37 protein-coding genes are annotated in these 40,431 nt (G+C 70.1%); 15 read left to right on the top strand and 22 right to left on the bottom strand.

Annotated features, from left to right (window positions below; genetic code table 11):
• The coding region (locus VME70_08705) for a Clp protease N-terminal domain-containing protein (protein ID HTW20275.1) at positions 1-979 on the bottom strand (979 nt) is incomplete at its 3' end.
• Between the two features lie 100 nt (positions 980-1,079).
• Here VME70_08705 and VME70_08700 point away from each other — a divergent pair.
• On the top strand, positions 1,080-1,433 hold the full coding sequence (locus VME70_08700) for a hypothetical protein (protein ID HTW20274.1): 354 nt from the start codon (positions 1,080-1,082) through the stop codon (positions 1,431-1,433).
• Between the two features lie 23 nt (positions 1,434-1,456).
• Here VME70_08700 and VME70_08695 read toward each other — a convergent pair whose 3' ends face one another.
• From VME70_08695 to VME70_08675, 5 genes are all read right to left on the bottom strand, one after another.
• On the bottom strand, positions 1,457-2,770 hold the full coding sequence (locus tag VME70_08695) for an ABC transporter permease (GenBank protein ID HTW20273.1): 1,314 nt from the start codon (positions 2,768-2,770) through the stop codon (positions 1,457-1,459).
• A 5-nt stretch (positions 2,771-2,775) separates the two neighbouring features.
• Positions 2,776-3,588 (bottom strand): ATP-binding cassette domain-containing protein, encoded by an 813-nt coding sequence (locus VME70_08690; GenBank protein HTW20272.1) that lies wholly within the window; start codon positions 3,586-3,588, stop codon positions 2,776-2,778.
• 5 nt (positions 3,589-3,593) lie between these two features.
• The gene (locus tag VME70_08685) at positions 3,594-4,811 is read right to left on the bottom strand and encodes a substrate-binding domain-containing protein (protein ID HTW20271.1); all 1,218 of its coding nucleotides are present in this window, start codon (positions 4,809-4,811) and stop codon (positions 3,594-3,596) included.
• A gap of 183 nt (positions 4,812-4,994) precedes the next feature.
• On the bottom strand, positions 4,995-5,690 hold the full coding sequence (locus VME70_08680; GenBank protein ID HTW20270.1) for a response regulator transcription factor: 696 nt from the start codon (positions 5,688-5,690) through the stop codon (positions 4,995-4,997).
• Entirely contained in the window at positions 5,683-8,157 is a 2,475-nt protein-coding gene (locus tag VME70_08675; protein ID HTW20269.1) for an ATP-binding cassette domain-containing protein, read from the bottom strand. Before VME70_08675 ends, VME70_08680 begins: the two co-directional genes overlap by 8 nt.
• 76 nt (positions 8,158-8,233) lie before the next feature.
• On the opposite strand from VME70_08675, the gene VME70_08670 reads away from it, so the two are divergent.
• Complete coding sequence (locus VME70_08670; GenBank protein HTW20268.1) at positions 8,234-9,112, top strand: C40 family peptidase; 879 nt, start codon at positions 8,234-8,236, stop codon at positions 9,110-9,112.
• 26 nt (positions 9,113-9,138) lie between these two features.
• Positions 9,139-9,597, top strand: coding sequence for a PaaI family thioesterase (locus VME70_08665; GenBank protein HTW20267.1), 459 nt, complete (start codon positions 9,139-9,141; stop codon positions 9,595-9,597).
• Between the two features lie 37 nt (positions 9,598-9,634).
• On the opposite strand, the gene ftsH is transcribed toward VME70_08665, so the two are convergent.
• From ftsH to VME70_08650, 3 genes are all read right to left on the bottom strand, one after another.
• The gene (ftsH, locus tag VME70_08660; GenBank protein HTW20266.1) at positions 9,635-11,605 is read right to left on the bottom strand and encodes an ATP-dependent zinc metalloprotease FtsH; all 1,971 of its coding nucleotides are present in this window, start codon (positions 11,603-11,605) and stop codon (positions 9,635-9,637) included.
• Positions 11,606-11,713: 108 nt separating this feature from the next.
• The gene (locus VME70_08655; protein HTW20265.1) at positions 11,714-12,943 is read right to left on the bottom strand and encodes an alpha/beta fold hydrolase; all 1,230 of its coding nucleotides are present in this window, start codon (positions 12,941-12,943) and stop codon (positions 11,714-11,716) included.
• Positions 12,944-12,989: 46 nt separating this feature from the next.
• Entirely contained in the window at positions 12,990-13,934 is a 945-nt protein-coding gene (locus tag VME70_08650) for an XdhC family protein (GenBank protein HTW20264.1), read from the bottom strand.
• A 222-nt stretch (positions 13,935-14,156) separates the two neighbouring features.
• Between VME70_08650 and VME70_08645 the strand changes: the two genes are divergently transcribed.
• On the top strand, positions 14,157-16,325 hold the full coding sequence (locus VME70_08645; protein HTW20263.1) for an HD domain-containing phosphohydrolase: 2,169 nt from the start codon (positions 14,157-14,159) through the stop codon (positions 16,323-16,325).
• A gap of 49 nt (positions 16,326-16,374) precedes the next feature.
• Here the strand turns inward: VME70_08645 and VME70_08640 are convergent, their stop codons facing one another.
• The gene (locus VME70_08640; GenBank protein ID HTW20262.1) at positions 16,375-16,809 is read right to left on the bottom strand and encodes a hypothetical protein; all 435 of its coding nucleotides are present in this window, start codon (positions 16,807-16,809) and stop codon (positions 16,375-16,377) included.
• 364 nt (positions 16,810-17,173) lie between these two features.
• Here VME70_08640 and VME70_08635 point away from each other — a divergent pair, with 364 nt between their 5' ends.
• Complete coding sequence (locus tag VME70_08635) at positions 17,174-17,308, top strand: hypothetical protein (protein HTW20261.1); 135 nt, start codon at positions 17,174-17,176, stop codon at positions 17,306-17,308.
• Positions 17,309-17,350: 42 nt separating this feature from the next.
• Here the strand turns inward: VME70_08635 and VME70_08630 are convergent, their stop codons facing one another.
• Positions 17,351-17,689, bottom strand: a complete 339-nt coding sequence (locus tag VME70_08630) for an STAS domain-containing protein (GenBank protein HTW20260.1) — start codon at positions 17,687-17,689, stop codon at positions 17,351-17,353.
• Between the two features lie 128 nt (positions 17,690-17,817).
• On the opposite strand from VME70_08630, the gene VME70_08625 reads away from it, so the two are divergent.
• The 3 genes from VME70_08625 to VME70_08615 all read left to right on the top strand — a co-directional run bounded on the left by VME70_08625 (position 17,818) and on the right by VME70_08615 (position 20,854).
• Positions 17,818-18,798, top strand: a complete 981-nt coding sequence (locus VME70_08625; protein HTW20259.1) for an ATP-binding protein — start codon at positions 17,818-17,820, stop codon at positions 18,796-18,798.
• Positions 18,795-20,471 carry a PP2C family protein-serine/threonine phosphatase gene (locus tag VME70_08620; protein HTW20258.1) on the top strand — a complete coding sequence of 559 codons (1,677 nt, stop codon included), beginning with the start codon at positions 18,795-18,797 and terminating at the stop codon, positions 20,469-20,471. The genes VME70_08625 and VME70_08620 overlap by 4 nt, the downstream gene beginning before the upstream one ends.
• Before the next feature lie 137 nt (positions 20,472-20,608).
• Positions 20,609-20,854 carry a DUF6458 family protein gene (locus VME70_08615; protein ID HTW20257.1) on the top strand — a complete coding sequence of 82 codons (246 nt, stop codon included), beginning with the start codon at positions 20,609-20,611 and terminating at the stop codon, positions 20,852-20,854.
• An 18-nt stretch (positions 20,855-20,872) separates the two neighbouring features.
• Here the strand turns inward: VME70_08615 and VME70_08610 are convergent, their stop codons facing one another.
• The gene (locus tag VME70_08610) at positions 20,873-22,282 is read right to left on the bottom strand and encodes an EAL domain-containing protein (GenBank protein HTW20256.1); all 1,410 of its coding nucleotides are present in this window, start codon (positions 22,280-22,282) and stop codon (positions 20,873-20,875) included.
• A gap of 159 nt (positions 22,283-22,441) precedes the next feature.
• The gene (locus VME70_08605; protein HTW20255.1) at positions 22,442-22,636 is read right to left on the bottom strand and encodes a hypothetical protein; all 195 of its coding nucleotides are present in this window, start codon (positions 22,634-22,636) and stop codon (positions 22,442-22,444) included.
• Between the two features lie 104 nt (positions 22,637-22,740).
• On the opposite strand from VME70_08605, the gene VME70_08600 reads away from it, so the two are divergent.
• The 3 genes from VME70_08600 (at position 22,741) to VME70_08590 (ending at position 26,707) form a co-directional block, all read left to right on the top strand.
• Positions 22,741-24,042: an FAD-dependent oxidoreductase gene (locus VME70_08600; GenBank protein ID HTW20254.1), complete on the top strand. Its 1,302-nt coding sequence runs from the start codon at positions 22,741-22,743 to the stop codon at positions 24,040-24,042.
• A gap of 98 nt (positions 24,043-24,140) precedes the next feature.
• Positions 24,141-25,160, top strand: a complete 1,020-nt coding sequence (locus VME70_08595) for a GGDEF domain-containing protein (GenBank protein ID HTW20253.1) — start codon at positions 24,141-24,143, stop codon at positions 25,158-25,160.
• A 62-nt stretch (positions 25,161-25,222) separates the two neighbouring features.
• Positions 25,223-26,707 carry a hypothetical protein gene (locus tag VME70_08590; GenBank protein HTW20252.1) on the top strand — a complete coding sequence of 495 codons (1,485 nt, stop codon included), beginning with the start codon at positions 25,223-25,225 and terminating at the stop codon, positions 26,705-26,707.
• Positions 26,708-26,717: 10 nt separating this feature from the next.
• On the opposite strand, the gene VME70_08585 is transcribed toward VME70_08590, so the two are convergent.
• Genes VME70_08585 through VME70_08570 form a run of 4 tightly spaced genes read right to left on the bottom strand, consistent with a single transcriptional unit; the run spans position 26,718 to position 30,810 of the window.
• A complete protein-coding gene (locus VME70_08585) occupies positions 26,718-27,224 on the bottom strand; it encodes a hypothetical protein (protein HTW20251.1) in 507 nt (168 codons plus the stop codon).
• A 12-nt stretch (positions 27,225-27,236) separates the two neighbouring features.
• On the bottom strand, positions 27,237-28,049 hold the full coding sequence (locus VME70_08580; GenBank protein HTW20250.1) for a xanthine dehydrogenase family protein subunit M: 813 nt from the start codon (positions 28,047-28,049) through the stop codon (positions 27,237-27,239).
• Complete coding sequence (locus tag VME70_08575; GenBank protein HTW20249.1) at positions 28,046-28,513, bottom strand: (2Fe-2S)-binding protein; 468 nt, start codon at positions 28,511-28,513, stop codon at positions 28,046-28,048. The genes VME70_08580 and VME70_08575 overlap by 4 nt, the downstream gene beginning before the upstream one ends.
• Positions 28,510-30,810: a xanthine dehydrogenase family protein molybdopterin-binding subunit gene (locus tag VME70_08570; protein ID HTW20248.1), complete on the bottom strand. Its 2,301-nt coding sequence runs from the start codon at positions 30,808-30,810 to the stop codon at positions 28,510-28,512. The genes VME70_08575 and VME70_08570 overlap by 4 nt, the downstream gene beginning before the upstream one ends.
• A 157-nt stretch (positions 30,811-30,967) precedes the next feature.
• Here VME70_08570 and VME70_08565 point away from each other — a divergent pair, with 157 nt between their 5' ends.
• Positions 30,968-31,936, top strand: coding sequence for an alkaline phosphatase family protein (locus VME70_08565; GenBank protein HTW20247.1), 969 nt, complete (start codon positions 30,968-30,970; stop codon positions 31,934-31,936).
• Here the strand turns inward: VME70_08565 and VME70_08560 are convergent, their stop codons facing one another.
• The 4 genes from VME70_08560 to VME70_08545 form a co-directional block, all read right to left on the bottom strand.
• Positions 31,937-33,007 carry a PQQ-binding-like beta-propeller repeat protein gene (locus VME70_08560; GenBank protein ID HTW20246.1) on the bottom strand — a complete coding sequence of 357 codons (1,071 nt, stop codon included), beginning with the start codon at positions 33,005-33,007 and terminating at the stop codon, positions 31,937-31,939.
• Between the two features lie 124 nt (positions 33,008-33,131).
• Entirely contained in the window at positions 33,132-34,151 is a 1,020-nt protein-coding gene (locus VME70_08555) for a GNAT family N-acetyltransferase (protein HTW20245.1), read from the bottom strand.
• Positions 34,152-34,154: 3 nt separating this feature from the next.
• Positions 34,155-36,383, bottom strand: coding sequence for a bifunctional diguanylate cyclase/phosphodiesterase (locus VME70_08550; protein ID HTW20244.1), 2,229 nt, complete (start codon positions 36,381-36,383; stop codon positions 34,155-34,157).
• A gap of 235 nt (positions 36,384-36,618) precedes the next feature.
• On the bottom strand, positions 36,619-37,431 hold the full coding sequence (locus tag VME70_08545; protein ID HTW20243.1) for a citryl-CoA lyase: 813 nt from the start codon (positions 37,429-37,431) through the stop codon (positions 36,619-36,621).
• Positions 37,432-37,571: 140 nt separating this feature from the next.
• Between VME70_08545 and VME70_08540 the strand changes: the two genes are divergently transcribed.
• Positions 37,572-38,063 carry a hypothetical protein gene (locus tag VME70_08540; GenBank protein ID HTW20242.1) on the top strand — a complete coding sequence of 164 codons (492 nt, stop codon included), beginning with the start codon at positions 37,572-37,574 and terminating at the stop codon, positions 38,061-38,063.
• A complete protein-coding gene (locus VME70_08535) occupies positions 38,048-38,947 on the top strand; it encodes a hypothetical protein (GenBank protein HTW20241.1) in 900 nt (299 codons plus the stop codon). Before VME70_08540 ends, VME70_08535 begins: the two co-directional genes overlap by 16 nt.
• Positions 38,948-38,984: 37 nt before the next feature.
• Here the strand turns inward: VME70_08535 and adhP are convergent, their stop codons facing one another.
• A complete protein-coding gene (gene adhP, locus VME70_08530; protein ID HTW20240.1) occupies positions 38,985-39,995 on the bottom strand; it encodes an alcohol dehydrogenase AdhP in 1,011 nt (336 codons plus the stop codon).
• Between the two features lie 214 nt (positions 39,996-40,209).
• Between adhP and VME70_08525 the strand changes: the two genes are divergently transcribed.
• Positions 40,210-40,431 (top strand): hypothetical protein (locus VME70_08525; GenBank protein HTW20239.1); only part of this gene is annotated, 222 nt, incomplete at its 3' end.

The raw sequence follows: 40,431 nt of genomic DNA, 5'->3' as shown, positions 1-40,431 counted from the left end.
CCTCGGTATCGGCTGCGGGCTCCGCGCCCGAGGGGGAGCGGCGGCGGATGTCGTGCAGGCTCGCCTGGGTGGCCTCCCAGACTCCGGCCAGGCTGGTGCTGGCCGGTAGGTCGCCGGGAATGGTGTCGGCCTCGATCGACTCACCGAGTGCGGCTAGTGCCTGCTTCGCCAGGTCGATGAGGGTGGGGTCGGTCACCTCGATGGTGAGGCGGTCGTCGGCGACGACCAGCTTCATCTGCCGGCGCCCGGCTTCCTCGGGAGGTTCGTCGCTGGTTCCGGTCACGTCCACGCCGCGCAGCCCTTCGGTCAGCCGGTCGAGGTCGATGTCGAGCGCCGACAGGACCCGTACGACCGCGCTGTTGGGGTCCTCGAGCCCGGCGAGCAACAGATGGTGGGAGCCGATCGGCTGACCCGCCGCCAGCCGGGAGGCGCGATCGAGAATCGCTTCGGCGGCCTCGCTCGTGTGCAGCTCCTCGCGTTCGATGCCGGCCTCGGTCGCGCGGCCGCGTCGCCAGCGCAGCCAGCCGCGCGCGGCCGACGGGCTGCCGGCGGGAACCAGGTCGAGGACTGCCATGCGCAACGCGAGCATGTCCTCGCAGTGCTTGCGCACGACCTGGGCGCCCACGCCGTCGCCTTCGCGGACCAGGCCGAGCAGGATGTGCTCGGTCCCGATGTAGTTGTGGTGCAGCGCGAGCGCCTCCCGCAGGGCGAGCTCGAGGATCTTTTTCGCCCGCGGTGTGAACGGGATGTGACCTTCGACGGTCCGCTTGCCTCGTCCGATGATCGTCAGGACATCGTCGCGGGCGACCGGGAGGGTGATCCCGAACCGGTCGAGGGCGCGGGCCCCGATGCCGTCCGGCTCGCCGAGCAGGCCGAGCAGGATGTGCTCGGTCCCGATGTAGTTGTGCTGCATGGCCCTGGCCTCGTCCTGCGCGAGGACGATCGTGTGCCGGGCTCGGTCGGTGAATCGCTCGAACATGGCACCAGGGTGCGCCGGCCCTTGAACCTCGTCAATACCATGCTATTAATAGGGAAGGGATCGGAGGCAGCAGTGAGCGAGGCACCATGAGCGGGACACCGTGAGTTGGGAGGACCGGCTCGACGACTGGGAGGTCCAGCTCGAGCTCACCGCGCGCTACGAGGACTCGCAGTGGGTGACGCTGGAGCGCGCAGCAGCACAGACCGGGGTCTCCCGTGCCGCGCTGCGTAGCTGGTATCGCACGGGTGCCCTCGCCTCGCGGCTGGTCGAGGGACCGCACGGGCCGCAGCGGCTGGTGCCGCTGGCTCAGGTGGCGGCGCGTGCCGAGGCCTCCCCCCGGCTGCGCCGGGCCGCCGAGCGCCGGCTCGCGCAGGAGGCAGAGCTGGAGCTGCTACGCGGCCGGCTGGTCGAGCTCGAACGCCGGCTGGCGGCCCTCGAGGACGGCGAGAGCTAACCCCCCGACCGCGCAGTTCGCGGTCAGGAGTTCGCGCGCCCCCGCCGGGCGACGGCGTCGACGGTGACGGCTGCGAGCAGGACCAGCGCGATGACCATGCTCTGGCCGGCCGCGCCGATCTGAATGAGCCCCATCCCGTTGTAGATCGTGGTGATGATCACGCCACCGAGGACCGCGTGGATCATCTTGCCGCGCCCGCCGAACAGGCTGGTGCCGCCGATCACCGCGGCCGCGATGGCGTACAGCACGAGGTTGCCGCCCGGCACGTCGCTGGAGACGGACCCGAGCTGCGACAGGTAGACCATGCCGGCCAACCCGGCCGTGAAGCTGCACAGGATGAAAGCGATCAGCCGCACGCGGGTCAGGTTGATGCCGGCCCGGCGGGCCGCCTCGGCATTGCCGCCGATCGCGTAGAGGTAGCGGCCGAAGCGCATCCGGCCGAGCAGCACGGTGTAGATCGCGTACACGGCGAGCAGGATCGGCACGATCCACGGCACACCGACGAGGTGGGTGAGCCCGAATCCGCGATTGGCGTTACACACGAGCACCAGCACAATGCCGGCCGCGGCAACAACCGCGATCTTGATGATGGTCAGGGCGAGTGGCGGTGTGACCAGGCCGCTGCGCCGACGTCGCTCGTGCTGGAACACCGTGAGCACTCCGAACACCGCGACGACGACGATCATGAGCACCCAACCGGCGGTCGGAGTCATCGAGCCGTTGACGATGTCGTTGAGCACATTGCTGGTCACCGCGATGCTGCCCCCAGTGGCTGACTTGTCCTTCTCGATCAGCCAAAGCAAGAGCCCGTAGCCGCCGAGCTGGCCGGCCAGTGTGACGACGAACGAGGGCAGCCCGAGTTGCGTGACGAGCAGACCCTGGACGGCGCCGATCACCGCGCACACGGCCAACCCGGCGATGACCGCGAGTAGCCAGTTCACGTTGTGCGGGTCGGTGGCGAGCTCCCCTGTGACCACCGCGCCGACGCCGGCGACGTATCCCGTTGACAGGTCGATCTCACCGAGCAGGAGAACGAAGACCTCCGCCATGCCGAACAGCACGAAGACGCCGGATTGTTCGATCAGGTTCGTCAGGTTCGTGGTCGACAGGAAGTGCGAGTTCTGGCTCTGGAAGATCGCGACGATGATGACGAGGCCGACGACGACCGGGAGCGCGCCGCTCTCGCCGGCCCGGATCCGCTTGCCAATTCCCGCGATGTACTCGCCGAGGGAGTTCGCGACCAGCTCGTTGCCGCCGAGCAGTGCCGGGGCGTTCGTGGGGTCAGGACTTTCGAGGGTGTCGCCTTCGACCTGGGTGTCCGGACGCGAGGTCGTCATCGGTGTCAGCCCTCCCCGCGGCCGTTCGCGCTGTGTGTGGCGATCGATCCGGTTGTGATGAGTTCTACCGCGCGTTGCGTGTCGATGTCTGCGACCTTCTCGATCCCGGCGATCCGGCCGAGATAAAGCGCGGCGAGAGTGTCCGCGACCGCGAACACATCGTTGAGGTTGTGCGAGATCAGCAGGACGGCGACGCCCCGCTCGCTCAGGCTCTTGACCAGTCGGAGCACCATTGCGGTCTGCGAGACACCGAGGGCGGCGGTCGGCTCGTCCATGATGACGAGCTTCGCGTCTTCGAGCACGGCACGGGCGACGGCGACCGCCTGCCGCTGCCCGCCGGAGAGCGACCCGACCGGCTGCCGGATCGAGCGCACCGTCGTCACCGACAGGTCCGCCAAGGTACGCCGCGCGGAGATCTCCATTGCGGTCTCGTCGAGGAAGAAGTGCGGCGCGGGTTCGCGGCCCAGGAACATGTTCTGGACGATGTCGAGGTTGTCGCACAGTGCGAGGTCCTGGTACATCGTCGCGATGCCGAGGGCTGCGGCGTCACGCGGATTGCGGATGTGGACTTCCTTGCCCTCCCACAGGATCCGGCCGTGGTCAGCACCCCAGATGCCGGAGATGGTCTTGATCATCGTCGACTTGCCGGCGCCGTTGTCACCGACCAGTGCGAGGACCTCACCGGGGTGGATCTCGAGGTCCACGTCCTTCAGCGCTTGCACCGGGCCGAAGTTCTTGCCGACCTTTTCCAGCTGGAGGAGCGGTGCCGCAGAGGCCCGGTCTGGTGACCGGGCCTCTGCGCTTGCGTCAACTGTCATGCGGTTCAGCCGTTGATCCCCGCTGCCTTGCAGGCTGCCTTGTACTTGCTGGTGCACAGCTGCTTGGCCGGCACGAACTGGTCCTTGATGATGGTCGCGTTCATGTTGGACGGGGTGACCCATTCCGGCTTGAGCAGGACCGACGGCATCGCCTTGCCGTGGTTGTTCGGGTTGGCGGTAGAGCCGTTGACCAGAGCCGACGGCGGGGTCTGGCCGGCGCGCACGTACATCGCGACGGCAGCCGCTGCCTGGGCCTCGAGGTAGATCGGCTTGTACGCAGTGCCGCACTGGTAGCCGGACAGGATGTTCTGCAGGCCGACCAGGGTGGCGTCCTGCCCAGTCATCGGGAAGGTCCGCGGCTTGATCCCGTGGTTCTTCAGGTAGGTGATGATCGGCGCGCCGTTCTCATCGTTGGGGATGATCGCGGAGTTCACGCCGGAGTGCGCGGTGTAGGCCTGCTCGAACTCGGTGAGCGCGGTGCCCGGCGTCCAGGTGCCCGGCGGGACCGCGGCGACCGTCCATGACGGGTGCGCCTTGATGACCGCGCCGTACCCCTCGGCGAACAACGTCGCGTTGTTGTCGGTCGGGTCGCCCTTCATCTCGATCAGGTCCGGCTTGGCGACATGCCACGCCTTCACGCAGGTCGCGAAACCGTTGCCGATCAGCTTGCCGACCTCGACGTTGTTGAAGCTGATGTAGTACGAGCCCTGGGTGATCCGGTCGTAGTCGATGACCGCGACGCCGTGCTGCTTGGCGTAGGTCTCGACGCGGCCGCCGGTGCCCGGGTCCTCGGGGTCGATCAGGAGCACGGAAGCGCCGTTGGTGATGTCGGCCTCGGCGTCGGTGACGAACGTGCTGTCCGAGCCCTGCGCGTTCTTGATGCTGATCTGCGAGGAGGTCAAACCGGCGTCTTCGAACGCCTTGGTCAGGTACGGGGCGTCGAACTCGGCGTAGCGGGCTGACGACGTGGTGTCCGGCAGGATGACGCCGACGTTGCCCTTCCCTTGCGAGGCGAGCGACTTCAGCTGCGCCATCGCCGAGAAGTCACGGGTGAACGAGCTGGCGGTGATGTTCGGTGTCGATGGCGCGGACGAGCCCGCAGCCGTGGGCGACGTGCTCGATGCCGGCGGCGTACCACCGGACGAGCTGCTGCCGCACGCCGCGGCGGTCAGCCCGACGGCAGCGAGCGCGACGGCCATCGCGCGCTTGTTGATCAACGGCAAGATGTCCTCCAGGGGCGGAGCTGTTCGCGCCCGGCGAGCTCATTCCCACCGGGACGAGACAGCATTCGTGCGGTCGAGCGGACGATAAGGCTCAACTGCATGAACACCCCGTGAACATCCGACCCGGGTCAGAAACAATCTGTGAACAATGTCTCGGTACGGTAACAGGCCCTGCGGGCGGGGTCACTCCGCGGCCAGCCGGTAGCCCGCACGGGGCTGGGTGATGATCAGGCGCGGAGCGCCCTCGACCTCGAGCTTTGCACGCAGCCGCCGGATATAGACCCGCACGTACTCGGTCTCGGTCTGATACCCGACGCCCCAGACCCGGCGGAGCAGGTCGGCATGGCTGAGCAGCTTGCCGCGGTCGATCGCGAGCTCGCGCAGCAGCGCGAACTCGGTCGTGGTCAGGTGGATCTCGGCTCCCGCCCGGGTGACCCGCTGGCCGGCCAGGTCGATCTCCAGGTCGCCGATCGCGAGGGTGGTGCGTTGCGGCTCGGCCTCGGGCGCCGGACGGCTGCGCCGCAGCGTCGCGGTGATGCGCGCGAGTAGCTCCTCGATGCTGAACGGCTTGGTCATGTAGTCGTCGGCACCGACGTTGAGGGCGGTGACCTTGTCCCTCTCGCCACGGCGCGCCGAGACCACGATGATCCCGACCGTGGACTGCTCGCGCATCGCGCGGCACAGGTCCAGGCCGTCGACGCCGGGGAGCATGAGGTCGAGCAGCACGACATCAGGGCGCCCGCTCTCGAGCAGCGCGAGCGCGCGCACGCCGTCGGTCGAGACCAACGTGTCGAAACCGCGCACCGCGAGGTTGGAACGGATCAGGTCGACGATGTTCGGGTCGTCCTCGACGACCAGCACACGGGTGCGCTCAGCCATCTGGTGTCACCATCGGAGCCGGTTCGGCGTCCGGCTCCTTGCCCGCGATCGGCAGGTCGATGTGCCAGCAGGTTCCGCGGGCCGGGCGCTCCAGGCGGATCATGCCGCCGTGGGCCGTGACGATTGCCCGGGCGATCGAGAGGCCGAGCCCGGCGCCCGAGGTCGCCGAGCGGCGCCGCCCGCGGGGGTCGGCGGGACCGTCGATCGGGTCCGGCATCCCGACCCCGTCGTCGGCGACCGTGATCGTGAGCCGGTCCGCGCCGGCGAGCCGCGCCGTCACCAACACGTTCGTGTCGACGGCGTTGTGGCGGACCGCGTTGTCCATGAGGTTGACGAGGACCTGCTCGAGCCGGTCGTGATCGGCCCACACCGCCGGCAGCTCGGCGCAGTCGATCTTGACCCGGTCGAGGTCCTCGAGCGGTAGGCAGGCTCGGGCGGCGTCGAGGATGAGGGCGATGTCGCACCAGTCCGGCTGGAGCCGCAACAGGTTGGAGTCGATCGCCGAGAGGTCGAGCAGGTCGCCGACCAGCCGGCCGAGGCGGGCCGACTCGGCCGCGATTCGCGCGAGGAACCGGTCCTGGGTTTCTGCGTCCCACGTCACGTCGGTCTGCAGCAGGCTGTCGGCGTACCCGTGGATCGCCGTCAGCGGCGTGCGCAGCTCGTGGCTGAGCCGCGAGAGGAAGTCACGCTGCAGCTCCTGGGAACGACGGAGACCGGCCGCCTCCCGGTGGGCTCGTTCGGCGGTCTCGCGCTCGAGGGCGAGCTGCAACGAACGCGCCGCGTCCTCGACCAATGCCGCCGCGTCGTCGTTCGGACCGGCGCCGCTCCCGGCCGGCCAGGCGGCGAGCAGCGCCAGCGCGCCGTCCGGGCTCGGCACTCGCGTGCCGAGCACCGTGGTGCCGGCGACGACAACCGTGCTGAGTGGCGCCGAGTCGGGAGGGTCGGTGCTTCGATCGAGCACCGGATCGAGCGCGACGAGCAGCGCGGAGTCCGGATCGGGCCCGGCGGTGGCGTCACCCGACCAGCCGCGGCACTTCGGCTGGTCGCCGGTCGTCCGGCCGATCAGGGCAACCTCGCCGGCGTTGAGCCCCAGCCGCAGCGCGTCGAGGGCGACGTCCAAGCCGTCCGAGAGCGGGACCGACACCGCCAGCTGCTCGAGAACCACCCGGATCGTCTCGAGCACGCGGTTGCGCGCGGTGACCTCGCCGAGCAGCCGGTCCCGCTCGGCGGTGCTCGCGGCGTACCCGGCGTACAACGTCACCAGGTCCAGCTCGTCGCGGTGCGGCGTCCCGCGGTTGCGGCGGAAGACAGTGATCACGCCGAGCAGGCCGCCGCTGCCCGTCACCGGAACCGACCAGGAGCTGCGGATGTTCGCGCGCTCCGCGATCCGGCGGAAAGCCGTCCATGCGCCGGCGACGCGAACATCCGGGTCGATGATGGTCGCTCGTGCGTTCGCACTCTCCCCGGGCGGGCCGCCGGCCGCGCCGGTGTCGAGCTCCGACCACGCGGCGAGCAGGTCCTCCGGCAGGCCGACGGCGGCGGTAAGCCGCAGCCGGTCACCGTCGAGCAGGTGGATGCAGAGCCGGTCGGCTGCCAGCGCCGTACCGAGCGCGGAGAGGATCACCGCCAGGCTGGATGACGGATCGACGTGGCTCAGCCGGCCGACCAGGCTGTGCAGCCGGTCCAGCTGGCGGCGCGGCGAGGAGTCCACCGGCTGGCCTGACATGAAGGCCACCACGTCGTCCGGATGTCCCGTCGCGGTGGGTACGTCGGCGACCACCCGGCCCTGGCGCAGGACCACGATCCGATCCGCGAGCCGGAACATCTGGTCGATGTCGTGGGATGCCAGCACGATCGTCGTGCCTTCGTCGGACAGCCGGCGGGTCAGCCCCTCGACCTGGGCCGACTCGAAGACGCCGAGGGAAGCCGTGGGCTCGTCGAGCATCAGCAGTCGCGGCTGCTCGCGCATGGCTCGTGCGACCGCGACCAGCTGACGCTGTCCGCCGGACAGGGTGGCCACCGGTCGGGTCGTGTCGGGGATCGGGATCTCCAGCCGGCGCAGGAGCGCCGTGGCCTCGGCATGGAAGCGCGGATCGGACAGCAAGGAGCGCCGGTCCTCGCGGCCGAGCAGCAGGTTAGACGCGACGTCGAGGTTGTCGCACAGCGCGAGGTCCTGCCAGACGACCGCGACCCCGCGACGCGCGACCGTGCTCGGCGCGGACCTGATCCGCTCGCCGGCGATGAGGATCTCGCCGGAGACAGGGGTCAGATCGCCGGCGATGCAGCGGACCAGCGTGGACTTGCCGGCGCCGTTCTCGCCGGCCAGCGCGACCACCTCGCCCGGGAGCACCTCCAGGTCCACGCCCGCGAGCACCGGCCGGGAGCCGTACTGGGCCGACAGCCGGCGCACCGTGAGCAGCGGCGCGGTGCTGCGCGGCGCCCGGCCGCGGACTTGACCGTCGGGCATTCCGCCATTCTCGCCCCGCCGGGACAGTTCCCGTGGTGTGCTTCACCGGTTGCGACTTTTGACCGATGAACCACCGATGACACTGCGCCGCGCCCTACTGAGCCTGGTCGGGGTCGGCGCCGTGGTCGGCCTCGCCCTCGGCACCGGCAGCGCCGCCCTCGCCGTTCCCTCCTCGCACCGGGTCACGCCGGTCGAGCTCCAGCAGCTCGACGCGGCCAACCTCTCGCAAGCCGCGAGCGACATCGAGGCCCAGGCTGCAGCGAGCGGCGCGCTGCCGAACGGCACCAGCTACCTGGCGCCGGCGAAGGTCCTGTTCCAGGCGGACTCGGCGATGGTCCAGATGGCGATCAACGTGGATCCGACCCTCAAGCCGGCCGACACGACGGCGATCATGGGCCCGGTGCCGCAGACCATCAAGCACCATCTCCGCAAGCGTCCGCGCCACGCGCACATCACGCGGACGCATGCGCTCGGCACGTTCGTCGCGCCGGTGAGCGACGGCGGTTCGCGGGGCCTCGGCCACAACCGCCGTCACGACGGCGCCAAGCCCGCACCGTTCCAGACCGCCGACGGGCTGTTCGTCGATCCGACGATCCAGCGGGCGAAACCGCCCACGGTCGGCCTGGTCGCGCTTCGGACTGCGCTGCAGCAGCTCGGGAAGCCGTACGTGTGGGCGGCCGCCGGGCCGATCACGTACGACTGTTCGGGTCTGGTGCAGTGGGCCTATGCCCATGCCGGGCTGCTGCTCGCCCACCATGCCGCGACCCAGTGGAACGAAGGCCGGCTGATCCCCGGGAGGGACATCCTGCCCGGCGACCTGATCATGTTCGGCCGCCCGATCTTCCACGTCGGCATCTATCTCGGGTCCGGCTGGATGCTGAACGCGCCGTACACCGGCCAGTACGTCGATGTCGTACCGGTTCCCTCCGGCGTCACCGGGGTCATCCGCCCGTAACCGGCCGGGCGCTAGCGTTGGTCTCCGTGACCGACCAACGCGAGATCGTCGACCCGTTCGGTGCGCAGTCGGGCTTCCAGGACCTCATCGGGCTGCAGATCGTCGAGGCCGGACCCGATCGCGTGGCCGCCGAGCTCGAGATCCGGCCGGACCTGCTTCAGCCCTACGGGATCGTGCACGGCGGGGTGCTGTGCACGGTCGTCGAGACGGTCGGAAGCGTCGCCGCCGCGATCTGGTACGGCGACCGAGGGCAGGTCGTCGGGGTCGCGAACAGCACCGACTTCATCCGTGCGACCAGGTCGGGACGGCTCAGCGGCCTGGGCACCCCGATCCATCGCGGGCGGACCTCCCAGCTCTGGCTGGTCGAGGTCACGGACGGGGACGGCCGGCTGGTCGCGCGCGGCCAGCTACGGGTCGCCAACATCGAGAACGCCGACCGACTCGGCCACGCCGCCGGCGGCGAAGCGGCTCAGGACAGCCGGTAGGAACCGCTCGGCGCTTTCGGCCGGGCAGCGGGCTCGCTCACTGCGCGACCGGCTCCGACTGCTCCACGGCCGGTGGTGCCGGCTGAGCCGGGCTCCCGGCCGTGGCGGTGTCAGCGCTCGTGCCGTTGACGATCGCGAGGAGTTGCTTGCCGTCGATGGTCTCGTGCTCGACGAGGAGCTCGACCACCTGGTCGAGCTCCTCGCGATGGCCACGGAGCAGATCGGTCGCGCGGGACTCGGCCTCGTTGAGCAGCCGGGCCACCTCCTCGTCGATCGCGCGCTGGGTGGCCTCGGCGTAAGGGCGGCTCGTCAGCCCGCTCTCCCCGAGGTAACCGGGTCCGTCGGAGCCGTAGCCGATCGGCCCGAGTCGCGGCGAGAGCCCCCACTCGCGCACCATCTTCGTGGCCAGCTGCGTGGCGCCGGCGAGGTCGTTGGCTGCGCCGGTGGAGGCTTCGCCGAGCACGAGGAGCTCGGCCGAGCGCCCGCCGAGGCGGACCGCGAGCGAGTCGAGCAGGTAGCTCTCGGGGTAGAGCCGGCGGTCGTTCTCGGGGAGCTGTTCGGTGACACCGAGCGCCTGCCCGGCCGGGAGGATGGTCACTTTCGCCACCGGGTCCGCGTGGGCGGAGAGTGCCGCGACGAGCGCGTGCCCGGTCTCGTGCACCGCGACGGAGTGCTTCTCGTCGGGCATCAGCGCGTTGGAGCTGTCCCTTCGCCCGAGCAGGATCCGGTCCCGCGCCGCGTCGAGATCCTGCGCGTCGACCACGGTCCGGTGGAAGCGGACGGCGTGCAGCGCCGCCTCGTTGACCAGGTTCGCGAGATCGGCGCCGGAGAAGCCGGGTGTGCCGCGTGCCGCGATCGAGAGGTCGACGTCGGGAGCGATGTGCTTGCCCTTCGCGTGCACCTTCAGGATCGCGGTGCGCTCTTCCAGGTTCGGTAGCGGAATCTCAACCGTGCGGTCGAACCGACCGGGACGCAGCAGCGCCGGATCCAGCGTCTCGGGGCGGTTGGTGGCGGCCATGATCACGATGTCGGTCGACTGGTCGAAGCCGTCCATCTCTGCGAGCAGCTGGTTGAGCGTCTGCTCGCGCTCGTCGTTGCCCCCGAAACTGGTGCCGCGCTTGCCGCCGATCGCGTCGATCTCGTCGATGAAGACGATCGCCGGTGCGCGCTTGCGGGCGTCGGCGAACAGATCGCGCACGCGCGCCGCGCCGACGCCGACAAACATCTCGACGAAGCTGGATCCGGTCAGTGCGAAGAAGGGAACCTCGGCCTCACCGGCGACCGCACGGGCCATCAGCGTCTTGCCGGTCCCGGGCGGTCCGACCATGAGCACGCCCTTCGGGCCGACTGCACCAGCCTTCGTGTAGGGGTCGGGGTTCTTGAGGAAGTCGACGACCTCGGAGACCTCTCGCTTCGCGCCCTCGTATCCGGCCACGTCGCTGAACCGCGTGGTGGGGCGCTCCTCGTCGTACACCTTTGCCTTCGACCCGCCGATACCCATCAACCGGCCACCGATACCTGACCCGCCGAGCTGCGAGCGGGCGCGCCGGCTGACCCAGAAGAAGAAGCTGACGAGCAGGATCAGTGGCAGCAGGTCGACGATGACCGCGAGCAGCGAGAGCCCGCTGCTGGGTGGCGAGCCGACGACATTGACGTGGTGCGCGCGCAACAGCTGGTTGAGCCCGGTGTCCTGCAGCGCGGTGGGGATCTGAGACGTGTACGTCGCACCTTTGATGAAGGTGCCCGACACGTGGCCGGTGGAGCCGATCGTCGCCGTCTTCACGAACCCGCTCGTGACGTCGTTCTGGAACTGGGTGAAGGACAGCTGCTTCGGCGAGGACCCGGCATTGATGCCGGAGAGCACGAACAGCAGCACCGTCAGCGCAACGCCGAGGACGAGCAGCCAGTGCCGCCACGGCGGTGGGGGCGGCGGTGCGGGCGCCGGACGGCGGTCGTTCGGCGGCCCGGGTTTCGCCGACGTCGAGAGGTGAACCTGGCGAATGGTCATGGCCCGCTCCCGTGGTCCGCGCCGCCGGTCGCTTGGGCGCGCCGTGATCACGATATGCGCCTCGCCGATGGTGCCGACCAGGGCACGGTTGCGGTGGCCTGGTCGGGCTCAGGCGCGGTCGCGGACCAGATCGATCAGCCGCCCGAGAATGCGGTCGCCCGCGGCGCGCAGACCGTCGTGCTCGAACTCGCTGGTCAGCCAGGGCCGCAGCCCGCGCACGGCGGCCGCGCTCGGCTCCGAGAACTCGCGCGGGACGTACATGTCGTGGGCATAGATCGCGGCGGCAGCAGGCACCTCGTTGGCGGCCAGCCGCTCCTCGTCGTACAGCCGTGGCCAGGGCTGCTCGGCGAGCAGGCGAGCCGCGTCCCGGTAACAACCGAGGGCGCCGATGTCGTCGAACATCCATGGAAAGACGTGCTCGCCGGTGAACAGGGTCGGGTCGGAGTAGGCGTCGGGTTGCACCCGCTGCGCGGACCAGCGGGTCACGCCGCCGTCGGCCCAGCACGCCTCGTGCACGAGCGCGTAGAGCGGGTTGCGCCCCCAGGCGACAGTGCCTTCGACGTCATGGGCGAACGCGGCCGATCGAGGGTCGAGCTCGAGCAGGTAGTGCAGCCGTTCGGCTCCGTCGCTCGCACCCAGCTGCTGTCCGACCATCCGGAACCGGCGCGCGGTCAGTCGATCACCGCTCGGCAGCGTGATGCCGGCATCGATCGCGTCGTGCACTGCGCGAACCCTGTCGCGGTCGCCGGGATACCGCGCGTAGAAGCGCTCGCAGCGGTCGATCACACGCGAGTAGGTCGTGCGGTAGACGTCGTCGATCCGCGGCCCGATGGCGGCCAGACCGCCGGTGAACATCGCTTCGCGCAGCCCTTCGGGCGCCTGCGACAGATAGGCGAGCAACGTGAATCCGCCGAAGCTCTGCCCGAGAACGCTCCACTTCTCCGCGCCGAGGTGGGCACGCATCGCTTCGGCATCGCGAACGATTGCATCCGCCCGGAAATGGGTCAGGTAGCTCGCCTGTTCGGCCGGACCCCACCCGGCAACGTCATGGATCGGTGTCGAGCGGCCGGTGCCGCGCTGGTCGAGCATCACGACGCGGTAGTCCGCGAGCGCCCGCTCCAGCCAGCCGGGAGAGTGCGGCACTCCGGTCGGGCGAGGGGCCTCGAACCCCGGGCCACCCTGCAGGAAGACCAAAAACGGCCGGTCCTGTCCGTCCGGGTCCGCAACCACGCGGGCGAACACCGCGATCTGCTGCCCGGCGGGCTCCGAATGGTCGAGCGGTACGTCGATGGTGTGGTCGGTGACGACCAGGCCTGGCATTCGGTAGCTCGACGTCATGTGGTGATCCTTGCAAGCGGTGCCCGTGAGTGGCGAGCGGCAGCGGTCAGTGGATCGCGCCATCCCTTGCCCGAAGCGATCCGGCATCGCGTCCGGCACCGGTCGCGAGCGCCTCGGCCAGGATCGACACCGCGATCTCGGCCGGCGTGCGTGCGCCGATGTCGAGCCCGGCCGGGCCATGCACGCGGTCGAGGTCGGTGATGCCGCGGTCGGCCAGCCACTGCGCGCGCGAGTGCTGGGTGTGCCGCGAGCCGAGGGCGCCGATGTAGCCGGCCTGGCCCGCGAGCGCCGCTTCCAGCGATGGCCCGGCAACCTCGTTGTCGTGGCTGATCACGACGACCTTGTCGATCCCGGAAAGGCCACCGATGACGCCGGTGGCAGTGGTGACGTCACCGACCACCTGGGTCGTCCAGCCGAGCAGCCCGGCGGCGTCCGAGAGCGCGTCGGCGATCGCACCGGCGCCGGCCACGACCAGCTTCGGAACCGGGAAGAACACGGTGATGACCAGGTCGTCGCGCACCGCGGTGGCACTGACCGAGCGCCCGAACAGCGAGGCCGCGTCGGGGTCGGCCTGGCCGATGGTGTCCGCCGTGAAGACCGACGTGGCGGTCACGGCGTCGCCGTCGAGCTTGGAGACCAGGCAGACCGGGCGGCGATCACGCAGCTCGTCCCAGAGCTCGTCAGGTAGCTGAGCGGCGGACACCAGCAGGCAGCGGGCGTCCCCGCCGCACGACAGCCCGGCGATGGTCGCGTCCAGCTCACCGACGTGCAGGTCGACGATGCGGTTGATCCGCCGTTCGCTCGCGAGCTGTGCCAGCTGGTCGTCGAGGGCGCCAGAGGCGGCCGACCCGACTCGCCCACCGCCGGGAGTGATCGCCAGCGCCTCGCCATGGTCGCGCGAGCTGAACCCCCTCGTCTCGACCACCCACGCGACGTCGACATCGGTGCCTGCGGACAGACACGCCCGCACCGTCAGTGCGATCTCGTACATGGCGACGAGCCTAGGTCGCGGCGGGGTCGCCTCCGAGTGGACGCGCCCTGACCCGTTCGGGTCCGTCCAGCGGCGCGCCCGGCGTGCTCCGAACGGGCGAGTGGCTTAGGCGGTTTGCGGCATCAAGGACACAGCGCAAATCCGACGAAACCTATCAACGTGGATGGCGCGAATTCGAGCCCGCCGGAGTCGTCCCGCCCGCCGGCGGCTGACTCGGAAGCGATGGATCGCTGGGACGCGCGACCGGTCGCGGCCGGAACGCTGCGGGCCGCGATCCTGCTCGCCCCGCTGGTCGTGAGCAGCGGGGCGCTCCTCCTTGTCTCGCATCTGTGGCCGGCGCCGAGCGGCGGCCGCGGCTGGTGGCTGGCCGGGCTGGCCGCCGTCGCTGTCGTGGTCGCGTTCGTCGTCGAACGCGGAGCCCGGCGGCTGCTGCCGCTCGCCTCGTTGCTCCGGCTGACCATGCTCTTCCCTGACCGCGCGCCGTCGCGGATGCGCATCGCGCGGGCCGCCGGGTCGACCGGCCAGCAGCTGTCCCGGCTGGCCCGAAGCGACGACGACACGGCGCAGGTGGCGGCCGAGAAGGTTCTCACGCTGATCACTGCGCTCGGCAACCACGACCGCAAGACGCGCGGCCACTCGGAGCGGGTTCGGCTGTACTGCGACCTGCTCGGTGACCAGCTGCGGCTTTCGCGCGGGGATCGCGATCGGCTGCGGTGGGCGGCTCTGCTGCACGACATCGGCAAGCTCGAGATCGCGCCCACCATCCTGAACAAGCCGGCCAAGCTGTCCGACCGAGAGTTCGCCCGCATCCGCCGGCACCCGACGCTGGGAGCGGAGATCGCCGCGCCGCTGCTGCCGTGGCTGGGGGAGTGGGGCGGCGGCATCGTCGACCACCACGAACGCTGGGACGGTCGCGGCTACCCGCATGGTCGGTCCGGCACCGAGATCTCCCGAGCCGGCCGGATCGTCGGCATCGTCGACTCCTTCGAGACGATGACGGCGGCACGGGTCTACAAGAAGGCGATGACCACGCGGGCCGCGCGCACCGAGCTCGCGGACTGCGCGGGCAGCCAGTTCGACCCCGACTTCGTCCGTTCCTTCCTGTCGATCTCCCTGCCGCGCGTGCTCTGGGCGATGGGGCCGCTGGCATTCGCCGTACAGCTGCCCTTCCTGCGCAGCCTCGCGAAGTTCGGGACGCAGGCGAGCGCACTGCCGCTGCAGAGCGCTTCGACCGCGGGCGTTGCGGCGGCGGCGAGCGTCATCGGCGTGGCGGCCGCACCCGCGATGGTGACCAGCGTCGTGCATCGCCACACTCACTCCCACGGGCACGTGGACGGCGGTTCGCGGTTGGCCGGTGCGACGGCGCTGCACTCCGGTGGGTCCGTCGGCACCGTCGCCGGGGGCGGTGTCGAGACCGTGTCCGATGCGCATGCGGGAACCGTGCTCGGTCCTCGCTCAGACCTGCCGCCGCGCGTGAGCGGCGTCGTTCCGCCAGAGGCTTCCCGCACGCCCGGCGCCTCGGATCCGGGCACACCGACCGGAGGATCCCCGGTTTCCGGTGGCGGGTCGCCGACGCCGTCGCCGGCGCCGAGCTCGGGTCCGGGCAGCTTGTCGATCGCCGCGACGACCATGTACGCCGTCGAGGACATCTCTGCGACCGTGGACGTGCTGAGCTCGACCGTGACCAATGTCGTGGCCTCGACGTTGCAGATCGCCGACCACCCGTCGCACGGCACCGCCACGGTCGGCTCGGACGGGAACGTCAGCTATCAGCCGGAGCCCGGTTTCGTCGGCGTGGATCAGCTGACCTACCAGGTGTGCGACAGCGCCGGCCGCTGCGGCGCCGCCGAGCTGACGGTCAACGTGCTCGGCCACGACCAGGCGCACGCGAACCTCGACGGTGTCGACCTGTCCGGGATGGACCTGTCCGGCTTCACGTTCACCGGCGCATCGCTCCGCAACGCCGACCTGACCGGCGCGAACCTGACCGGTGCCGACTTCACGAACGCCGACCTGACCGATGCCGACCTTGCCTCCGCCACGGTTCGCAATATCGTCCTGAGCGGGGCCACTTTGACCGGGACCGACGTGTCAGGCGTCGTGGGCGCGGTCGCCCCGGACGCCACTGCGGTGAACCTCTCGGCGACGATCGGCAAGGCCGTCACCATCGATGCGTCGAACCTGGTCGCGGACCCCGACGTGCCGATCGACTGGTCGACGCTGTCGATCTCGGGATCACCCAAGCACGGCTCTGCACGGGTGACCGGTACCCACACCATCGTCTATACGCCGGGTGCGGGTCTGCTCAGCACGGATTCGCTCACCTTCACGGTGGCAAACGTGCTCGGTGCCTCCACGACCTGCACCGTGCACTTCGTCGCGGTGCTCTGACCACTGACAGCCGGACAGCGTCGGGCCGCGCGTTTCACGCGGCCGACTGCTACGAGCGGATGCGGAACGGCCGCGGCGGCGGTTGAAGATCGGCGCGCGGGCAGGTGTCGAGGGTGAGGCCGCCGAACGCGAGCGCTTCGTCACACAGGCTGGTCACCGTCATCCCGTGCTCGCAGCCGAGCCGGGTGATGGTCGCGCGGTAGATCGTGATGTCGAAGCGCGTGGGCACGCCGTAGGCAATCTGCATCGTGCCGAGCACCTCGGCCGATCCGGTGCCACCGTCGGTGCCGTTCCACGACCGGTCGTAGCGCCGCCAGATCGTGGGCTCGGACCACCACAGGCCACCCATGCGGACGTCGCGCATCGCGAGCTCGACCAGCACCTGACGTGCCGCCTGCTCCGGAACGATCGCCGCCGGCCGGATGACCTCGGTGACGACGCCCTCGTCGTAGGCCTCGGTGAGCAGCATCTCACGGTCTTCCATCCGGGCTCCTCAGGTGGACTCATGGCGACTCGGGGTGGAAATGTCCTCGCCGTGGCATTCCGTAACCTTCTTCGGCAGCCGCCGGAGCCCGATTGACCATCGCCGTCAAACTGACTGACGGATCAAGGCAGGTCGCGGGGTCGCCGGCTCGTCGGAGCGCGCGGCCACCCAGTGCGCGCACCCCATTCCGTTGTCATTCCGTCACTTTTCGGTTGTGCGTCCGTGATCGTGGAGCCGTGCCGATCGGCGCCCGGCGTCAACCGAGGCGCCGCTCCGGGCCAGTCCTGTTCGCCGGTTCAACGTTTCGGGTGTCCGGCGTCGAAAATCGGGGTACTGAACGGATCAACCGGAATCGGAGGTCAGGGTGTTACTCATCATCGCGCTGATACTGCTGGTCGTGTTCGCCGGACTCGGCTTCGCCGCCCACGTGCTGTGGTGGGGTCTCATCCTGGCGGTGATCATCGGCATCGCCAGCCTGCTCACCGGCCGCCGAGTCTAGGCGGCGTACGTGGGGGGAGGGGACTGCCGGCGGTCGGCCGAGTCAGCTGGCGACCGCCTGGTCCAGGCTGTCGTGCACCGAGAACACCGCCGTCAGGCCGGTGATCTCGAAGACCTGAAGGATCTGCGGCCGGGTGCAGACCACCGAGAGGTCCCCGCCGTCCGCGCGGACCCGCTTGACGGTGCTGACAAGGACGCCGAGGCCGGTGCTGTCGAGGAACTCCACCTGCTCGAGGTCGACCACGATGCGGGTGCGGCCCTCGCCGATCAGGTCGAGCAACGCGGCGCGCAGATCGGGCGCGGTTGCCACGTCGATCTCCCCGGACGCGGTGAGCACCGCGTACGGCGGATGACTGTCGTCGACGGTCAGTCCGAACTGCACAGATCCGGTCCCCCTGCTCCATGGCGACCCGCAGCCGTCGTCGGCCCGGTCGGCTCGGTTGCTGGCGTCATCGTCAAGATTAGTCGGATGCCTGGGCAATCCGGGCCCGATAGGCGATGGTGAGCCGCGTGGCGCAGCCCGACCGCGAACGGCTCGACCTTGCCGCGAATCCCGCCGCGGTCGGCCAGGCCCGCACCTGGCTCGCCGGTTACCTGAGCGGGTGGTCCTCGGACGGCCTGGCGACTGTCCAGCTGTTGCTCTCCGAGCTGGTCACCAACGCGATCCTGCACACCACCGACGTGGTGGAGGTGGCGGCGACCCGCGCCGGGGCGGTGGTGACCATCGAGGTCTCCGACCACAACCCGAGCAAGCCGGTCCTGAAGACCTATCAGCAGGACGCGGCGACCGGTCGAGGGCTGCATCTGGTCGAGGCGCTCGCCGAGGAGTGGGGCGTGCACGCGGACGCGATGCGCAAGTCGGTGTGGTTCCGTGTCGCCGACGGTGCGAGCCGCAGCGGCCCGGGGCACCAAGTCACCAGCCGCGACGCCTACGACAGCGAGCCGGTCGCACCAGCGCCGGCGGCGGCCCCGCCGGGCACGCTCGGCGGCCCCGCCTTCACCGTGTGGCTGCGCGGGCTGCCGGTTGCGACGTACCTCGCCGTCGAGGAGCACCACGACGCGCTCGTGCGCGAGTTCGCACTGCTGCTGCAGTCCGGCACCGACCACGGTGGTGGGCGGGTCGCGCCGGGCCTGCTGGTTCTTGCGGCGAAGATCGTCGAGCAGTTCGGGGTGGGCAACGAGGAGCGCCGGGCCCAGGTCGAGGCTGCGCGGCGGGCGGGCAAGCGAACCGTCGACGTGTCGATGCTGTTCCCTTCCGGATCTCATGCCCAGGTCGCGCTGATGGCCGACCAGCTCGACGAGGCAGACGCGAGTTGCCGGCGCGGTGAGCTGCTGACGCCTCCATCGACGCCGGAGGTGGTCCGCTTCCGCCGCTGGTACACCGACGAGATCGTCCGCCAGCTCTCGGGCCAAGCCGCCACCTCCTGGCCCTACGGGGTCGACGAACCCGCGCCGTCCGGGGGAACGAACCTGGACGCCGACCGCAGATGACACGACAGCTGCGGCCGCTCAGCATCGCCGTCATCGTGGTGATGCTGGTGATCACGGGAGTCGGGGCCTGGGTCACCCGCGTCGCGGTACGCGATCAGGAGCGTCGTCTGCTCAAGGAGCGCACCAACGAGGTCGGACTCGTGCTGGACTCCTCCATCAGCGCGTTGCCGGTTCCGTTGCAGGTGCTGGGCGGAGTTCTGCGTGCCACCCACGAGTCGCCCATTGCGTTCGAGCGGGCGAGCGCCGCGGCCGAGACCGGCTCGACCCAGCAGGTGACCTTCGCTCTGATCCGCAAGACGCCGACCGGATTTGTCGTCGCGATGGCGGAGGGCGCCGGCCTGCACAAGGGTGAGGTGGTCACCGGGCCCCGAGCGCGCGCCTTCGAGCAGGCGCTGACCACGACACAGCTGGTGCCGACGGCGGTTATCGGGCACGGTGCGACCCGCGCGCTCGGCTTCGCGCTGGGCCCTCCGGTCGCACCCGCGGGGACGGTGCTCTACCGCGAGGACCTGCTCGGTCCGATCGGAGCGCCGAGGTCGGCCGGCGCCGCGCCCTTCAGCGAGTTGCGCGTCGTCATCTATGCCGCTCCGCGACCGATCCGGCGCGATGTCCTTGCAGAGACCACTAGCACGCTGCCTCTCACCGGGCTGGTCCACACCGAGCCACTGATGGCGGGCTCCACGACCTGGACGCTGCAGGCGTCAGCCAAGCACCCGCTGGTCGGGGGCGCGACCTCGGCGGCACCGTGGATCGTCCTTGGCGGCGGCGTGCTGGTGACCGCTCTCATGGCGGTGGTCGTCGAGATCGAGAGCCGGCGCCGGCGGTCGGCGCTCGCGCTGTACGACACCGAGCACCGAGTCGCCGAGGCGCTGCAGCTCAGCCTGCTGCCGACGCTGCCGGTCGTGCCCGGTCTGGGCCTGGCCGCGCGGTACCTGCCCGGCTCGGCTCACCAGGAGATCGGCGGCGACTGGTTTGACGTGTTCGCACTCGATGGCGAACGAACGGGCATCGTGATCGGCGATGTCGTCGGCCACGACATCGCGGCCGCCGCGGCGATGTCGAAGTTGCAAGCGTCACTTCGCGCCTACGCGTCGAGTGGCGCGCGCCCGTCCGAAGTCCTCGACCGCCTCGACGACCTGGTGTCGAGCTTCGAGATCTCCGAGCTGGTGACCGTCTTCTACGGCGTACTCGGCCCTCCGGACGCGGACGGCGAGCGGCTGCTGTCGTTCGCGAACGGCGGGCACCTGCCGCCGTTCGTCCGGCGGCCCGACGGCACCGTCGACGAGCTGGCCGCCGGCGGGTCGCTCGTGCTCGGTGCTCCGGTCGCCACCCCGACCAGGCGCGCGGAAGCCGAGTACCGGGTTGCAGCAGGTTCGATCCTGCTGCTGTTCACCGACGGTCTCCTGGAAGTGCCGGGAGTGTCGCTGTCCGACTCGTTGGCCGAGCTCCGCGCCTTGGTCGAAGGCGCATCGGACGACCTCGATGCGGACTCGCTGTGCGCGTTGGTGCTCGAGGGCGTGGACCCGGATCGTCTTCGCGACGACATCGCGATCCTGTGCATCAGTGTCGACGAGATCTCACGTGCGCCGCGGGTCGGTGTGGTGGAGACGCCGACGAACGTCACGGCGTCAGCTGTCGAACCAGGTCCCGTGACCGCGACCTTGACCGAGTGACGGCTGCGAATCCGGTTCGTCGACGTTTACAAGTTTCACCCAAATGCCTTGCGGTTGTTGAGGTTTGACGTCGTGCCCATGCGGGCAGCAACCGGGTATCGCCTCCGCGTGTGCGAGGCCGCGATCCGGGAGTGCACATGGGTATCGGAGTGGGTCTGTTCTTCATCGCGCTTGGCGCCGTCCTGACCTTCGCGTTACACGCGACTGTCAACGGCGTGAACCTTCAGATGGTTGGCGTGATCCTCATGGCGGTGGGCGCCGTAGGGATCGTCCTCGACCTCGTGATGTTTGCCCCGCGCCGTCGTTCGGTCCAAACCGTCGAGCGGGTTCCCTACTCGCAGTACGACGACGGCACGACGCGCGTCACGCACGTCGAGTCCTGACCTCCACCGGAACGGCGATCAGCTCGCCAGTGCCGCCTCGGTGACCGTGAGCGGCAGTGGCGCCGGCATCCCGAGGTGGTAACCCTGGCCGAAGCGGACACCGAGCGCCTTCAATGCATCGAGTTCGTTCGCGGTCTCGATGCCTTCCGCCACGATGCCGGCGCCGATCTCGGCGCCGAAGGCCAGCAGCGAGGCGGCGAGTGCACGCCGGGCGGGGTCGTCGTCGATGCCTCGGGTGATCCCGAGATCGAGCTTGATGAGGTCCGGCCGGAGGTTGAGGATGTGCCGGAGACTGGCGAAGCCGGCTCCCGCGTCGTCGACCGCTAGCCGCACCCCGCTCGCACGGAGCACGCGCAGCGCGCCGACGACCTCCTCGTAGTTGTCCACGCTTTCGTGCTCGGTGAGCTCCACCACGATGCGGTGCGCCGGTACGCCGCCGAGCAGCCGCTGCAGCTGCGGCGACAGGACCGCCGCCGGCGAGACGTTCACCGACAGGTAGGCGCCGGCCGGAAGGTCGTGCAACCGGCCGAGAGCGGCGCTGATCGCGGCCAGCTCGAGGTCGAGGCCGAGGTCCTCGGCGGCAGCGTCGGCAAACCAGACGTCCGGGGTCGGGTTGGGGTGGCCGGGGAACCGGGCCAACGCCTCGGCTCCGACGATGCGCCCGTTGTCGAGCGCCATGATCGGCTGGAACACCATCGAGATGCGCTGCCGGTCGAGTACGTCGAGCACGCGTTGCCGGCGTTGCGCCGCCACGGATGTGGCCGCCAGCCGCGCCGAGTGCCGGTCGGTGACATCGCTGAGGCACGTGACGACCGCCTCGACGCGCCCGTCCGGTCCGATTGCCGGTGCCGTGCTGAACGACATCCAGGTCGGCTCACCGGTTCCCTTGTCGACCCCGACGACCAGCTCGCGCTGCGGTTGGCCGGTCGCAAACGTCGCCTGGGGCGGGGTCAGGTCGGTGCCGCTCCACCGGCTGCCGTCGGCGTGCAGCAGCCGGCTGCGGAACGCGTCCAGGGCGGCTCCGCCGGCGAGCTCCGCCTCGCTCAGACCGAGGATCGTGCGGGCGGCGTGGTTGTAGGCGAGGAACTTGCCGTCCCGGTTCTGCATGTACACGCCGTCGATCATGTGGTCGAGCAGAGTGGTCTGCAGGCGCTCGAGCTCGTCGGCTCGATCGAGCTGGCGGCGCAGTCGCTCGCCGGTGGTGCGGTACTGCCGCACGAGCATCAACGCGGCGAGGACGTCAAGACCGGCCACGACGGCGATCGCGGCCATGGCGACGCCCGGATCCGTGCCGACCCCGACCGCCGCCACCGCGACGAGCACCACACTGAGGACGAGAACCGCGATCGAGGTCCCCGTACCGTGCAGCGGCTGACCTGGTGTCCGCCGGTGCACGTCGGTCGCTGCGTCCGGATCCTGCCCGCTCATCTCGACAACCGCCCGAGTGCTGCGCACGCCGACTGGATTCCGGCCACGGCGGCGCGACCGGCGTGCGGTTTCCCGTTGGGTATCGGACTGCGAGATCGGGCGCTTGACCCTCCGGCCGGGGGCCTTCGTCGGCCTACCGGCGCGTCCCTGCCGTGCGGCTCAGGCCGACTCGGAATGCCGGGCGGGTGTCCGGTGCTCGCACGGCAGGACCAGCTCCGTGCCCCAGACGCCGAAGTCGCTGGTCCCGAACTCCTCGAGCTCGGCGCACCAGCCGCAGAACCACACCAGTGCCACGCCGTGCTCGCAGCACTCGGGGCACAGCTCGGCGTCGATGCGACGGGTCTTTCTGGCCATCCGAGCAATGTACCGAGGCAGGCGCGGGATTCCGCGGACATCCACGCGCGCGCGGCGGATAGGTTCGGGAGACGGTCGGAGCCGAACGACGGAGGCGTTGGGAGATGACCCGCGATTGCGCTGCGGTGGTGATCGGCGCGGGAGTGGTCGGCTGCAGCATCGCGCTGGCGTTGGTGCGCGAGGGCCTTCCGGTGACCGTCGTCGACCGCGAAGGCGGACCCGGGCTGGGTTCGACCAGCGCATCCTCGGCCATCGTGCGGCTGAACTACTCGACCTTCGCCGGAGTGGCTGTGGCGTGGGAGGCGCAACACGAGTGGGAACGCTGGCCCGACATGATCGGCGTACCAGACCCGTCCGGCTTCGCCCGCTACCACAACACGGGCATGCTCTTCCTCGACACCCCTGGGTACGACGCGGACCTCGTCTGCACCCACTTCGACCGGCTCCGCGTTCCGTACGAGCGGCTGGATGCGGCGCAGCTGGGCGAACGCTTTCCCTACCTGTCCGCGGCCGCATACCACCCGCCGCGGCTGCCGTCGGACGAGCAGTTCTGGGCGGAGTCGAGCCGGACGCTCGGCGCCCTTTACATGCCACGAGGGGGATACGTCGACGACCCGAGCCTGGCCGCGCGCAACCTCTGGACGGCGGCGGAGGCGGCCGGGGCCCAGGCGCGGTTCCGGTGCGCCGTGACCGCGATCGAGACCGACCCGGCCGGTGTCGTCGGTGTCGCGCTCGACGACGGCACTGCGGTTGACGCCGGCATCGTCGTCAACGCTGCCGGTCCGCACTCCGGCGCGATCAACGCGCTCGCCGGCGTGCTCGAGGAGTTCCGGGTCCGCACCAGGCCGATGCGCCAGGAGGTGCACACCGTCGACGCACCGCCGGAGCTCGGCGGCGATCCGGGTCCGGCGGTCGGCGACGGCGACCTCGGGACGTACTTCCGCTCAGCACCCGGCGGCCGAATGCTGGTCGGTGGCGTAGAGGCCGAGTGCGACCCCATGGAGTGGCTCACCGATGCCGATGACTACGACGTGCATCCGAGCCCGGCGGCGTTCGAGCGTTACACCCTGCGGCTGGCCCGGCGGGTGCCGTCGGTCACGGTTCCGCACCGGCCCACCGGGCACGCCGGGGTCTACGACGTGTCCGACGACTGGATTCCGATCTATGACAAGACCGGGCTGCCCGGGTACTTCGTCGCCATCGGCACCAGCGGCAACCAGTTCAAGAACGCACCGGTGATCGGCTCGCTGCTCGCCGCCATCGTTCGCGACTGGCTGGCGGGCGGTGACCACGACGTCCGTTCCGTGCACTGGCGCGCGCCGATCACCGGCTCGGAGGTTGATCTCGCGCATTACTCGCGGCTGCGGTCGCCCAACACCGACAGCTCGAACTCGGTGTTCGCCTGAGCGCATCGGGTGTCGCACCCGAGCATGCGTTCGGGCGATCCGGCCGGTTCGCCCGAACGGGCTAAAGGCCGGGCCTTGGGTCGTCCGACATACCTACGGTGAAGCGCGTTCCGCGCGTCGAGTCGGTAGCGGAGGTCTTCCACAGCCCGCGCTCGGCGGTAGGCCAGGTGGCACTGGGTCGCGCCATGCTGCTCACCTGCGGCGTCATCGTGGGTACGACGATCTGGTCGCTGCACCCGACCAGGACCACTCCATACGCGCTGCTCGTCGTCAGCCTGGGCATGCTCGCGGTGTTCCTCTTCACGCCGTACCTGCCGTGGCGGGACGAGCCGTCGCGGATGCCGTTGATCTATCCGGTCAGCGTCCTGGCCGCGCTGACCGCGCTCGGCATCGCCGACGATGGCGCGGCGCTCGCCTACACCGGCTTCATCAACCTCTGCTTCGTCTACGTCGGGTTGACCCAGCCGCCGTTCACCAGCGTTGCGCTCGCTCCAGTCGCGTCTGCGGTCTGGCTGGTCGCCCAGGACTCCTGGTCGGCACTGGTCGCGATCCGGCTGGTGATCGGCGTGCTGATCTGGGTCCTCGTCGGCGAGCTGCTGTCCTTCCGCAGCGAGCGAGCCGCGCGTGACCGGCTGGTGCTCGCCCGGCACGCGCACATCGACTCCCTCACCGGCCTGATCAACCGTCGCGCGCTCGACAACCGGCTCACGACGGCGCAGGTCGGCGACACGATCGTGATGTGCGACCTCGACCACTTCAAGGCACTCAACGACCGTGAGGGCCACGCGGCGGGCGACCGGGTGCTCGCCGACTTCGGCGCATTGCTCACCGCGTCTCTGCGCGGCGAGGATGCGGCCGGCAGGTACGGCGGCGAGGAGTTCGTCCTGCTGCTGGCCGGGACCTCGCCCGAGGCGGCACTCGACGTGTTGATCCGGATGCGGATCCGCTGGGCGTCGATGCATCCGGGTCTCACGTTCTCGAGCGGCATCTCTGCGGTGACCGACTCGACGCCGGTGACGATCGCGCTGACGGCTGCCGACGAGGCGCTGTACACGTCGAAGCAGGCCGGCCGCAACTGCGACCACATCAGCTACCAGCAGATCGTCCGCGGCAACTAGCACCGCCGGCCGGTCCGGCCGATGCCCGGCGGTGCGTCAACTGCCCGTAGTACGGTGCGGCGATGCAGCCTCGCCGCCGCCTCGTCGCCGTCCTCGCCGGGTTTGCCGCCGCCGGATCCGGGCTCGCGCTCGTCCCGCTCGGCTCGACCGCGGCGGCCGCCGGCAGCTTCTGCTCGGTGAACTACACAGCCGGTACGACGATCACCTGGACCGGCAAGGGGGACGGCCACAGCTGGACCGATGCGTCGAACTGGTCGCCGAACACCGTGCCCGACCGCCACCAGACGACCGCGACGTACCAGACCCAGTACGTCTGTATCGGGGACGGCAAGGGCAGCAAACCCGCCGACGTCACGATCGGCGGCACCGATGCGTTTCACATTGCCGGAGTCGATGTCGGCGACGGCGCGACCCTCACGATCAAGCCCGGCGGGCGGTTGTTCCTCGGTGCGGCGACCGGTGACAAGACGGTTGCCTCCTCGGTCGACAAGCGCAGCACGCTTGACCTCGACGCCTCGACGCTCGGCGGCAACGCCACGCTGACCGTGCACGGCACCATGAAGTGGACCGGCGCGAAGGTCAAAGGCCACAAGCTGTTTGCGACTCAGACCTCGTCGGAGTGCGTGTTCGACCCGTCGACCAAGGGCTGCCCGGGCGACACCAAGCCGGGCGGCGGGGCGACCGTGATCGCGGCGGGCGGCAAGCTGCTCGTCAACGGCACGTCGTTCGGTGGCACGGAGCTCACCGCCTCGCGGGTCATCACACTGTTCGGATCCGCCACGTTCTCGGGCAACGGCTACGTCTCGATGGGCAACCACACCGAGCTGTTCGCGGAGCCGAAGAGCACGCTGCGGTTCGACGGCACCGGTGGGATCTACCGCGAGGTGGCCGGCAGCGTGGCCACCTCCCCGATCGTGATCGAAGAAGGCAACCTGGTCCGGGACGGCGGCGGCACCAACACGGTCGTGGTCGGCGTACCCGTGAGCTTCGGTTCGCGGCATCCGTCGTTCTCGGTGCTGCGCGGAGCGATCGTGATCAACCGCAACGCCGTGCCGAAGTCACCGGTGCACCGCGGCGGGCAGATCGGAGTCGGCAGCTGTGCTCCCGTGACGCTGGTGCTGTGCAAGCAGCCGGAGGCGACCGCCGCCGCGCCGGAAGGGGTGGTGCTCGCGACCTCGAGCGAGGCCGGCTCCCCGAAGGTGAACCACGTCGGGCTGAAGCTGCGGCCCGCTCCGGCTACCCTGCACGGTCACCGGACTCTGGGCCGTGCGGTCGAGGTCAGCGCCGCGACTGCGCACACGACGCACTCGACGCACTTGACGTTCGACTTCGACGCGACCACGCCCGGCGTGACGTCGAAGACCTCGCCGATCGTCTACCGCAACTCGCACAAGATCACCTTGTGCCGGGTGCACGGGCTGACAGCGAAGAACACCTCCTGCATCTTCTTCGTGAAGCACCTGCATGGCGGCGCGGCGACCAAGGGCGACCTCGAGCTCATGGTCATCACGATCCAGCCGGACGCGAAGTGGGTCGTCGCGCGCTGATCGGAGCGGTCTACTCGGAAAGCCGACCGGGCAGAAGCGACGGCTGCCTGACCTCGCGCTCGATCCAGCGCCGGGTCGGCTGGGGAAGTCGTGCCAAGAGCCAGTCCCGTTCGGCGTCGCGCAGCTTCAACGGGCTGCGGATCTTCTGGTAGCGAGCGGCGAGAACCGAGTCCTTCATCGGCCCGCCGCGCGCGGCGTCGGCGCGCAGCTCCTCGCGGTCGATGATCGGTACCCAGACCATCTCGAGATCGACGTACTGCGTGGTGAGACCCGGATCGCGCCAGTGCGGTCGGTCGCTGCGGTCGAAGCGGTAGATGAACCCGGCCGCCCAGATGCCCGGCCGCCACATCTCGCTGTGGTCTCCGGTCTGCCACAGGAAGGCGAGGTCGCCCTCGTGCACCTCGTTGCGGTTGACGTCGACCGACCACCTCCGGGGCGCTTCGGCGTTGGTCAGTCGGTGAATCGCGACCGTCTGCCGGACGTCCGGGTCGCCGGCAGGGAACACGAAGGCATTCACGATCCGCTCACCTCACGCAGCAACAGCTTCCAGTGCGCGGCGCGTGAGCACTCGGGCCAGGTGTCGCCGGTAGTCCTGGTCGGCGTGCATGTCGGTCACGGGCTCGGTGCCCTCGTGGGCGACCGCCGCGGCCTGCGCGGGCGAGGCGCCACCGGCGAGGGCGGCTTCCGTCGCCGTCGCGCGCAGTGGGCGGCTCCCCATGTTCGCGAGCGCAACCCGGCCGCCGGTGGTAGCGATGCCGACGATCGCCCAGTCGTTGGCGCGGCGCACGAACTTCTCGTAGTGCGCCTTGGCTCCCGGGTTCCGGGGAATGCGGACCTCGACCAGCATCTCGTCGGACCGCAGCGCGGTCTCGAAGTAGCCGAGGAAGAACTCCGTCGCCGGCACCGAGCGCCGGCCGCCAGGACCCTGCAGCACCAGGGTCGCGTCCGCCGCGAGGACCGCGGCGGGTAGGTCCGCAGCGGGGTCCGCGTGCGACACCGAGCCGCCGATCGTGCCGCGATGCCGGATCTGCGGGTCGCCGACATGGGCCGCGGTCAGCGGGATGAGCGGCGCCTCGGCCCGCAACAGGTCTGAGCCGACCAGGTCGCAGTGCCGGGTGAGCGCACCGATCGCAACGTCGTCGCCCTCGGTCCGGATGTACGCCGCGTCGCGCACCGGACGGACGTCGATCAGCACCGACGGGAAGGCCAACCGCAGCTTCATCATCGGAATCAACGAGTGGCCGCCGGCGATGAGCTTCGCGTCGTCCCCGTGCTCGGCGAGCAGGGCAACCGCTTCCTCGACCGATCCGGCGCGGACGAGGTCGAAGGCCGGCGGGATCATCGTGCCGCCAGCTGTTCGGCAGCGGTCAGAACCGAGCGCACGATGTTGTGATAGCCGGTGCAGCGGCAGATGTTGCCTTCCAACCCTTCCCGTACCTCCTGCTCGCTCGGGTGCGGGTTCTCGCCCAACAGCGAGACCGCTGCCATCACCATGCCCGGCGTACAGAACCCGCACTGCAGACCGTGCTCCGCGCGGAACGCGGCCTGCACGGGATGCATGTCGGCGCCGTCGGCGAGGCCTTCGAGCGTTGTCACCGCGGCACCATCCGCCCGCGCGGCCAGCTCCGTGCACGACTTGACCGACTCGCCGTCGACGAGAACGGTGCACGCGCCGCACGACGTCGTGTCGCACCCGACGTTGGTCGCTTTCAGACCGCACACGTCGCGGAGGTAGTGAACGAGCAACAGCCGTGGCTCGACGTCATCGGTGCGGGTCGTGCCGTTGACCGTGATCGAGACGTTCATCGGTTGTCCTTTGCGGCTGAGATTGCGTGCCAGACACGCATTGGGCTGGTCGGCATGTCGATGTGGCGGACGCCGAGGTGGGCGACCGCGTCGATGACCGCGTTCTGCACCGCGGGCGTCGCACCGATCGTGCCCGCTTCACCGATTCCCTTTGCCCCCAACGGGTTGTACGTCGTCGGTGTCTCTGTCGTGACGAGCTCGAAGCTCGGCAGCTCGGTCGCGGTGATGATCGGGTAGTCCGCGAACGTGGTCGTGGTCGGGTTGCCGTCCTCGTCGTAGAGAACCTCCTCGACCAGTGCTTGCGCGGCCCCCTGGGCCAGGCCGCCGTGTCGCTGGCCCTCCGCGAGCAGCGGGTTGACAAGAGTGCCGGCGTCGTCGAGGGCGATCAGGCGGGTGAGCACCGCCTTGCCGGTCTCGACGTCGACCTCCGCGACCGCGATATGGGCGCCGAACGGGTAGGTCGCGCCCGGCGCGCTGAAGACGGTGCGTACCTTCAGCGGCTCCTTCTCGGCGAGTGCAGCCCAGGTGACCCTCGCGCTCGGGTCACCGCGTACGGCGAGCCCGGCGATGTCCAGGTCGACGACCAGGTCCTCCGGTGCAACCTCCAACTCATCCGAGGCGCGCCGGCGGGCCACCTCGATCAGCTCGAGCGCGGCCTGGCGCACCGCCGCGCCACCCTGCTGGAGGCTGCGCGACCCACCGGTGCCGCCACCCTCGGGTACCAGGTCGGTGTCGCCCCACTTGACGGTGATGTTCTCGACCGGGATGCCCAGCTCGTCGCTGGCGAGCATTGCCCAGACGGTTGCGTGCCCTTGGCCGTGCGGCGAGGTGCCGGTGAGGATCGTCGCGGTGCCATCCGGGTGGATCTCGACCGTCGCGTTCTCGGACGGCGGCCCGGACTCGTCGCCGCCGCCGGTGATCTCGACGTAAACGCTCAGGCCGATGCCGAGCTGCTTGGTGTCACCGCGTTCGCGCCGCAGCGCCTGCTCGCGCCGCAGCCCCTCGTAGCCGGCCGCGGCCAGGATGGTCTCGAGCGCCATCGGGTAGTCGCCGGAGTCGTACAGCGCGCCGCCCTTGGTGGACAGCGGCTCGGTGAAGGCGGGCAGCAGGTTGCGGCGGCGTACCGCCGCCGGGTCCATGCCGATCTCGGCGGCGAACAGGTCCATCGCCCGCTCGATGACGGCGGTGGCCTCGGGACGCCCGGCGCCGCGATAGGCGCCGAGCGGCGTGGTGTTGGTCACCACGCTCACGAACGACAGCTCGACCCGGTCGATGTCGTAGACCGCAGGCGCCATCAGCAGGGTCAGGCTGGGCAGCACCGCGCCGAACCGCGGGTAGGCGCCGCTGTCCTGCAGCACGTGCAGCTTGTACGCCTTGACGTTGCCGTCCCGGTCACCGCCGATGCTCACGGTCTGGACCTGCGCCCGGCCGTGGGTCATCCCGACCATGTTCTCGGAGCGGGTCTCCGCCCAGGTGGTCGGGCGGCCGAGCCGGCGCGCGGCCCAGCCGACCAGTGCCGCCTCCGGGTCCGCACCGAACTTGGCGCCGAACGCCCCGCCGACCGCCGGAGTGATGACGCGAACCTGCTCGAGCGGGAGCCCGAGCATCTCGCCGACGGACTGCTGGGTGCTCTGCGCGCCCTGGTTCGGGATCCAGGTCGTCAGCCGCCCGTCCGCCCAGACCGCTGCCGCGCTTCGGCTCTCCAGCGGCGCAACGGCCACTCGCTGGTTGAGGACCTCCTGCGTGATCACCACCTCGCAGTCGGCGAACAGGTCGGCCTGCTCATCGGTGTCGCGGCGGAGGACGACGTTGTCCTCCATCGCGGGGAAGAGCAGCGAGTCGCCGGTCAGCGCGTCCTTCGGATCGATCACCGGGGGCAACGGCTCGTAGTCGACCTCGACCAGCTCGGCGATGTCCTCGCCGCTGTAGCGGCCCTCGTGCACGACGATCGCGACCGGTTCTCCCACGAAGCGGACCCGATCGGTGGCCAGCAGCGGCTGCGCGACCTGCTCCGGGTACATCGGCAGCATCGGCTTCTGGGCGGGTACGTCGGTGAGGTCCTCGGCCGTGAAGACGGCGACGCAGCCGTCGGCGGCGAGCGCCGCCGAGGTGTCGATCGAGGTGATCCGGGCATGTGCGATCGGTGCGCGGACGAAGGTGATCCTGGCTGCGTTCGCGAGTCGTTCGTCGACCAGGTCCTCGGTGTAGACCGCGCCGGTCGTCAGGAACTCCGGGTCCTCGACCCGGCTGACCCGGGTGCCGAGAATGCTGCCGCGGGGCGGGCCCACGGTCGTCATGCCCGCCGTGCCGGAGGTCTGTCCATGCCGGTCCCTTCGATGGCAGTCGCAGGCCCTTCGATCCGGCGGCCTGCGACCTGATGAGCGCCCCGGCGCCCTGTGCGTGACATTAGTAGAGCGCGGACATATAACCGGACGGGGCAGGGATCTTCCGGAGGTGGCAGGCCCGCTGAGTCGCATCAGTCTCCCCGCGCTCGTCGGATCGACCTTTGCCGCCCTGGTCGTCGCCGGTTGCGCGCCGACCGCTTCGACCGGCGCGCGGCCGGGTGGCGGGACATTGCCGGCCGGCGGCTCGGCCGGGTCCGCCTCTGTGGTCGGGCCGGACAGGCATCCGGGTCGCAATCCCGCGGTTCCCCGGCCCGCGCACACGATCGTCGTGATGATGGAGAACCACGGCTACTCGCAGATCATCGGCAACCCGCAGGCGCCGTACCTCACTGGGCTCGCCCGCAAAGGCGCATCCTTCACCCACTCGCTCGCGATCACCCATCCGAGCGAGCCGAACTACCTCGCGTTGTTCTCCGGCTCGACCCATGGGGTCACGAGCGACTCGTGCCCGCACACCTTTGCCGGACGCAACCTCGGCTCCGAGCTGCGTGCCGCCGGCAAGCGGTTCGTCGGGTACGCCGAGAGCCTCCCGCACGCCGGCTATACCGGCTGCTACGTCGGCGTCTACGCGCGCAAGCACGTCCCGTGGGTCAACTTCTCCGACCTGCCCGCGTCGACGAATCAGCCGTTCCGTGCGTTTCCGAAGCGGTTCGCGAAGCTGCCGGCGCTGTCGTTCGTGATCCCGAACCTCAACCACGACATGCACAACGGCACGATCGCGCAGGGTGACAGCTGGCTGCGGACCCACCTGGGCCGCTACATCCACGCCGCGATGCACCACAACGGGCTGGTGATCATCACGTGGGACGAGAACGAGGACGTGGTGCCGAACCAGATCCCCACGATCATGGTCGGCGCCGGCGTCAAACCAGGCAAGTACGCCGAGCGCATCGACCACTACCGCGTGCTGCGGACGCTGGAGGCGGCCTATGGCCTGCATCCGCTGGGCGAGAGCAAGCACCGCAGGCCGATCACGAACATCTGGCGCCGTGCCGGTACGAAGTCAGCCGGTGCCTAGTCAGACGAAGCGCTTGATCAGGGCGCCGGTCGAGTAGTGCAGCTCGGCGAGGGAGTTGTTCGCCGGGCTCACGACCCAGATGTGCGTGCCGAGGAACGCCAGGCCGGTCGGGTTGGCGAAGTGCGGGTTCGGCTTGTTCGTATTGCACTCGTACCAGTCGCCGTCGGCTGTCTTGGTCTCGACCTTGGTCACCATCGGGCTCGACCCCGGCGGGCTGACCACGAAGACCTGCTTGCCGTGCCCGGCCACTACGGTCGGGCCGTCGAAGCCGTAGTTCGCGTTGTTGCTGGAGTTCGTGATCACCTGCACGAGCTTCCCGTCCGTCCGCAGCTCGGTCACGGCGTTGCTGGCCTGGTCCGACACCCAGATCCGGCCGCCGGCATACGCGATCCCGGCCGGTGTCGCGAAGCCGTCGGCCTTCGCGGCGACCCGCCGCACGAAGGTCCCAGTGGCCAGCCGGAACGCGCTCACCGACCCGCCCTGGTTGGCGACCCACACCGTGCCGGCGTGAACCGCCAGCGCGATCGGGTGGTCGAGCCGCAAGCCCGACGCGGTGTGGTTCGAGACCACGCGCACGAGATCGCCGGTCGCGGCGTCGATCACGGTGACCGTGTTGCTGGACCGGCTGGCGACGACGACATCGGCGCCCGCCACGGTGATCGCGACCGGGTCGTGCAGCCGGTATCTGGAGCCGCGCACCACGCGGACCAGCGCGCCGTTGCTCGCACGGAGCTCGGTGACCCGGCCGGCCCGGCTCAACACCCAGACCCGGCCGCCGGCCGCGGCGATCGCGTCCGGCCGGCCGAACCGGTACTTCGCCGCGGCGAGGACACCGAGCGGCGCTCCGCCGGCACCGGCCATCGTGACCGAGTTGCCGTCCCGGTTGGCGATCCAGAGCCGGCCGCCGGCCGCGGCGATCGCCGCCGGCCGGTCGAAGTGGTAGCTCGGGGCGGCGCCGACGGCGTCGCTCGCGCTGACCGCCGCCGAGGTCGAGGCCGCCAACGTGGCCAGGCCCAGCAGCCTCGCTGCTCGGGCCGCCGCCGTACGACCGGGCTTTCGCGATCGACTCATCTGCCCACCCCGTCGGTGTGTCGTGACCGGTCAGATCACGGTACGGCGGCGCGGAGCACCTGGTGAGCCGCCGCGCGGGTGATGCCCGCCGGTCAGCGGGCCGGCCGGTCGGCGCGGACGCAGGTCAGATCCGGCCGCGAACAACGACCAGCGGGTCGAGGTCGTTCGCGGCGAGCAACGTCTCCGGGGCGACCGCCGTCATCCAGTCGAAGACATCGAAGCTGGCACCCTCCAGCGCGCGTTCGAGCATCGCCGCCTCGAGCACCCGGCCGGGGGAGTAGCGCGCCCACCGGTCCACGTAGCGCCCTTCGAGCACGCGGTACGACCGGCCGTCCTCGATCCCGAGCACGTAGGCGGCCAGCTGGCCGTCGAGGCGCAGGGTGGCCAGCCGCAGCCGGCCGCTGGCCGCGAGCGCAAGTACGCGCCGGTGCCAGAGCCGGCGCCGGTCGGGCTGGTCGAGCGGGCTCAACCGGCCGCCGGCGTGGTCGCGGTCGCGGCAGATACTTTCGAGCAGCGGGAGCGCGGTGGTGATCTCCGGGCCTTCACCGGTCACGTCGATCGCCCATTCGAGCCCGTCGGCCTTCATGCGGTTGCGCGCCTTGCGCAGCGTTCGCTCGACGCCGTGGCTCATTCCGATGCCGTTCGGATGCCCGGCACTGACCACGGGCACGGGCTGGTGCTCGATGGTCAGCCCGATCGGCAGCTCGCGCAGGAGGGATGCGAGAGCCGGGCTCTGCCCAACCGGTCCGAGGGTGAAGTCCCGAGGGGCTCCGAGCAGTGCATCGGCGAGCGCGATCCCGAGCTCGGTGGCGGCCGTCTCATCGACCGCGAGCAGCGCACCGCGATGCCCTTCAGCGGTGCCGGCAAGCGTGGTCCGGCACAGGGTGCCGGGTACGTCGAGCAGGACCGCCGCCGCCACCAGCCGGTCGCCCGCCGTCACACCGACCATCCACGGCTGCTCGTCGGCCGCCGGCTTGACCACGCTCGCGGCCAGCCAGGGCCAGCGGGCGGTGACCGGCGTGCCGGGAACGCTCTCCGCGAGGATGGCCAGCCGAGACGCCTCGGCGACGACCGTCGTCACGCCGTACTTCACGTGACGCTGGAGGACGGGCGCAGCATGCAGGCTGCGTCCAGGTGCGGTCATGGGCTATGCCCCTACTTTCAGGTCGGCGGTGTCGAGAGTGGCCTCGTAGGTGCACAGCCACGCCTCGAACTCGGCGACCGGCAGTGCCTGGCTGAAATAGAAGCCCTGAGCCTCGTCGCACCCGGCGTCGCAGAGCCGGCGTGCGGTGATCTCGTCCTCGACCCCTTCGGCCACCATGCGCAGACCGAGGGAGTGAGCGAGGTCGATCGCGGACTGGACGATGGCGAGCGATCGCTCGTCGGCGCCCATCGTCGCGATGAACGACCGATCGAGCTTGAGCTCATCGATCGGGAGCTCGCGCAGGTAGGCGAGCGAGGAGTAGCCGGTTCCGAAGTCGTCGACGGCGACCTGGATGCCGATCCGGCGCAGCTCGTCGAGGATGTGCCGCGCACGGTCGCGGTCGCTCATGATCACGTCTTCGGTGATCTCGAGGATCAGCAAGGAGGAGTCGAGACCGCGTTCCACCAGCATGCGCTCGAGCCGCTGCGGCAGCTCGATGTCGACCAGCGAGGACGGGGACAGGTTGACCGCGACCGGCAGGTTGGTGCCGTTGGCCACCCACGACTGGACCTGGTCGAGGGACTGCTCGAGCACCGCGACCGTCATCTCGTGCATCAGGCCGGAGTCCTCGACCAGCGGCAGGAACGACGCCGGCAGCAGCAGCCCCTTGGTCGGGTGGTTCCAGCGCACCAACGCCTCGACCGACAGAACGCGGAAGCTGCTGGCGTCTACCTTCGGCTGGTAGTGCATGGTCAGCTGGCGGTCGACGATCGCCGTACGCAGATCGTCGATGAGGTGGAGCCGGTCGCGCCCGTCGACGTCGTCGCCGGTCCGCGAGAAGACGCTGTAGCCGGTGCGCTGCGACTTCGCGCGGTACATCGCGATGTCGGCGTGCCGAAGCAGCGAGGACATCTCGAGGCCGTGGTCGGGTGCGATCGCGACGCCGATGCTGCCCGTCATCCGCACGCACACGTCCTCGAGCCCGAACGGCATTGACAGTGCCTCGCGGATGTCGAGTGCCACTCGCTCGGCGAGGGTCTGGTCGGCGTGCAGCAGGAAGACGGCGAACTCGTCGCCGCCGAGGCGAACCATGAGCGAGTCGCTGGCGGGCACGGTGTCGGTGATGCGGCGCGCGACCAGCCGCAGCAGCTCGTCGCCGGCGTGGTGGCCGAGGCTGTCGTTGACCTCCTTGAACCGGTCGAGGTCGAGGAGCAACAACGCGGCTTGCACGTCCGGCTCGCAGAGCACCTGCTCCGAGCGGATGTAAAGCGCGCGCCGGTTGCCGAGCTCGGTGAGGTCGTCGGTCAAGGCGAGCTGATGGCTGTCCGCGAGGTTGGACGCTTCCTTGAAGGTGACGAGCAGCCGGACCAGCGCGACGACGATCGTGGCGGCCGCGAGGCCGACGGCGACCGGGTGGATCTTGCCGTACACCAGCAGGGCGAGCGCGGTGAGAGTCGACACGACGGGTACGGCGAGCAACGACCAGCCGGACAAGCGAAGACCCGCGAGTCGGTCCGGCCAGCCGGGCGCCATCGCCATGATCATCGTTCCGGTCACCCACAGGGCGTCGTTGAGGCCGCCCGGCTGGTACGAGTTGTGCGCGGTCAGGACGGTGTAGACGCCGTCCGCCACGAGAAAGCAGAGCAGGCCGCAGGCCAGGAGCCACATGCCGACCGGCGGGCGCCAGTGGTACAGCGAGAGCGTCGCGACCAGCGTCAGTAACAGCACGAGGTCGAGGAGCGGATAGGCGGTCGTGGTGATGACGGCCGCGGTGCTGCCGGTGGTGGTCGACAGCACCGGGCCGAGAATGGCGGCCGCGGCGCCTGCCGTCGCGGCTAGGCCTCCGACGATTCCATCGAGCCAGAGGCTGAGGCTGAAGCGCTTGAAGTGCTCCCGGACCATGAGCACGAGCGCGATGAACGCGCAGGGGATGAAGCTGAGGAACAGCGCATCGGCGAGTGAGGGGAAAGGTTCAGGGTTCAGCGGCCGGATGAAGATCGTCCAGTAGATGTTCCCGCCGCCGTAGAGCGCGAGGCCGATCGTGAGAATGAACCAGCTCGGCCGAAACGTCGTCGCTTTTCGCGCCCGCTCATAGCAGACCGCCGCGGACATGGCGTAGACGAAGTTGTTCAGGAAGCCGTCGAGGTAGAGGTTGTAGCCCGGGTGCGGTCGTACGCCGGGAATGGTGGAGATCACGAAGGCGGCGAGCGCCACCATGGCGACGGTCGTCACCACGTGGCTGCGCTGGATACGCGCCACCAAGAACCCCCTCTCCCAGTCCCTCCTCCTCCATCGGCCCCGCGTCGTCCTCCGTGTTCGGCCGAGGATGACCAACGGCCTCGCCCAAATGCACCAACACTTACTGCGCCGTCCGTGTGAGGCGACGCCTCGGATATGCGGCGAAGCGCGCAAAACGGCGTCGGGCGCGATCCGGTGCCCGGATTGCGGCGGATTGCGGCGAGCCGCGCTAGCGAGGGTCGAGTGGGACCTCGCGGGCGCGGCCATCGATCTCGGCGTACATCTGCCCGGCCACCGGCCGAGCCCGCTCCTCGGCGAGCTGACCGAGCAGCCCGGCGGTCCTGGCCAGCAGCGCCACGCCGCGCAGCAGATCGACCGGGAGCCCGAGGTCGGCGAGCGCGGCTCCGCACACGCCGGCGCCGTTCAGCGGGAGCGTGCGGCCGAGGACCTCGGGATGGATGCGTCCGATCGCCTCGAACAGCGCCAGATGTGGGCCGTACGTCGACTCCTCGCGGGCGATGGCGATCAACCGCGGCGTGCGTGGGTCGACCGTCTTGTGCACCGGGTGACCGAGACCCGGCACGTACCCGCCCGCGGCGCGACCGGCGCCGAGGACGTCACGGGCCAGCGCGTCCCAGCCGGCCGCATCGTCGGGCAGGGAGTCGCTCGGCCCGATCGCGTCGGCCAGGAAGCGAGCCGCGTCCTCAGTGACGCCGAGGTAGCGGGCGCCGCCGCCGAGCAGCCCGGCGGCGACCGCGCCCTGCAGCGCGTCCGGTGCGCTGAGGTAGGTCATCCGCGCCGCGATCGCGGTGGGCGTGAACCCGTGGTCGGCGAGCGCGACGAGCACGGCTTCGAAGACCCGCACCTCGGACGGTGTGGGCCGGCGCCGGGCGAGCAGCCAGAAGGCGAGCGCACCGAAGCCGACCCGTCCCATCAGCTCCTCGGCCAGGTCCTGGTTGAGCAGTCGGATGGCCGTCGGGGTCGAGATGCCGAGCGACGTCGGATAGCCCTCCGCGAGCGGGTCCGGTCCGGAAGCTGTCATGACCCGATCCCACCAGATCGCGGGCGGCTTCGCCGCCGTGGCGGGCTGCTGCCGGTCCAGCGGGCGGGTGGGCCGGCTCCCGCTGGTGCGCTGGCTGCGACCTGACGGCGGGGGTGCTTCCTGCGGCGTAGGTTGTGCGCGTGGTCGCCGACACCGCGAACGCGGCCGGGCGTTCGGTCGCCGGCACCGGTTGTGATCCCACGACCGTCGACTCACGCGGGCGGCTGACCCGCATGGTCCTGGTCGTCGTGGCGCTCGGGCTGTTGCTGTACGGATCGGTCGCGGGCACCGATGACATGTTTCCGTTCGGCCCGTTTCGCATGTACGCCGGCTACTACCCGCCGGACGGCGTGATCACGTCGAACCTTCTGATGGCACGCACGGCCGCGGGCCGGGACGTGGTCGTCACGCAGAGCGACATCGGGCTCGCGCGCGGTGACATCGAGGGCGAGCTCGGCGCCTACGAGGCGGATCCGGCCCGGCTGGGTGCGCTCGCGCAGGCCTACCACCAGCGGCACCCGGCGGCGTCGCCGTACATCGCGCTGTGGATCGAGCAGACCAGGTGGCAGCTGCACGACCGCGCGGTGGCCGGCAAGACCGACGTCACGCTGGTGAGATGGCGCGCGTCGTGAGCAATGTTCGTGTCCGCCGCGCCGCTGCGGCGATCGAGGGGTGGTGGTTCACCCCGCTGCCGCTCGGCCGGGTGGCCGCCCTTCGCGTCATCGTCTACCTGTTCTCCTGGTTCGACGTCTTCGTCTACTCGCCGCAAGTCACCGAACGCGCCGACGTCTCGAGTGCCTACAAGCCGGTTGCCGTCGAGCGGTTCCTGCACCTGCCGACCCCGACCCATGCACTGGCGCTCGCCGTCCAGATCGCCGTGCCGTGCTGCGCGACGCTCGCTGCAACCGGCCGGGCGCCGCGCCTGCTCGGCTGGCTCACGTTCGCGCTGTACTTCGACTGGCTGCTGATGGGCGACTCATACGGCTATGTGCCGCACGATCGGTTCGCGTTCCTCGTTGCGCTCGCGGTGCTGCCGACGGTTGGGCCGGCCCGACGCGGTGACCGGGCCAGGTCCGAGCGCGCCGGGTGGGCGTTGCGCTGCATCCAGGTCGCGGTGGTCGCGACCTACGCGCTCGCGCCGTGGGCCAAGTTTCGTTATGGCGGGTTCGACTGGGCCAACGGCGCCGTCCTCACCTGGGCCATCCTGCGTCGCGGCACCGCGCTCGGCACGCCGCTGCTGAAGGCGCCCCAGCTGCTGCACGTCGCGCAGTGGGGCATCCTCTGCGGCGAGCTGGTCTCGCCGGTCGTGCTCTTCCTACGCGGGCGAGGGGTCTACCTCGCGGTCGCGGCAATGCTTGCGTTTCATCTCATGTCCGAAGCCACGATCACGATCAGCTTCCTGCCGCACGTGCTGTGCATCGGCGCGTTCCTGCCACTGGAACGACTCGGCGAGGTGCCGGGTTGGGTGCGCGCGCGGCTGGGTGGCCGCGCGCTCGCCCAACCCGATCCGGCGTAGCTGCGCGCCGAACGGCGCGCTCGACCACGTGTTCAGGTCAGAACTGGAACACCAGTCGCGCCGGAACCCGCCCGCTCAGCACCTCGTCGAAGCAGGCGTTGACGTCGTCGAGCTTGCGTTCCTCGGCGACGATCCGCGTCTTGCCGGCCGCGTGCAGCTCGAAGACCTCCGCGAGGTCGGTTCGCGTGCCCACGATCGAGCCGATGACGGAGATGCCCTTCAGCACCGTCTCGAAGATCGGCAGCGCCAGCTCGTTGTCGTGCGGAAGCGCGACGAGGACGAGCCGGCCGCCACGCTTGAGCGAGTCGAAGGCCTGTCGCATCGATGCCGGCGACACGGCGAGCGCGATGGCAGCGTCGGCACCGCCGAGCGCCTGGATGGCCGCGACCGGGTCCTCGTTGGCTGCGTTGACGGTGTAGGCGGCGCCGAGCTCTCGGGCGAGCGCCAGCTTGCTCTCCTCGATGTCGACCGCCACGACCCTCGCGCCCGCGATCTGCGCGTACTGCTGGGCGAGGTGGCCGAGGCCACCGATCCCGAAGACCGCGACCAGGTCGGAGGACCGTGCTGCCGAGACCTTGACCGCCTTGTACGTCGTCACGCCGGCGCAGGTGAGCGGGGCGGCGTCGAACGAGGACACCGCGTCGGGCACCGGCACGACATAGTCCGCGGCCGCAACGGCGTACTCCGCGTAGCAACCGTCGACGGAGTACCCGCTGTTGGTCTGGTGCTCGCAGAGGGTCTCCCACCCGTTGATGCAGTACTCGCAGCGGCCACAGGCCGAGCCGAGCCATGCGATCGCGACCCGCTGACCGATCCGTGCGGGGTCGACTCCTTCTCCTACCGCCTCGATCAGCCCAACGCCCTCATGCCCGGGAACGAACGGCGGCGTCGGTTTGACCGGCCAGTCGCCGTGCGCGGCGTGGATGTCGGTGTGACACAGCCCGCTGGCCTCCATCCGGACGAGGACCTGGCCGGGACCCGGCTCCGGAACGGCTCGCTCCTGGATCTCGAGCGGCTGGGTGAACGATGTGACGACGGCGGCCTTCATGGCGATCCTCTCTTCCTACGTCAAGCGAGCTCCACGCTCGCTCTTGCGTTCGGCCGCCGCCAGAGGAGTTGGTCCCGATTCGGGTCATGAGGCTGCGATCCTGATGGCCGAGGGGTAGGCGGGCGGGACCCGATCGGCTCGTTGACAGGTCGCGAGCAGGCTGCGACGGTTTGTCCAACTCATCCACTCAGGGGCGGAGAAGGGGGAATCAGCGATGAGCATCGAGGGCGAGTTCCCGACCGAGATCGGGCTTGGGGAGGTCGAACCCGCCCTCTCGGGGTTCGGTGAGGCGGCGGTCGACGAGGGACGCGCGATCGAGGAGTACGAGAGCGGACTCGTCCAAGGCGCCGAGCAGTTCGGCGAGGGGGAGCTCGGGGCGGCCGCCGATGTGGGCGAGGGCGTTGTCCATGGCGCAGAGGCGCTCGGCAGTGGGATC

The sequence above is a fragment of the Mycobacteriales bacterium genome (assembly GCA_035504215.1).
Lineage (GTDB): Bacteria > Actinomycetota > Actinomycetes > JAFAQI01 > JAFAQI01 > DATAUK01.
Note: the sequence above shows the minus strand (reverse complement) of the source record. Positions and strands in the feature narration are given on the sequence as shown.

Bases quoted from the DNA above. Each gene is read 5' to 3' on its own strand.
- VME70_08655 (HTW20265.1), bottom strand. From the start codon at position 12,943: ATGACGTCGAGCTACCGAATGCCAGGCCTGGTCGTCACCGACCACACC.
- VME70_08605 (HTW20255.1), bottom strand. From the start codon at position 22,636: ATGGCCAGAAAGACCCGTCGCATCGACGCCGAGCTGTGCCCCGAGTGC.
- VME70_08690 (HTW20272.1), bottom strand. From the start codon at position 3,588: ATGACAGTTGACGCAAGCGCAGAGGCCCGGTCACCAGACCGGGCCTCT.
- VME70_08645 (HTW20263.1), top strand. From the start codon at position 14,157: ATGGATCGCTGGGACGCGCGACCGGTCGCGGCCGGAACGCTGCGGGCC.
- VME70_08575 (HTW20249.1), bottom strand. From the start codon at position 28,513: ATGAACGTCTCGATCACGGTCAACGGCACGACCCGCACCGATGACGTC.
- VME70_08615 (HTW20257.1), top strand. From the start codon at position 20,609: ATGGGTATCGGAGTGGGTCTGTTCTTCATCGCGCTTGGCGCCGTCCTG.
- VME70_08570 (HTW20248.1), bottom strand. From the start codon at position 30,810: ATGACGACCGTGGGCCCGCCCCGCGGCAGCATTCTCGGCACCCGGGTC.
- VME70_08680 (HTW20270.1), bottom strand. From the start codon at position 5,690: ATGGCTGAGCGCACCCGTGTGCTGGTCGTCGAGGACGACCCGAACATC.
- VME70_08535 (HTW20241.1), top strand. From the start codon at position 38,048: ATGGCGCGCGTCGTGAGCAATGTTCGTGTCCGCCGCGCCGCTGCGGCG.
- VME70_08600 (HTW20254.1), top strand. From the start codon at position 22,741: ATGACCCGCGATTGCGCTGCGGTGGTGATCGGCGCGGGAGTGGTCGGC.
- VME70_08610 (HTW20256.1), bottom strand. From the start codon at position 22,282: ATGAGCGGGCAGGATCCGGACGCAGCGACCGACGTGCACCGGCGGACA.
- VME70_08640 (HTW20262.1), bottom strand. From the start codon at position 16,809: ATGGAAGACCGTGAGATGCTGCTCACCGAGGCCTACGACGAGGGCGTC.
- VME70_08545 (HTW20243.1), bottom strand. From the start codon at position 37,431: ATGACAGCTTCCGGACCGGACCCGCTCGCGGAGGGCTATCCGACGTCG.
- ftsH (HTW20266.1), bottom strand. From the start codon at position 11,605: ATGACCATTCGCCAGGTTCACCTCTCGACGTCGGCGAAACCCGGGCCG.
- VME70_08555 (HTW20245.1), bottom strand. From the start codon at position 34,151: ATGACCGCACCTGGACGCAGCCTGCATGCTGCGCCCGTCCTCCAGCGT.
- adhP (HTW20240.1), bottom strand. From the start codon at position 39,995: ATGAAGGCCGCCGTCGTCACATCGTTCACCCAGCCGCTCGAGATCCAG.
- VME70_08580 (HTW20250.1), bottom strand. From the start codon at position 28,049: ATGATCCCGCCGGCCTTCGACCTCGTCCGCGCCGGATCGGTCGAGGAA.
- VME70_08560 (HTW20246.1), bottom strand. From the start codon at position 33,007: ATGAGTCGATCGCGAAAGCCCGGTCGTACGGCGGCGGCCCGAGCAGCG.
- VME70_08670 (HTW20268.1), top strand. From the start codon at position 8,234: ATGACACTGCGCCGCGCCCTACTGAGCCTGGTCGGGGTCGGCGCCGTG.
- VME70_08620 (HTW20258.1), top strand. From the start codon at position 18,795: ATGACACGACAGCTGCGGCCGCTCAGCATCGCCGTCATCGTGGTGATG.
- VME70_08695 (HTW20273.1), bottom strand. From the start codon at position 2,770: ATGACGACCTCGCGTCCGGACACCCAGGTCGAAGGCGACACCCTCGAA.
- VME70_08590 (HTW20252.1), top strand. From the start codon at position 25,223: ATGCAGCCTCGCCGCCGCCTCGTCGCCGTCCTCGCCGGGTTTGCCGCC.
- VME70_08650 (HTW20264.1), bottom strand. From the start codon at position 13,934: ATGTACGAGATCGCACTGACGGTGCGGGCGTGTCTGTCCGCAGGCACC.
- VME70_08675 (HTW20269.1), bottom strand. From the start codon at position 8,157: ATGCCCGACGGTCAAGTCCGCGGCCGGGCGCCGCGCAGCACCGCGCCG.